The organism is Actinotignum saccati (genome assembly GCF_051265055.1).
Taxonomy (GTDB): domain Bacteria; phylum Actinomycetota; class Actinomycetes; order Actinomycetales; family Actinomycetaceae; genus Actinotignum.
This window is the reverse complement of the sequence record NZ_JBOZCC010000004.1, coordinates 1-57,671: the sequence shown is the minus strand read 5'-3', so window position 1 is coordinate 57,671 and position 57,671 is coordinate 1. Positions and strand designations below refer to the sequence as shown.

Annotated in this window: 43 protein-coding genes and 2 pseudogenes (1 of these 45 running past the window's edge); 28 read left to right on the top strand and 17 right to left on the bottom strand. The window is 62.0% G+C overall.

Features of this window, described 5'->3' with window-relative positions; all coding sequences use genetic code 11:
- Nucleotides 1-1,030, bottom strand: the 5' end (the start) of a protein-coding gene (locus ACRQEC_RS04355) for a LamG-like jellyroll fold domain-containing protein (protein WP_284889227.1). Its footprint begins 1,784 nt before the window's first position; the window shows 1,030 of its 2,814 coding nt (coding positions 1-1,030); it begins with the start codon at nucleotides 1,028-1,030; its stop codon lies beyond the left edge, outside the window.
- A 353-nt stretch (nucleotides 1,031-1,383) separates the two neighbouring features.
- Here ACRQEC_RS04355 and glmS point away from each other — a divergent pair, with 353 nt between their 5' ends.
- The 3 genes from glmS to guaB all read left to right on the top strand — a co-directional run bounded on the left by glmS (nucleotide 1,384) and on the right by guaB (nucleotide 8,001).
- On the top strand, nucleotides 1,384-3,420 hold the full coding sequence (gene glmS / locus ACRQEC_RS04350) for a glutamine--fructose-6-phosphate transaminase (isomerizing) (RefSeq protein ID WP_284889225.1): 2,037 nt from the start codon (nucleotides 1,384-1,386) through the stop codon (nucleotides 3,418-3,420).
- Between the two features lie 104 nt (nucleotides 3,421-3,524).
- Entirely contained in the window at nucleotides 3,525-6,215 is a 2,691-nt protein-coding gene (locus ACRQEC_RS04345; protein ID WP_284889223.1) for a 5'-nucleotidase C-terminal domain-containing protein, read from the top strand.
- A gap of 277 nt (nucleotides 6,216-6,492) precedes the next feature.
- Complete coding sequence (gene guaB, locus ACRQEC_RS04340; RefSeq protein WP_026428247.1) at nucleotides 6,493-8,001, top strand: IMP dehydrogenase; 1,509 nt, start codon at nucleotides 6,493-6,495, stop codon at nucleotides 7,999-8,001.
- Nucleotides 8,002-8,237: 236 nt separating this feature from the next.
- Here the strand turns inward: guaB and ACRQEC_RS04335 are convergent, their stop codons facing one another.
- A complete protein-coding gene (locus ACRQEC_RS04335; protein ID WP_284889221.1) occupies nucleotides 8,238-8,924 on the bottom strand; it encodes an exonuclease domain-containing protein in 687 nt (228 codons plus the stop codon).
- Between the two features lie 126 nt (nucleotides 8,925-9,050).
- Here ACRQEC_RS04335 and ACRQEC_RS04330 point away from each other — a divergent pair, with 126 nt between their 5' ends.
- Complete coding sequence (locus ACRQEC_RS04330) at nucleotides 9,051-9,347, top strand: hypothetical protein (protein ID WP_284889220.1); 297 nt, start codon at nucleotides 9,051-9,053, stop codon at nucleotides 9,345-9,347.
- A gap of 470 nt (nucleotides 9,348-9,817) precedes the next feature.
- Here ACRQEC_RS04330 and ACRQEC_RS04325 read toward each other — a convergent pair whose 3' ends face one another.
- A complete protein-coding gene (locus ACRQEC_RS04325) occupies nucleotides 9,818-10,480 on the bottom strand; it encodes a hypothetical protein (RefSeq protein ID WP_284889219.1) in 663 nt (220 codons plus the stop codon).
- 94 nt (nucleotides 10,481-10,574) lie between these two features.
- Nucleotides 10,575-11,324, bottom strand: a complete 750-nt coding sequence (locus ACRQEC_RS04320; RefSeq protein WP_284889218.1) for an ABC transporter ATP-binding protein — start codon at nucleotides 11,322-11,324, stop codon at nucleotides 10,575-10,577.
- A 183-nt stretch (nucleotides 11,325-11,507) separates the two neighbouring features.
- Between ACRQEC_RS04320 and ACRQEC_RS04315 the strand changes: the two genes are divergently transcribed.
- The 4 genes from ACRQEC_RS04315 to ACRQEC_RS04300 all read left to right on the top strand — a co-directional run bounded on the left by ACRQEC_RS04315 (nucleotide 11,508) and on the right by ACRQEC_RS04300 (nucleotide 15,677).
- A complete protein-coding gene (locus ACRQEC_RS04315; protein WP_284889216.1) occupies nucleotides 11,508-12,341 on the top strand; it encodes a sensor histidine kinase in 834 nt (277 codons plus the stop codon).
- 36 nt (nucleotides 12,342-12,377) lie between these two features.
- Nucleotides 12,378-13,034, top strand: a complete 657-nt coding sequence (locus ACRQEC_RS04310; RefSeq protein WP_284889215.1) for a response regulator — start codon at nucleotides 12,378-12,380, stop codon at nucleotides 13,032-13,034.
- 124 nt (nucleotides 13,035-13,158) lie between these two features.
- Nucleotides 13,159-14,412, top strand: coding sequence for a lipid II:glycine glycyltransferase FemX (locus tag ACRQEC_RS04305; RefSeq protein WP_284889213.1), 1,254 nt, complete (start codon nucleotides 13,159-13,161; stop codon nucleotides 14,410-14,412).
- Between the two features lie 149 nt (nucleotides 14,413-14,561).
- Entirely contained in the window at nucleotides 14,562-15,677 is a 1,116-nt protein-coding gene (locus tag ACRQEC_RS04300) for a GuaB3 family IMP dehydrogenase-related protein (RefSeq protein WP_284889211.1), read from the top strand.
- A 61-nt stretch (nucleotides 15,678-15,738) separates the two neighbouring features.
- On the opposite strand, the gene ACRQEC_RS04295 is transcribed toward ACRQEC_RS04300, so the two are convergent.
- From ACRQEC_RS04295 to ACRQEC_RS04270, 6 genes are all read right to left on the bottom strand, one after another.
- Nucleotides 15,739-16,170, bottom strand: coding sequence for a GNAT family N-acetyltransferase (locus ACRQEC_RS04295; RefSeq protein ID WP_284889209.1), 432 nt, complete (start codon nucleotides 16,168-16,170; stop codon nucleotides 15,739-15,741).
- Nucleotides 16,167-18,362 carry an NAD(+) synthase gene (locus ACRQEC_RS04290; protein WP_284889206.1) on the bottom strand — a complete coding sequence of 732 codons (2,196 nt, stop codon included), beginning with the start codon at nucleotides 18,360-18,362 and terminating at the stop codon, nucleotides 16,167-16,169. Before ACRQEC_RS04290 ends, ACRQEC_RS04295 begins: the two co-directional genes overlap by 4 nt.
- Nucleotides 18,363-18,366: 4 nt before the next feature.
- Nucleotides 18,367-19,506 carry an alanine dehydrogenase gene (gene ald / locus ACRQEC_RS04285; protein ID WP_435729928.1) on the bottom strand — a complete coding sequence of 380 codons (1,140 nt, stop codon included), beginning with the start codon at nucleotides 19,504-19,506 and terminating at the stop codon, nucleotides 18,367-18,369.
- 102 nt (nucleotides 19,507-19,608) lie between these two features.
- Nucleotides 19,609-20,508: a hypothetical protein gene (locus tag ACRQEC_RS04280; protein ID WP_284889204.1), complete on the bottom strand. Its 900-nt coding sequence runs from the start codon at nucleotides 20,506-20,508 to the stop codon at nucleotides 19,609-19,611.
- Nucleotides 20,501-21,385, bottom strand: a complete 885-nt coding sequence (locus ACRQEC_RS04275; RefSeq protein ID WP_284889203.1) for an ATP-binding cassette domain-containing protein — start codon at nucleotides 21,383-21,385, stop codon at nucleotides 20,501-20,503. Before ACRQEC_RS04275 ends, ACRQEC_RS04280 begins: the two co-directional genes overlap by 8 nt.
- Nucleotides 21,382-21,750, bottom strand: coding sequence for a GntR family transcriptional regulator (locus tag ACRQEC_RS04270; RefSeq protein WP_284889201.1), 369 nt, complete (start codon nucleotides 21,748-21,750; stop codon nucleotides 21,382-21,384). The genes ACRQEC_RS04275 and ACRQEC_RS04270 overlap by 4 nt, the downstream gene beginning before the upstream one ends.
- Nucleotides 21,751-21,891: 141 nt before the next feature.
- On the opposite strand from ACRQEC_RS04270, the gene ACRQEC_RS04265 reads away from it, so the two are divergent.
- From ACRQEC_RS04265 to ACRQEC_RS04250, 4 genes are read left to right on the top strand one after another with little or no spacing between them, the layout of a single operon-like run.
- Nucleotides 21,892-22,911: a Gfo/Idh/MocA family protein gene (locus ACRQEC_RS04265; protein WP_284889200.1), complete on the top strand. Its 1,020-nt coding sequence runs from the start codon at nucleotides 21,892-21,894 to the stop codon at nucleotides 22,909-22,911.
- A gap of 3 nt (nucleotides 22,912-22,914) precedes the next feature.
- Complete coding sequence (locus ACRQEC_RS04260; protein ID WP_284889198.1) at nucleotides 22,915-24,615, top strand: sodium:solute symporter family protein; 1,701 nt, start codon at nucleotides 22,915-22,917, stop codon at nucleotides 24,613-24,615.
- Complete coding sequence (locus ACRQEC_RS04255; RefSeq protein ID WP_284889197.1) at nucleotides 24,616-25,041, top strand: hypothetical protein; 426 nt, start codon at nucleotides 24,616-24,618, stop codon at nucleotides 25,039-25,041.
- Nucleotides 25,042-25,080: 39 nt separating this feature from the next.
- Nucleotides 25,081-26,943: an FAD-binding protein gene (locus ACRQEC_RS04250; protein WP_284889195.1), complete on the top strand. Its 1,863-nt coding sequence runs from the start codon at nucleotides 25,081-25,083 to the stop codon at nucleotides 26,941-26,943.
- Nucleotides 26,944-27,118: 175 nt separating this feature from the next.
- Here ACRQEC_RS04250 and ACRQEC_RS04245 read toward each other — a convergent pair whose 3' ends face one another.
- Together ACRQEC_RS04245 and pta are read right to left on the bottom strand one after the other, a co-directional pair.
- Nucleotides 27,119-28,294 (bottom strand): acetate/propionate family kinase, encoded by a 1,176-nt coding sequence (locus ACRQEC_RS04245; protein ID WP_026428236.1) that lies wholly within the window; start codon nucleotides 28,292-28,294, stop codon nucleotides 27,119-27,121.
- Nucleotides 28,295-28,424: 130 nt separating this feature from the next.
- Nucleotides 28,425-30,053, bottom strand: coding sequence for a phosphate acetyltransferase (pta, locus tag ACRQEC_RS04240; RefSeq protein ID WP_284889194.1), 1,629 nt, complete (start codon nucleotides 30,051-30,053; stop codon nucleotides 28,425-28,427).
- Nucleotides 30,054-30,274: 221 nt separating this feature from the next.
- Here pta and guaA point away from each other — a divergent pair, with 221 nt between their 5' ends.
- The 3 genes and pseudogenes from guaA (at nucleotide 30,275) to pflA (ending at nucleotide 35,545) form a co-directional block, all read left to right on the top strand.
- Entirely contained in the window at nucleotides 30,275-31,852 is a 1,578-nt protein-coding gene (guaA, locus tag ACRQEC_RS04235) for a glutamine-hydrolyzing GMP synthase (RefSeq protein ID WP_016443034.1), read from the top strand.
- Nucleotides 31,853-32,272: 420 nt separating this feature from the next.
- Nucleotides 32,273-34,663 (top strand): annotated as a pseudogene (pflB, locus tag ACRQEC_RS04230) (formate C-acetyltransferase).
- Between the two features lie 3 nt (nucleotides 34,664-34,666).
- A complete protein-coding gene (gene pflA, locus ACRQEC_RS04225; RefSeq protein WP_407707012.1) occupies nucleotides 34,667-35,545 on the top strand; it encodes a pyruvate formate-lyase-activating protein in 879 nt (292 codons plus the stop codon).
- A gap of 547 nt (nucleotides 35,546-36,092) precedes the next feature.
- On the opposite strand, the gene ACRQEC_RS04220 is transcribed toward pflA, so the two are convergent.
- Entirely contained in the window at nucleotides 36,093-36,926 is an 834-nt protein-coding gene (locus ACRQEC_RS04220; protein WP_284889189.1) for a DUF981 family protein, read from the bottom strand.
- A gap of 86 nt (nucleotides 36,927-37,012) precedes the next feature.
- Here ACRQEC_RS04220 and ACRQEC_RS04215 point away from each other — a divergent pair, with 86 nt between their 5' ends.
- On the top strand, nucleotides 37,013-38,392 hold the full coding sequence (locus ACRQEC_RS04215) for an aldehyde dehydrogenase family protein (protein WP_284889188.1): 1,380 nt from the start codon (nucleotides 37,013-37,015) through the stop codon (nucleotides 38,390-38,392).
- Between the two features lie 170 nt (nucleotides 38,393-38,562).
- On the top strand, nucleotides 38,563-41,235 hold the full coding sequence (locus ACRQEC_RS04210; protein ID WP_284889186.1) for a UvrD-helicase domain-containing protein: 2,673 nt from the start codon (nucleotides 38,563-38,565) through the stop codon (nucleotides 41,233-41,235).
- Here ACRQEC_RS04210 and ACRQEC_RS04205 read toward each other — a convergent pair.
- The 4 genes from ACRQEC_RS04205 to ACRQEC_RS04190 are packed head-to-tail and all read right to left on the bottom strand — an operon-like array spanning nucleotide 41,183 to nucleotide 44,904.
- Complete coding sequence (locus ACRQEC_RS04205) at nucleotides 41,183-42,139, bottom strand: metal ABC transporter permease (RefSeq protein ID WP_284889183.1); 957 nt, start codon at nucleotides 42,137-42,139, stop codon at nucleotides 41,183-41,185. The genes ACRQEC_RS04210 and ACRQEC_RS04205 overlap by 53 nt on opposite strands.
- Nucleotides 42,136-43,173, bottom strand: coding sequence for a metal ABC transporter permease (locus ACRQEC_RS04200; protein WP_284889182.1), 1,038 nt, complete (start codon nucleotides 43,171-43,173; stop codon nucleotides 42,136-42,138). Before ACRQEC_RS04200 ends, ACRQEC_RS04205 begins: the two co-directional genes overlap by 4 nt.
- A 12-nt stretch (nucleotides 43,174-43,185) precedes the next feature.
- The gene (locus ACRQEC_RS04195; RefSeq protein ID WP_284889181.1) at nucleotides 43,186-43,929 is read right to left on the bottom strand and encodes a metal ABC transporter ATP-binding protein; all 744 of its coding nucleotides are present in this window, start codon (nucleotides 43,927-43,929) and stop codon (nucleotides 43,186-43,188) included.
- A gap of 9 nt (nucleotides 43,930-43,938) precedes the next feature.
- Nucleotides 43,939-44,904 carry a metal ABC transporter substrate-binding protein gene (locus tag ACRQEC_RS04190; RefSeq protein ID WP_284889180.1) on the bottom strand — a complete coding sequence of 322 codons (966 nt, stop codon included), beginning with the start codon at nucleotides 44,902-44,904 and terminating at the stop codon, nucleotides 43,939-43,941.
- A gap of 409 nt (nucleotides 44,905-45,313) precedes the next feature.
- On the opposite strand from ACRQEC_RS04190, the gene ACRQEC_RS04185 reads away from it, so the two are divergent.
- From ACRQEC_RS04185 to ACRQEC_RS04135, 11 genes and pseudogenes are all read left to right on the top strand, one after another.
- Nucleotides 45,314-45,547, top strand: coding sequence for a hypothetical protein (locus ACRQEC_RS04185; protein ID WP_284889179.1), 234 nt, complete (start codon nucleotides 45,314-45,316; stop codon nucleotides 45,545-45,547).
- A 69-nt stretch (nucleotides 45,548-45,616) separates the two neighbouring features.
- Nucleotides 45,617-46,636, top strand: a complete 1,020-nt coding sequence (gene trpD, locus ACRQEC_RS04180) for an anthranilate phosphoribosyltransferase (RefSeq protein ID WP_284889177.1) — start codon at nucleotides 45,617-45,619, stop codon at nucleotides 46,634-46,636.
- Nucleotides 46,629-47,507, top strand: a complete 879-nt coding sequence (gene trpC, locus ACRQEC_RS04175; protein WP_284889176.1) for an indole-3-glycerol phosphate synthase TrpC — start codon at nucleotides 46,629-46,631, stop codon at nucleotides 47,505-47,507. Before trpD ends, trpC begins: the two co-directional genes overlap by 8 nt.
- 2 nt (nucleotides 47,508-47,509) lie before the next feature.
- The gene (trpB, locus tag ACRQEC_RS04170; protein WP_320756990.1) at nucleotides 47,510-48,757 is read left to right on the top strand and encodes a tryptophan synthase subunit beta; all 1,248 of its coding nucleotides are present in this window, start codon (nucleotides 47,510-47,512) and stop codon (nucleotides 48,755-48,757) included.
- Nucleotides 48,750-49,547, top strand: coding sequence for a tryptophan synthase subunit alpha (gene trpA, locus ACRQEC_RS04165; RefSeq protein ID WP_284889175.1), 798 nt, complete (start codon nucleotides 48,750-48,752; stop codon nucleotides 49,545-49,547). The genes trpB and trpA overlap by 8 nt, the downstream gene beginning before the upstream one ends.
- Nucleotides 49,548-49,693: 146 nt before the next feature.
- Nucleotides 49,694-51,136, top strand: a complete 1,443-nt coding sequence (locus ACRQEC_RS04160; protein WP_284889173.1) for a cell division protein PerM — start codon at nucleotides 49,694-49,696, stop codon at nucleotides 51,134-51,136.
- Between the two features lie 67 nt (nucleotides 51,137-51,203).
- Nucleotides 51,204-52,607 carry an alpha/beta hydrolase gene (locus ACRQEC_RS04155; RefSeq protein ID WP_284889172.1) on the top strand — a complete coding sequence of 468 codons (1,404 nt, stop codon included), beginning with the start codon at nucleotides 51,204-51,206 and terminating at the stop codon, nucleotides 52,605-52,607.
- A 21-nt stretch (nucleotides 52,608-52,628) separates the two neighbouring features.
- Nucleotides 52,629-52,898 (top strand): DUF3017 domain-containing protein, encoded by a 270-nt coding sequence (locus ACRQEC_RS04150; protein WP_026428220.1) that lies wholly within the window; start codon nucleotides 52,629-52,631, stop codon nucleotides 52,896-52,898.
- A gap of 138 nt (nucleotides 52,899-53,036) precedes the next feature.
- A complete protein-coding gene (locus ACRQEC_RS04145; protein WP_284889171.1) occupies nucleotides 53,037-54,362 on the top strand; it encodes a hemolysin family protein in 1,326 nt (441 codons plus the stop codon).
- 832 nt (nucleotides 54,363-55,194) lie between these two features.
- Nucleotides 55,195-56,097 (top strand): annotated as a pseudogene (locus tag ACRQEC_RS04140) (BspA family leucine-rich repeat surface protein); the annotation flags it as partial.
- A 12-nt stretch (nucleotides 56,098-56,109) separates the two neighbouring features.
- Nucleotides 56,110-57,671: hypothetical protein (locus ACRQEC_RS04135; RefSeq protein WP_435714257.1), on the top strand; the 1,562-nt coding region annotated here is incomplete at its 3' end.

Below are 57,671 nucleotides of genomic sequence, written 5' to 3'. Positions count from 1 at the left end.
ACTTCGGGGTATCGGTCTTTTCCGTCCACGTTTTACCCTGATCATCCGAGATCATCATGACCAGCGGGCCCTTGCCGTGCCCGGCCGGGAACGCGGAAATCATCCGCCCGGTTTTCGTCTGCACCAGATCGGGCTGCCCCAAATACTGGCGATTCCCACCCGGCTGGCGCATCACCGTGCTGATATCGGCATCATCGAGCTTGTATTCCGGGATCGTATTGCGCAGGGGGAGCTGGAGCTGGGCGGGTTCGTTTTTGCCGGGTTCGCCCTTGTCGGGGACATCTTGGCCGGGCTGACCGGGCTGGCCGGGAGTCGGCTTTCCCTGGTCCGGATTGCCTTGCGCGGAATCCTGCGGCCGTTCCTTATCGTAGAGAGCCTTCACCTCAGCCGCGCTCAGTTCAGAGTTGTAGACGGCCAGTTCGTCAATGGCTCCGGTGAAACCAGTTCCACCAATAACATCCGCGGGGATGAGCACGCGATGATTTTTCGTCCAGGAATTCTTATCAACAGCCTGGCCATTGACGTACATCGTCATCCCAGCGGTTTTCGATTGCGTCCACGCAACGTGATACCAGGTATCACCGGCAAAATCGTATTTGAAGGTCAGCACATCCCCGCGGCCCTTACCAACATGGAATCCAGCCTGGCGGCCCGCAGCTAATTTCAGATCAAAAGAAAAATCCTTCTTGTTATCCATGAGCACGGAGGTACGTTCGCGGGGTTCCGCATCCGAGCGCACCCAATAGCTCACCGACCACGGATCCTTCTCAGAAATCGATATCGGCTGGGAAAAGCTGAGGCCGTGGCCATTCTCCACTCGCAAGGCAGTGCCGGACACGCCATTCACCAGCGGCGCTTGTGCCTGATCGGGATTGCGTTGCCCCGCGGAATCCGCGAGATCCGTATCGAAGGTGTACTTATGAATGGGGGTAGCTGCCTGTGATGCGTGGGCGATGAGGGTACCGCCGCCCGGCAAGGTAAGGAGTAAGGCACCGGCAACAGATATAAATCGGTATAAACGTTTCACCACTATTCGCTTTCGATGAATTTGACAGTTCTGAGCACGGAGCTTCCGCGACATTGCTTCCGCTGCAACCCAGGCCGGGGGTTGCCGTGCTCGTATACAAGATCACCGGTTCTTGTTCTGAACATATTAGGAGCGTGGCCGGGCGGGAGTAAGTGCCTTTTGGTCCTAAAGTCTGACAACTTTTTGTGAGGTGAAATACATTCGGGTCGTGTGGTGGCGGGGACGGCACGTAGCTGCGTCGTCGTTCGAAAAGACCCCGGGCGCCGTGAGCGAAATTTGTCTGACCTGCGCAAATGTGCGCGCTGTGCGGGTGTTGACTCTTTTCTCGGAGCCGCCGGCGCAGTACTTTAACTTCCATGTGCGGAATTGTTGGGTACGCGGGCCCGCGCTCGCGAGCAGAACAGGGAAGAACGAACGGCGCTGAAACGGCAGGCACCAGCGCCCTGACCGAAGCCACCACCGGCGCCTTGACCGGCACCACGCAACGCGGATTGCAGGTGGTGCTCGAAGGCCTAGCTCGCCTGGAATACCGCGGCTATGACTCGGCCGGGGTGGCGGTGGCCGGGCCGGAGGGTTTGCGCGCGGTCAAGCGCGCCGGGCGCCTCGATAACCTGCGCCAGGCGCTGCAGGACACCCCGCTGCCGCCGGCGCAGGTGGCCATCGGTCACACTCGTTGGGCCACCCACGGTTCGCCCTCGGATACCAATGCCCACCCTCATGTTTCTTTTGATGGCCGAGTTGCTATCGTCCACAACGGCATTATCGAAAACTACCGCGAACTCGCGGAGGGCCTTGCGGCCGCGGGAATTACGCCCATCTCCGATACCGATTCGGAAATCGCGGCGCATATCCTCGCCCAGCAGCTCGCCGCGGTTGATGCGGTTGATGCGAGCGTTGCGGAGTCTGGTTCCGACGACGCCGCCACCGGCACCGCAGCCAGCACCGCCACCACCGCGGAGCCCGGCTCCGGCTCCGCCCTTTTCCGCGCCATGCTCGCCACCGCGAATATTATCGACGGCTCCTTCACGCTCGTCGCGATTGACCGCGATCACCCCGATACCGTGGTGGCGGCCCGGCGGAACTCCCCGCTGGTCATAGGCCTGGGTGAGGGGGAGAACTACCTGGGTAGCGACGTGGCCGCTTTCATCTCCGAAACCCAGCGCGCCCTGGAGGTCCCGCAGGATACCGTGGTGGAAATCAGCGCGGATACCGTGCGGCTCCTCGGCTTCGACGGTTCGCCGCGCGCGGGCAAGGAATTCACGGTGGATTGGGACGCTTCGGCAGCTGTCAAAGGCGGATACGCCACCTTTATGGACAAAGAGATCCACGAGCAGCCGCGCGCCGTCGCCGATACCCTGCGCGGGCGCGTGGTCAATGACTCTCTCCAACTCGACGAAATGCGCATCAGCGAAGCGGTGCTGCGCACCATCGATAAAATTATCGTGATCGCCGCCGGCACCGCGTCCTACGCCGGGCAGGTCGCGCGTTACGCCATCGAGCATTGGTGCCGCATCCCGGTGGAGGTGGAACTCGCCTCCGAATTCCGCTACCGCGACCCGGTGGTGGGGGAGAAGACGCTCGTCGTCGCCATTTCGCAATCCGGGGAAACGATGGACACGATTATGGCGGTGCGCCACGCGCGTGAACAGGGCTCGAAAGTCCTCGCCATTGTCAATACCTACGGCTCGACCATCGCACGCGAATCCGACGCGGTGCTCTACACCCACGCCGGCCCCGAAATCGCGGTGGCTTCCACGAAGGCCTTCGTGGCCCAGATCACCGCGTCCTACCTGCTCGGGCTCTACCTGGCTCAAATCCGCGGCAATAAATTCCGCGACGAAATCACCGGCTACCTCGACGAACTCGAAAAAATGCCGGCGCGCATGGAAAAAATGCTCGCCCAAGAACCGCAAATCCGCGCCCTGGCCCGCGAACTCAAGGGCGAAAACTCGGTGCTTTTCCTCGGCCGGCACGTCGGTTTCCCCATCGCCCTGGAAGGCGCCCTCAAACTCAAAGAAATCGCCTACGTGCACGCCGAAGGTTTCGCCGCCGGGGAACTCAAACACGGTCCCATCGCGCTCGTGACCGAGAACCTGCCAATTTTCGTGATCGTCCCGACCCCGCGCCGCCCCGAGCTGCACGCGAAAACGCTGTCGAATCTGCAAGAGGTCCGTTCGCGCGGGGCACGCACCATTGTGGTTGCGGAGGAGGGCGACGACGCCGTTCGCGATTTCGCCACCTCGGTATTCTGGGCACCCCGCGGCACGCCCACCCTCATGATGCCGCTCGTCACCGTGATCCCCTTGCAGATTTTCGCTTCGGAGATGGCGGCGGTGCGCGGCTACGACGTTGATAAACCGCGCAACCTGGCTAAATCCGTGACAGTCGAATAATCGCGCCACCCCGCGCTCACTTTCCAGTCACGTTCAATTAGCCGGGTGTTTACCCGGGCTTCCTATGGTGACGGTGTCCTATTTCCCTCGGATGAAGGAACACCATGACCATATTTTCCCTGCGGCGCATGACCGCTTTCGGTGCGGTTGCGGTGCTGGGCGCGGGCGTGCTCACCACGCCGGCCCAGGCCGCGCCAGCCGACCACGTCACTATCGATATCGCGGCGATCTCCGATTTCCACGGCCATATCGAGAATGCGGCTGCCCTCGATTACCAGATTGATGAGCTGCGCAAGGCCAATCCGAATACCATTTTCGTGGGGAACGGGGATCTGGTGGGCGGCTCGGCTTACGTATCCTCCATCGCGAACGACCAGCCCACCCTCGATATTCTCAACGCCATGCAGCTCGACCTCTCCGGGGCGGGCAATCACGAATTCGACCAGGGCGTCAAGGATTTCGAGAACCGCATCGTGCCGGCCTCCGAATTCCCGTGGACCCTGGCGAGCGTGGGCGGGATCGATACCGAAAAGATCACCCCCTACGCCTTAAAAACCGTGGGCGGGGTACGGGTGGCTTTCGTTTCCGGCGTGACCGACGAGCTCAATACCCTGGTGTCTCCCACCGCGATTACCGGCCTGGATATTAAGGATCCCGTCAAGGCCGTGGATGCGCAGGCTGCCCTGCTCAAGGATGGGGACGAAAGCAACGGCGAGGCGGATATCGTCGTCGCCCTCATGCACGCCAATAATGCGGTAGCGGCAACGCTCGGAAGCGATGTGGACGCCGTCGTCGCAGGTCATACGCACCTCACCGTGGATAGCGTGACCACGCCTTCGGGCGCACCGGTTCTGGAAGTGGGCGAATACGGGCGCACGTACGGCCGTTACACTTTTGTGTACGACGCCGCAGCTAAGAAGCTCGTGAGCGCTACCGCCGCCAACGTTGCTATTGACTACAAGAATGCCCAGGCCCCCAAGTCCGCCGATATTGAGGCGATGTACCAGGCTGCCGAAACGAAGGCGAAGGAACTGGGTGCTCAGCAGATCGGGACCATTAAGGGAATCGCGAATCGCGGCACCAATAACGGCACCGATACCGGGGCGAATCGCGGAACCGAATCCTCGGCCGGCAATATGATCGCCGAAGCGTTCTACCAGTACTCCCAGGGCATGGAAAAGAAGGCCGATTTCGGGATTATTAACCCGGGCGGTATTCGCGCGGATCTGGACCCCAACGGGGACGGCATCGTCACTCTGGAAGAGTCCTACACCGTGCAGCCTTTCGGGAATTCATACGCCACCGTGGACCTGACCGAAGCGCAGATCTACACCATGCTCGAACAGCAGTGGAATGACAAGGAAGGCGCCTCGCGGCCGATGCTGCGCCTCGGGCTTTCCTACAATATGCATTACGTTTTCGACGCCGCCGCGGATGCCACCCCGGGCCAGCGCGTCAAGGCCGTGTACATCAACGGTGAGAAACTGGATCGGGCGGGGCAGAAGGTCTATACCGTGGCCTCCAACCAGTTCATCCTGGCCGGTGGTGACGGTTTCACGGTGCTCGGCGAGGGTAGCAATTACGCCGATACCGGGCTGATCGATAACGATGTATTCAACGCTTTCCTCAAGGCCAACCCCGGCTACCAGGTGCGTTATAACCAGACCTCGGTGGGTATCACCGGGGAAGATGCTCTCAAGGCCGGGGAAAGCGCGGAGCTGAGCTTCTCCTCGCTGGCTCACACCTCCACCGAGCCCAAGGGTGAGAAAGTCACCGTGTACCTCAACGGGGTGGAAGTGGGCAGCGGCGCGCTGGATACCACCGTGACGCCCTCGCTGGATAACACCGGCCGTGCCACCGTAAAGGTTACGGTGCCTGCCGATGCCCCCGCGGATTCCGTGCTGCGGGTGGTGGCCGGGCCCACCGATCTGTCCTTCCAGGTGGCCGTTGCTCCCGCCGCGGTGACGCCGGATCCGGGCGCGGGCGAGGAGCCGGGCAAGCCGGAGCCGACGGAACCGGGCAAGCCGGAACCGGGGCAACCGGGCAAACCGGAACCCACGGAGCCCGGAACCCCGAACCCCACCCCGGAACAACCCGCGAAGCCGGGCACTCCGGCGGGTAACCGCTTCATCGCCACCAATACCTGGAACTCGGGTGCTGGCAGCATTGATGCCGGCTACGGGCGCGCTGGCGAAAGCTTCATTTACGGGGATTGGGATGGCGACGGCGTGGATAGCCTCGGCGTCGTGCGCGGTAACCAGTTCCTCCTGACCAACGGCTTTGCCGGGAATGCCACCGAGGTCTTTGCTTTCGGGAAGGCCGGTGACCGGGTGCTCGTCGGCGACTGGAACGGGGACGGTAAGGACACCGTGGCCGTGGTGCGCGGAAACACCATTTACGCGGTGGATTCCCTGCGCGGCGGCGCGGCGGACCACGTCTTCACCTTCGGGCGCCACGGGGATACCTACCTGGCCGGCGATTTCAACGGCGATGGCCGTGACGAAGTAGCGGTCCAGCGCGGCAATACCTTCTTCGTGCAGGACTCCCTGGGCGGGGCTGCCGGTGCCACCTTCTCCTTCGGCCGTGCTTCGGATATCGCCCTCGCCGGTGATACCGATGGGGACGGGAAGGACACCATCGTGGTGGTCCGCGGTAACGCCTACTACGTTGCCGGCTCCTTGAGCTCCGGGCCGGCCAGCGCGGTGTACTCCTTCGGGAAGCACACCGATACGCACCTCCTGGGTGACTGGAATGGCGACGGCGTCGATACCCCGGCCGTCCACCGGGTCCGCTAAGGATTCTGCGGAGGGTTCGCTAAGGAACTCCGCCGCGGTGCTGCTGGGCATTTCTTGCCGGTAGTGCTGTTGTGCATCGCTAGCCCGCATGCTGCCGTGCTCATGAGTGAGCCGCGCGGCGTGCGGGCTAGTTGCGCACGGGTGACTTGCTAATCACGGGCCTGTGAGCTGGGCTTGTGTATATGTGCCTGCCGGTTGGGTATGCGCGCGCGAGCTGTGTTGATTTTCGCGTGCCGGCCACATTGGAGTTATCAGCTTGGCGCGATAACATGGGAAAATGGATTTCGTGAACGATTTTGCTCCTCTTGCTCTAACCTATGACGATGTGTTGCTTGTTCCGCAACCAACTGATGTTATTCCTTCCGAAGTCGATACCTCTTCCCACCTGACCCGCAATATTGTGCTGAAAACCCCCATGGCTTCCGCGGCCATGGATACGGTCACGGAGCGCGATATGGCTGTTGCGATGGCACGCCAGGGCGGTATTGGGATTATTCACCGCAATCTCTCCCCGGAAGATCAGGCCCAGCAGGTTCGCGAGGTCAAACGTTCCGAATCCGGTATGATCACCGACCCGGTGACCGTCGCCCCGAATGCCACGATCGCCCAGCTCGATGCCCTGTGCGGGCAGTATCGGGTCTCTGGCCTTCCCGTTGTGGATGAGCAGAAGCACCTGCTCGGCATTATTACCAACCGTGATTTGCGTTTCGTTCCGGAAGATGAGTACGCCACCACCCGGGTTGAGGATGTTATGACCCGCATGCCGCTGGTGACCGCGCCCACGGGCGTGTCCCGCGCGGATGCCCGGGCACTCCTCAAGAGCCACCGAATCGAAAAACTGCCCCTTATTGATGAAGATGGGCGCCTCACCGGCCTTATCACTGTCAAGGATTTCGTCAAAACCCAGCAGTACCCCAATGCTTCCAAGGATTCCCAGGGCCGCCTCCTCGTGGGTGCGGGCGTTGGGTACTTGACCGACTCCTGGGAGCGGGCCGGGATGCTTGCTGATGCCGGTGTGGACGTGCTCGTGATTGACTCCGCGAACGGGGAAGCGAAGCTCGCCCTCGATATGATTCGCCGCCTGCGTGCCGATTCCGGTTTTGACGGCGTGGAAATCATTGGCGGCAATATCGCCACCCGCTCCGGCGCCCAGGCACTCATCGATGCCGGGGTGGACGCGGTCAAGGTCGGGGTGGGCCCCGGGTCCATCTGCACCACCCGCGTGGTGGCCGGCGTTGGCGTACCGCAGGTAACCGCTATCGTGGATGCGGCGCGCGCCTGCAAGCCGGCCGGTATCCCGCTGATCGCGGACGGCGGCCTGCACTGGTCCGGTGATATCGGCAAGGCCATCGTGGCCGGTGCCGATACCGTGATGCTCGGTTCACTCCTGGCTGGCTGCGTGGAAACCCCCGGCGAAGTCATTTTCGTGAACGGCAAGCAGTACAAGCACTTCCGCGGAATGGGCTCCCTGGGCGCGATGAGCTCGCGCGGCAAGAAGTCCTACTCCAAGGACCGCTACTTCCAGGCCGATGTCACCTCCGATGCCAAGCTCATTCCGGAAGGCATCGAAGGCCAGATTCCCTTCCGCGGCCCGCTGGCCTCCGTGCTCTACGAACTGGTGGGCGGCCTGGGCCAGACCATGTTCTACTCGGGTGCCTCCACCATCGCCGAGCTCAAGGAAAAGGGCCGCATGGTCCGCATGACCGGCGCCGGCCTCAAGGAATCGCATCCCCACGACGTGGAAATGACCGTGGAAGCCCCGAATTACTCCGGGCTCAAGTCCTAAATATTCCTATTCATAACCTCCTTTAGCTCGCTGCCGTGAGCGGTAGGGCCGGGGTGGTGGCGAGGGCCGGGAACGTAAGAGTGCGTTCCCGGCCTTTCGTATGTACCGCAAAGTACGACGCCGCAGCCCGGCTCCCGCGTGGCCGAGTTGATGCGCGTAGCACGATCATGAGCGGCTGGACTATGCGGGCTCCGGCTGGGTTCGCCCAGCCGGACCAGCAACGCGACCAGTGAGCACTATGCGCGCGGAACGGGCCAGCCTTCCTTGGGACCATCCGAGCGGCCTACTTTGCGCAAAAACTCTTGGAATTCGCGTTCTGCTGCGATCTGAATATCCACGATTTCCCGCAGTTCCTTTTCCCGCAGCTGGGGGAATCTCTCCAACATGGCCCCGAGTACCCGCAGCGTGGCCACCACATCGGCTTCCGCATTGTGGAAAGAATCATCCTGGAATACCCCGTAGTGCATAACGAGGTTTTCCAAGCGCCGCTTCCCCTTCCGGTAGCGATCCACCCCGCGATCCAATAGATAGGGATCAATAACCGGGAAAATCTCACCACCCAAACGCTGGCTGAGGGTGGGCATCCCGTGGCGGGCCAGCTCACTTTCGAGCAGGGTGAAATCATAAGAGGCATTAAAAGCCACCACCGGCTGGCCCGCCGCGAGTTGCGCACCCAAAATATCCGCGATCTCACCGAGCACTTCCGCGATGGGGCGGCCCTCCGTGCGGGCCTGCTCCGTAGTAATGCCATGCACCTGGCTGGCCGCTTCCGGAATATCCACCCCGGGATCCGCCAGCCAATACCGCCGCGAGGTTCCCTCACTATCCACCCGCACGAGCGAACAAGTGACGAGGCGATCACGCCGGGGATCCACCCCGGTTGTTTCTGTATCAAAGCCGATAAGCGGCAGCGTGGTCCACACGGTTCCCATCCTTTCCGCGGCCCGCGCCGCGCTTCTGTGCTGGTGCTTCGTAGTCTAATCCGCCCCTACGACACAAAAACGTACCTGTTTCTATCTGCGGCTACGTCCGCGGCGTAAGGGTATCCAATGTTTCAACGCGGCGACACCGATGAGCAGCAAGCTGGAGAAGAGCAGTACGAGAAGCCCGGTTCCGGGTGGAAGCATATTCCCGGAATCGTCACCCTTGAGGATACTGATACCGGCAATTCCGGGAAGGTACTTTCCTACCTCGGGAAGGAGGGTCTGGACAAGAGGAGCGATAATCGCCACAATCGTGAGCAGAACGGCCACGCTGGAATATCGGGATCGGAAAATAAGGCAGATACTCACGCAGAATATGCACAGGGTGGCAAGATACACGAGTACCGCACCTACCGAAGGTAGCGAGGCTAACAACAGCTCGCGATACTCTGCGGCACTTAGAGTTGAGGCATCTATACCGCGCGGTGCCAGAAATCTGTACATCACCACGGCGCCAATGGCCTGACCCAATCCCCACAAACACACAGTCACGCCACTGCATATGGCTCGGGCGAGCAGGGTCAGTGGTGTGGCGGGGAGAACCAAGGTAGTGATATCGCGGTAACGCGGTTGATCATCGAAATTTAGCAACACGCACGGTAGGACAGCCGCAATGGGCTGCGCAAAAACAATGCTGACCGCGATAGCGGTAGATAAACCTGCACAACCAGCGGGAAGTTCGCCGGCGCGGGGGAGTAGTTGCAGGGCGGTCATCATGTTCCCGGCAACGACACACAGCCCGAGAACGACACCGATTCGTACCTGCGAAGCCACCTGAATGAGCGCACCGCGCAGGTGCCAGATCGCCCTATCGCGGGCACGCAAAGAGCTAATCATGCCGCGGCCTTACGGCGTTCGGACCAGAAAAACCCGAGTGTAATGACAATCATCCACGCGAGCAGAACGAAGATATTTGTGCTCCAATGCGCGGCTACATCCGCAGCAAGTTCTGGTGACATAGCCGAATTGGTGAGCATATCACCCTGCAAAATCAGGCCGTAAGCGGCCAGGTCCGGACTCCAACGGGCGAGGGGCGTTACCCGAGATAAAAGGAACGACAGTGGAACAACTGACTGATTGAGCAGGAGGAAGAGAAGAGGGATCGTCCCGGATTGGAATACCGAGGTGAGGAAGGAGGCTAACCAGCACAGTACACTCCAGTAGATGAGGAGACCACATAACGCTTGTACATTGAAGCTGCTCCACTGGAAGGCACCCACGCCAAAGCCGACAAACAGGGCAAGGCTGAGGTACATGACGACAAAGAAGAAACCTACCAGTAGATGAGCAGCCGCCCAGGCGAAACGACGTGGCACCGCTACCGCGATGAGAGTTCGGGTGGAAGCGTGGTGGGGCTCCAGGGGAACCAAGTTTTCGGAGATGGATCCCACCCCGGAAATAATGGGGGCAAGGGAGAGCATAAGGAGCGCCTGCAAGAATAGAGAATAATCGGCGTGCCAGAGTTTCCCGTCGCTGTACTGTACGAATAAGAACAATGCTGCAGGCAGGAAACATGCCAAAAATGCGATTCGGACAGATCGTGAGGTCCACCAGAGTACCCATTGTGCGCGCACTAACCGCGAAAATGACCTAAGCATCTGTGTCTCCTTCGTGGTTCGCGGCTCCGGTAGCTTTTTCGGTTGTATTCGGGTGGGACGGCCATCGGCCGAATGGCAGGTTGCCGTGAGCCAACGTGGCTGCGCCGTCGTACACCACGCTGCCCTGTTCCAGGACCACCAGACGATCACAGGTATCGGCAAGGAAATCCAACAGATGACTGGAGAGCACAACCGTTTTTCCCTCACGCCGCCACATTACAATCAGCTGCGCCAGTAACTCGATTCCTTGCGGGTCAAGACCATTGGAAGGTTCGTCTAGTAGCAGCACAGGAGGGTCGCCGAGAAGCGCGGCCGCTAAACCGAGACGTTGATTCATGCCCAGAGAGAGCTTTCCGGCTTTTCGAGTGGCCACGTGATCCAAACCAACCGTATGCAGTACCTCGTCAATGCGCTGGCTCGCGAAGTGATGGGTCGCTGCGATCCATGCCAGATGCTGGCGCACAGTACGCGAGCGAGTTGCCCCCGAACCACCCAGGAGGGTTCCCACGTAGCGAAGCGGGTAGTCCAGTCGTCGGTAGGGATGCCCAAAGATGAGAGCTTGTCCATGGGTGGGTGGTTCCAGGCCAACTAAGAGACGTATGAGTGTGGATTTTCCGCAACCGTTATGGCCAGCTAAACCCACGATCTGGCCGGGAGGGAAACTCAGCGTTAGATTATGGAGCGCACTTTGACCACGATAAATTTTGGATAAATCCTTGGTTTCTATGGGAAGTGTTGTCATGCTTCTATGCTGGCGACTCATCATGCGGAACACATCGGCCTCGTGTTCGATACTCGCGGCCCTAGCTCAGCCTGGGTTCCGAGGGAAAAATCAGCCCGCGGGCCGATGGAATGGGAGCGCTGCACGGGTAGCATATGCGCTATGTGCGCTACCACCTCTCCATCGCGTCCCGCGTCCATTCGCGTGACCGCCGGTCACACGGCGCAGAAGAAGGAAAACCGCTGGGGAGTGCTGGGCAGGGCGGTGCTACCACTGCTTGTTCTGGGACTTATGGTCTTTGTGGCAGTCCCGGAAAAATACGAAATCTGGTGGCGTCTAGCGATATTTGCGCTCTGCGGGGCGCTGCTGGGGTGGTGGTATTGGCAGTGGCTTGTGCAAAGAAAACGCAATAGTGAGTTACAAGCACAGGCGGAAACTGAAAAAATCCTATCGGGAGATCGCTTAGCCCTCGCCGCGGAGCTGCACGATATAGTTTCCGACGGCTTGGGATTACAGCACTTGCGACTCACCCGGGCTCTCGAAGAAGTGACTGATCCGGTAGCACTGGCAGCGTTGAGCGATATTCGGGACTCTAATAAACAAACTATCGCTCAGATGCGTACTGTTCTTGACCGATTGCAGGGCCGCGATATTAGCCCTCCCGGGATGCCGGATCTAGAACAAATTTTTGCGGCAGCGCAACGGCACGGTATGGAACTCAGGGGCACTGCCGAAGTACTCGCAACTATCCAAAGGCTAAATCCGCAACTGCGCAAGCTCTTCATCGCAACCTGCAGGGAAGGACTAGCGAATACCGCCCGCCATGCCGGACCCACCACCGTCACCTTCCAGATTGAAGAAAAAGGCACAGGCGTGAGCCTCGAACTAGTAGATCAGGGACCGGCACCGGACTGGCAGCCCATCATGGGCTCCGGTATTGGCTTGGATCACCTTCGGCAACGCGCCGCCGAATGCGGCTATGTCGTGGGCGCCGGGCCAGTGGGCGCCGGGTGGAAACTATGCATGTACCCCGAGTGAGAACGGTAATACCCGGTATGTATGAGGAGGTAGCACATGATGATTCGGATTGCGATTGCAGATGATCAGGGACTACTTCGGGAAAGTCTCGCGGTTCTCCTCGAGCAGCAGGAGGACTTTCGCGTGGTGGGCAGCGCCGGAGACGGCGTGGAAGCCTGTCGTATGGTGCGTGAGACGGATATTGACGTTCTGCTGCTGGATATTCGCATGCCTCTGATGGACGGACTGGACGTACTCAAGGAGCTGAAACGGAATGGCTTCCCTGGGCGCATTGTCATGCTGACCATGTATCAGGATGACCTGTATCTGCGAAAGGCCTTGAGCCTGGGCGCTGACGGGTACCTTCTCAAAGATAGCGAATCCGAGACGATTATCTCGACAATCCGCCAGGTATCGGTGGGAAACAGAGTGCTCGACCGCCAGGTTCTGGACCACGTAGTACAGGGTTACCTCCACGAAAGGGGCCGGTCACCTGGTGAGGTACCTGAATTACAGAATTTGACCGCACGGGAACTAGAAGTCTTGACCCTCATCGGTAGCGGTTTAACTAACCTAGAAATTCGGGGGCAACTCTGTATTTCGGAAGGTACTCTCAAAAGCCACATCAACGCAATACTGCGCAAGACGGGCGCTCGCGACCGCTCGGCGGCCATCGTCCTGGCCTTCCGAGCCGGATTGGTGACATTTAGCTAAGACGGATTATTCGCACCGAACTGAGGAAGCTTTCCGCCCCGCATTTCCAGGGCTGTTTCAGCTTAAGTTACTCTAATAGGCAGGTGGCGAATCAGCTCTGAGCTGCCCGGCAGGAAGGAACACAATGCAGTTCGCGGTGTTATCCGAGAATGACTATAACGACTACATGACCACGCAACGGTGTTTCATTTCCCAAACGGTGAGCTACGGGCGAGTCCGGGCAGCCGAAGGCTACCGGGTGGAATACGTGGGCGTGCGTGATGCCGCCGGCGCGATTTGCGGGGCCGGCCTCGTCATGTACCAGCCCTGGAAGAAGATCTTCGCCCGGGCTTCCCTCGCCTACGGGCCCACCCTGGATTGGAGCCGCAGCGAGGTTGTTTCCGCTTTCTTCAGCGGGCTCAACCGGCATTTCGCTTCCCAGCCGCGCCTGCTCACCGCCCGGATTAACCCGATTCTGGCGCGGCGCTGGTACACGGATATTACGCCGCTCAAGGACAATCCGGTGGCCGGCGCGGTGTCCGAGGCCCTGGAACGCGATGGTTGGCGCCACCTTCCTTATGAATTCGGGGAGCGCGCCGATATCCAGCTGCGTTGGATTTACACCAAGACGATCTCCGGGATGAACTTCGAAGAAGCCAAAGCAACTCTTGCCAAGGGGCTGCGTCGTCGTTTCAATAACGAAAACCGCTACGGGGTGCAGACCCGTTTCCTCGGGCCCGAAGATTTCGATGTATTCGTGCAGCTCTACGCGAGCACCCGGGATCGCACCGACGGCATGCCCGCGCTTTCGGCTTCCGCGGTGCGTTTCTACCGCGATCTCATGGCGGACATGGGTCCCGAACGCGCGCTGCTCGCGGTGGCCTATGTGTCCCCGCGCCGCTACCTCGACCAGATCGCGGCCGAACGCGCGGAAGTACACGAGCGGATCGAGGTACTACGCGGGCGTAAAGAAACGAAAGCGCGGGAGCGCGAACTTGAGCAGGCAGCCCAGCGCCTGGAGGTGCTCGACGGCCAGGAAGAGATGGCACGCGAAACTCTGGCCGAGCGCGGCGACGCGGAGATTCCCTTCAACGCGGCGCTCGGATTCCGGGTCGGTTCCGAACTGATTTTGCTGCTCGGCGGGATGGATAAAACGCTATCCGCCTACGCGCGGGATTATCCGGTTGAGCGCGCCATGTTCAAATACGCCTGCGATGAGGGCCTGGATACCTACAATACGTTCGGGATTTCCGGGGACTTTTCCGAGGACGCGGCCGATGCCAATATTCTCGCTTTCAAGCGCTGGCTCAACGGGCAGGTGGAAGAATTTGTGGGCACCTACGAAAAGACGTTCGCGCCGCGTTTCCTCGCCCGCGCGCTGGGTGCGGAAACGCGGTAGCGGCGTAACGCGGTAAGTGCGTGATGCGGTGGAGTGCAACGCAGGAGCCGGGTGAATCGGGGCTGCGGCCCCGCGCTTCGCTGTCTTAACCGCGCGGATGTGCACCGCGGCCCGGCCGCTCGCCTTTCTTTGCCGGTAAAGTGGAGGGCGTGAGCGAAATCGAGATTGGGCGCGGCAAACGCGCGCGGATGACCTATACCCTGGACGACGTCGCCATCGTGCCCACCCGGCGCACCCGGGACGTTCGCGAAGTCTCCACTGCCTGGCAGCTGGACGCCTACCACCTCGATATTCCGGTGCTCAGCGCCCCCATGGATTCGGTGGCTTCCCCGGATATGATGATCCGCCTGGGGCGGGCCGGGGGATTGGGCGTGGCGGACCTTGAGGGCCTGTGGACCCGCTACGAGGATCCCACCCCGCTGTACGAAGAAATTGCCGCGCTGCCGCCCGAATCCGCTACCGCGCGCCTCCAGCAGATCTACGCCGAGCGCTCCATCGATACCGGCTTGGTGCGCTACCGGGTGGCGCAACTGCGGGCCGCCGGGATCACCGTAGCCGGGGCCTGTTCGCCGGGCCACGCCAAAGAAATTGTGCCGCCTGCCGCCGATGCCGGCCTGGACCTCCTGGTCATCCGCGGCACCACGGTGAGCGCCGAGCATGTGTCCACCACCCGCGAACCGCTCAACCTGCGCGGCCTTATTTACGATCTTGATATTCCGGTGCTGGTGGGTGGCGCGGTCACCTACCAGAGCGCGCTGCACCTCATGCGTACCGGCGCGGCCGGGGTGCTGGCCGGTTACGGGGGAGGGGCCGCTTCTGCGACGTTACGTACCGTGGGGATCGCTGCCCCGATGGCGACGACGATAGCCGATATCGCGGCCGCCCGCCGGGACTACCTCGATGAATCGGGCGGGCGCTACGTCCATGTGATCGCGGACGGCTCGGTGGGCAGCTCCGGGGATCTCATTAAAGCCCTGGCCTGCGGGGCGGACGGCGTGATGCTCGGAACTATCCTGGCGCGGGCCAGCGAAGCACCCGGGCGCGGCTGGCACTGGGGTCCGGAAGCCCGCCACCCGCGCCTCCCGCGCGGGGAACGTGTCTATGTGGGAACCGCCGGCACGCTGGAAGAAATCCTGGTGGGGCCCACCTCGAGCGCCCGCGGGCATACCAATATTATGGGGGCACTGCGCCACGCCATGGCCGCTAATGGCTACTCAGATTGCAAGGAATTCCAGCGCGCCCAGCTGGTGGTCACCCGGCGCTAGGCGCGCTTCTCGCAGCAATGGCGCTACTCACCACGCGGCCGCGCGCGCCTGTGCTCCGCCTTTACTGCGCGTGATACCGATACACGTTGGTATCACGCGCTTCGAAACCGCAGCGCCGGTAGAGCCGGTTGGCGGCTTCCCGGCTGGGCCGCGAAGTCAAATCCACCGATTTCACGCCGAGCTGGGCAGCGTGCGCCAGGGCGGCTTCCACGAGTTGCTGGCCGGCGCCGTGGCCGCGGGCGGCGTCGTCGACCACTACGTCTTCAATCCAGGCCCGCGTGCCGGTGGGAATCTGGAAGGTGACGAGGGTGAGCATCCCGAGGATCGGGGCACCTTCCTCCACCCGGTACACCAATTGGTACACCCCGGGCTGGGCGAGCAATTCCTCCGCAGCACCGCGCGAAAGCGGCGCGCTGCTTGAGGAGAGCTGGGGGATGAGGCGCTGGCAGGCCGCCAGGAAATCCTCGGTCACATTTTCTTGCAGGGAAATCATGCGTCCTCCGTGGGGATATCGGGGATATTCTCCAGATCGGCCAGCCACACCCGGCTGGTGGCATCGGAAGGCATACGCCAATCCCCGCGCGGGGAAAGCGAGCCACCCGAAAGGATCTTCGGGCCGTTGGGGAGAGTGGAACGTTTGAATTGCTGGGAGAAGAACCGGCGGTAGAACAGCTCCATCCACGTCTTGATCTCCGCCAGGCTATAGGCGTGGCGGGCATCCCCCTCAATGCCTTCCGGCCAGAAGCCGCGGGAAGCATCCCCCCAGGCTTCCCGGGCCAGGAAAGCAATTTTCGAGGGCAGGAAGCCGTAGCGCAAGGCGAAGTACAGGGTGAAATCCTGGAGTTCGTAGGGGCCGATTTTTTCCTGGGTGGATTGCAAGGCCCCGCCGGCATCCGCGGGAACCAGCTCCGGGGAAATCTCCGTATGGAGAATATCGATAAGAGATTGCGCCGCCGCGCCGGCTAGGAAGTCCTGGCGAGCCATCCACCGCAGCACATGCTGCATAAAGGTTTTCGGCATCCCGGCATTCACGTTGTAGTGACTCATATGGTCACCCACCCCGAAGGTGCACCACCCGAGGGCAAGCTCCGAAAGATCCCCGGTGCCCAGCACAATACCGCCGTGGAAACCGGCCAGCCGGAACAGGTAATCAGTGCGCAGCCCGGCCTGCACATTCTCAAAAGTGAGATCATAAACCGGCTCGCCAGCCGCGAAGGGATGGCCCATATCGGCCAGCATTTGCCGGGCCGCCGGGCGAATATCAATCTCCTCCAGCGGAACACCCAGGGCTTCGCATAGCGCATAGGCATTGTTCTTGGTGTGCTGGGAGGTGGCGAAACCGGGCAGAGTATAGGCAAGGATATCCGTGCGCGGGCGCTCCAGAAGATCCATGGCCCGGCAGGCCACCAGCAGGGCGTGCGTGGAATCGAGCCCGCCGGATACCCCGATAATCACCTTGGCGGAGCCGGTGGCCCGCAGCCGGGTAATGAGCGCGTACACCTGGATGGAGAAAGCTTCGAAGCAATCGCGATCCGGATTGCGTTCGCTGCCGCCCATGAAGGGGAATCGCACCACTTCGCGGTGCAGGCGCTGCTCCGCGGTACCAAGCGCGCTCATATCCGGAATGCCGGCGGTGAAATGAATGGTGCGGAAAGAATCCGTGCCCGGGTTGGTATACGCATCGCGCTCGGTGCCCTGGGTGAGCGCATTGTCATTAAAGGAGCCGTTGCGCTGGCGTTCCTGGCGGATACGATCCAAGTCAATATCACCCAGGGTGGCGCTGTGGCCGGCCGAAAAACGCTGCCCGGCCGCGATTTTCTCCCCGCATTCGTAAATGACGGTTTGGCCATCCCAGGCCAGATCCGTGGAGGATTCCCATTCGCCATTCGCCGCGTAGATATAGGCCGCCGCGCAGCGCGCCGAAGCCCCGCGGATCAGCAGATCGCGGTCATCTTCACGGCCCACCGTAACCGGGGAACCGGATAGATTGACGAGCACCTGCGCCCCGGCCAGGGCCGCGCGCGCCGAGGGCGGGATAGGAACCCACATGTCCTCACAGATCTCCACGTGGAAATCAAAACCGGGAATATCACTAGCGGAGAAAATCAGATCCGGCCCGAAGGGAACGGTATCCCGCCCCAGGGTATAGGCCCAGGCTTCTTCGGTGTGGGCGAATTCGGCCCGCTGCTCCTCGCTAAGCCCGGTGCTCCACGGCGCATCCGTGCGCACCCCGGGCAGCTCGATATCCGCATTGCGCAGCCCCGCCCCGGAAGCGAAATGCCGCTTTTCGTAAAACTCCCGGTAGTTGGGGATATAGGACTTGGGCACCACGCCCAGCACATTCCCGTGGTGGAGCACAACCGCGCAATTATAGAGGCGGTTGCGCCAGTGCAGCGGCGCCCCCACAATGAGGGCCGCGTCGAATTCCGCGCTGGCCGCCCGCACGGTTTCCAGGGCTTCCAGGGTGGCGCGCAGCAGCGCATCCTGGAGGAACAGATCCTCCGCGGAATACCCGGTGAGGCTCAGCTCCGGGAACACGGCCAGCACCGCACCCCGCGCGCTCACCACCCGGGCGGCCGCAATAATGGCCTGGGCGTTGCGCTGCGGATCGGCCACCACCACTTCCGGGGAGCAGGCGGCCACGCGCACGTAACCGTGACTGTAGATCGAGGAGAAATCGCTCATGGGTCTAGTCTGCCATTGCCTTCGACACGTAGGAATCGTCAAACTCAGATTCGGGCAGCCCCAGCGCCCCGCTCAGCGAATCAAAAACCCCGCGGTGGGTAATTTTCCCGCCGCTAATATTCACGCCGCTAGCGAAACCCCGATCCGCACTGGCGGCCGCGCGCCACCCCTGGGCGGCCAGGCGCACCACGTAGGGGAGTGTCGCCGTCGTCAAAGCTTCCGTGGAGGTGCGCGGAACCGCACCGGGCATATTCGCCACGCAATAGAAAATCTTGCCGTCCACGGTGAACGTGGGCTCATCGTGGGTGGTGGGATGGGAATCCTCGAAGCATCCGCCCTGGTCAATAGCAATATCAACAAGCACGCTGCCCGGGCGCATACCCTCCACCATCGCGGAGGTCACCAGCTTGGGGGTGGACGAACCCGGCACCAGCACCGTGCCGATCACCAAATCGGCATCCGCCACCTGCTCCTCGATGGTCTGCGCGGTGGAGGCGAGGGTGGTGAGCATCCCGGCGTGGCGCATTTCCAGCTGGGCGAGCCGCTCAATATTAATATCCAGAATCGTCACGTTCGCGCCCATGCCGGCGGCCATCACCGCGGCGGATTCCCCGGCAATGCCCGCGCCGATCACGGTGACTTTGCCTTTGCGGGTCCCGGCCACTCCGCCAACGAGAATCCCGGCCCCGCCCTGCGCGTCGAGGAGGTAATGCGAGCCCACGATGGGGGCGAGTTTCCCGGCCACCCGGCTCATGGGCGCGAGCAGCGGCAGCGCTTTCCGTTCCCGCACGGTTTCATAGGCGATGGCGGTAGTGCCGGCATCCAGGAGCGCGCGGGCCAGTTTCGGCTGGGAAGCCAGGTGCAAATAGGTGAAAAGCACCAGGTCCTCGCGCAAATACCCGTATTCTTCCGCTTCGGGTTCCTTGACTTTGAGAACCGCATCGGCGCCCCACACCTCGGCCGCGTCCGGGCAGATACGGGCCCCGGCGGCGGCGTAGGCGGCGTCGGCGCATCCGGAGGCTGCCCCGGCCCCGGCCTGCACCAGGACGGTATGCCCGGCCGCGGCCAGTTCGCGCGCACCGGCCGGGGTGAGCGCGACCCGGTATTCGTTATTCTTCAATTCTGTGGGAACGCCAATAATCATGTGCATAGTCTACGGCGCGCGTGCGCGCTGCTCCTAGGTAGGAACGACGACGGCGCTGCGGGGCGCGCCACCGCGCGCCCCGCAGCACGGTCCCGCTCCCAGTTAGAGCCGCAGCAGATGCAAGCGCCCGGTGGACCGCCGCGCCAGTGCCCAGGCGATCACCGCGCAGGTGCCGAAAATCAGAATGAAACCAATCATCGCCATAAAGGCCCTATTAGCGGTGAAGAATTCCGAGAGACCGGTGGAATCTCCGACTCGCCCAACCCAATGCGCGAAATCCGTGCCGGTGCGGGCGGCCCAGGCGTAGAAGCTTTCCCAATGGGGAATCCAGAGCCGGTAGATAAATCCGGCCAGCCCGGTGATACCAAGGAGGTAGCCCACCAGGGAGAGTCCGGCGAAGAAGGCGATGACCACGGCAGCGGCCCGCAGCACTGTGCTCAGCGACCAGCGCAGGAAGAAGGTGGTGAGGAGCACGGTAGTGAAGAAAAATGCGAGAAGGCCGGGCCACATGGGAATGAGTGTGAACCACACGCTGCCCGATTCCATCGCGTTACCGTTCGTAGCACCATCGAGAAGCCTGGAGCCATTCGAACTGGGTATAAAGGCCAGCGTGATAAGGAGGAGTACTGCGGTGACCACCAGGTATTCAGCGCTCATCCGCATGGCAGCCCGGGCCAGGGCGTTGAAGAATTGCCGCCGCGTGGTCCCTGCTTGTAGGTGAGCTCGCATGGCAATCGTGGAGAGCATAGCTACCAGAACCATTCCCACTCCCAGGCAGACCCAGGCAAGCACGATCCAGTTAAGGAAGCCATGATCAATTCCTTCAATGGCCATATGCGGGAGATTATTGGTAGCCAAGGCCAAGGCGCTCATGACGACCAGCGCGCACACCGTGAGCAACCAGAAGCTCCGGTAGAAATAGGAGAAGAGACCGCGGTATCCAATCACCCGCCGGGCTGTGAGATCAATAGCAGAATTGATGCGGCGATACAGCTTAATCATGATCGACTCCAATCTGAGTGCGGGTGGATGCTTCCGCGGTGGCTTCCTGGGTAGCTTCCCCGGTGGCAGCCGCCGCACGGGCTAACGCGCTTCCGGCCCGGGGCGCCTGCGCGCCCAGCGGTTGTGCCAGACGGGCGCGCTGGGCGGGGGAGAGCGTCGTCGTAACTAAAACATCGGTGAGGGACGCGAGGCTATCCGTGGAATGGCGCGCGCGAACCTCATCGGCGTCCCCGGCTTCCAGCAGTTTCCCGCGGTGCAGGAACACCACGGTATCCACCAGGTTCTCCACCTCCTCGAGCAGGTGGGAGGAGAGGATGATGGTGCGGGGATGCTCGGCGAAATCGCTGAGCAAAACCCGGTAGAACAGCTCGCGCATCACCGCGTCCATCCCCAGGTGCACCTCATCGAAAATGGTGATGGGGCAGCGCGATGCCAGGCCCAGAATCGCGGAAAATGTGGAGCGCTGGCCTACGGACAGCCCGTCAATTACGCGGGTGGGATCCAGCTCGAAAAGCTCGAAGAGCTCCCGGGCGAAATCCTCATCCCAGGTGGGGCGGGCCATGCGCCACAAATCCATCGTCATGGCGAGCGGCGAACCGGAAATCACCTCCACGCGGGCCGGAATATAGGCCACCCCCGGCATGACCTCCGGGTTTTCATCCACCGGATGCCCGTCAATAAAAATGCTTCCCGCGGCGCGCCCGCGGGTGCGCCGAATCGGGAGGAGCCCGGCGATGAGCATCCCGAGCGTGGATTTGCCCGAGCCGTTGCGGCCGAAAAGGCCGGTGATGGTGTCGTGGCCGATCTCCACGCTGAGATCATCGAGGGCGCGAGCCCCGCGCCGGTAGCTGAAACTCAGGTTCTCGATGCTAATCATTGGTTCTCCTCCCAATAGGTCGAGACGAGTGCGGATATTTCCGCGCGGCTGAGCCCGAGCGCCCGGCCCGCGGCGAGTGCCGGGGCGAGGGTGTCACTCAGGTAGGTGGCGCGCCCGCGTTCGCGCAGGGCTGCCTGTGCGCCCGCGGTCACGAACATGCCGATCCCGCGGCGCTTTTCCAGGATTCCTTCCTCCACGAGGAGGGAAAAAGCTTTGTTCGCGGTGGCGGGATTAATGCGGTAGGTGGCGGCGTATTCGGTGGTAGACATGACCTTTTCTCCGGGCCCGAGTTCGCCGGAGAGAATACGACGACGCAGATCCTCGGCCAGCTGCACATAGATCGGCACCGCTGAACTGAACTCCATCACGCCTTCCCTCCTTGGTTAGTTACATAACTAATGAACCACAGAACTGACTCTGCTGCAAGTGCTATGAGGTGTGACTCACATCTCGCACGGCTCGGGGGAATTGATCTAGGCTAATGACACGTTTGGAAGGAATCCCTGTTGAAAATTGGTTTACTGGGAGCGGGCCGCGCCGGGTTGATGCACGCGCGCATTCTCGCCCACCGTGTTGATGAACTTGTTATTGCCGAACCGAAACCTGAGCGCAGTGCCGCCGTCGTTTCCGAACTGGAAGGTGAGGCTGCAACTCGCGCCCGCATCAGTGAAGCCAGCGTGGAAGCCACCCTCACGGACACCACCCTGGACGCCCTCGTTCTCACCAGCCCCACGGATGTGCACGCCGAACAGCTGCTGCGCGGCATGGAGCTGGGCATTCCCATGTTCACCGAGAAGCCGGTATCCACCTCGCTGGCTTCGACCCTGAAAGTGCGCGAGGCCGCCCGCAAGCATGGAGCCCGCATCCAGGTTGGCTTCCAGCGGCGCTTCGATACCGCCTACACCCGGGCCCGCGCGGCGGTGCGCGAAAAAAGCCTGGGCCAGCTGCGCCGCCTGAGCATGGGAACCATGGATCAGGCCCCGGCTGCCCGCGAATTCCTGGCGGCCTCGGGCGGTATTTACATCGACTGCCTCATCCACGATTTCGATATGCTGCGCTGGGTCACCGGGCGCGAAGTCACCGAGGTCATGGCGTTCGGCACCGATCTGGGCCTGGCCGATTTCCGTGATTTCGGAGATGTGTGCGAAACAGCGGCGGTGCTGCGCCTGGAAGGCGATGTGCTCGCCACCGCGCAATCCTCGCGTTTCAACGGCCACGGCTACGACGTACGCATGGAGCTGCACGGCACCGAGCAGACCCTCGCGGTCGGCTTCGATAGCAAACTGCCCGTGCGCTCCCTCGAGGATGGGGTTTCCTATCCGGAGGAGTCCGCCTGGGTGGATTTCATCGCCCGTTTCGCCGCCTGCTACGAACGTGAAATCGAGGCGTTTTTGGAGGTGGTTGCGGGCCGCGGGGAGATTCCCGCCACGGTGGACGACGCCGTCGCCTCCCTGCGCATCGCGGAAGCCGTCCGGTTATCGCAACGCGAGCACCGAGTGGTATCCCTGGCCGAAATTGAGGGCTAAAACATGGATTTGCGGCTCGACGCGAGCGCTTTCGACTACAGCTTCGTGGTGCTCTACCTGGTGCTGGTCCTCGTCATCGGCGTGGTCACCCGGCGCAAAGTCACTACCTCGGAGGATTTTTTCCTCTCCGGGCGTTCGCTGCCGGCGTGGATCTGCGCGCTGGCTTTCCTCTCCGCGAATATCGGGGCGGTAGAACTCATCGGGATGGCGGCCTCCGGCTCCCAATACGGCCTGCCCACGGTGCATTACTACTGGATCGGCGCGGTGCCGGCCATGATTTTCCTCGGGCTCATTATGATGCCCTTCTATTACGGCTCGCGGGTGCGTTCGGTTCCCGAATACCTGCGTTTGCGTTTCGACCGGCCCACCCACCTCTACCAATCGGTGATTTTCTCGGTGGCAACCATCCTGGTGGCCGGCATCAATCTTTTCGCCCTGGCGCTCCTCATTAATGTGCTCATCGGGGTGCCGCTGTGGGCCTCGATTATTATCGCGGCTGGCGTGGTGCTGGTGTATACGGTCATGGGCGGGCTCACCGCCACCATGTACAACGAGGTGCTGCAATTCCTCCTCATCGTTGCGGTGCTGACCCCGCTCACCATCGCCGGGCTGGCGCGGGTGGGCGGGCCGGCCGGGCTGGTCAGCGCCCTCAACGAAACCCAGGTGCTCGGCCCGAACGGCCTGGATGTGTGGGGCGGAACCGGACTCGGGAACACCACGAACCCGTACGGGAATTGGATCGCGCTGCTGCTGGGGATGGGCTTCGTGAATTCCTTCGGGTACTGGACCACGAATTTCACCGAGGTGCAGCGTGCGCTGTCCGCTAAAGATATGCGGTCCGCGCGCCTGACCCCGATTCTTGCGGCGATCCCGAAGATGTTCTTGCCGCTCATTATTATTGTGCCCGGGCTGATCGCCGCGGTTCTTATCCCGCAGCTGCACACGGGCGAAATCACGCATAACGAAGCCTTCCCGGCGCTTATGGGGGAGGTGCTCCCGCACGGCCTGCTGGGCATGGCGCTAGCCGGGCTGATCGCGGCCTTTATGGCCGGGATGGCGGCGAATGTTTCCTCTTTCAATACCGTGGTGACCTACGATATTTGGGAAACGTACGTGCGCCCGGGCCGCAAGGACACCTACTACATTAAAATCGGGCGGCGCCTGACGATTATCGGGGTGCTTATCGCCATCGGGGCGGCCTTTATCGCGGCGGAATTCTCCAATATTCAGGACTACACCCAGATGTTGCAGTCCATTTTCAACGCCCCGCTTTTCGCCACCTTCATTATGGGAATGTTCTGGGCGCGCATGAGCCCGCAGGCCGGGTTGTGGGGCCTGGTGGCCGGCGCGGCCGGAGCCGGGTTTATCCAGTTGGGCTACGCGAACGGGCTACTGGACTTCAATTCTTCCCAGGCGGCTTCCTTCACGGCTTCGGGTGTCGCTTTTATTGCTGATTTCATTGTGTCGGTGCTCGTTACGAAGGTCACGCGCCCCAAGCCCATCGAGGAACTCGACGGCCTGGTGTGGGGGCGCGTCAAGATGGATATTAAGGGCGCCCGGCCGGCCCCGAAACTGCACGAAGCCCGGGTGGCCGAAGCCCGTGAACGCGCCCTGACCGGCGAAAAACTCCACTGGTGGGAAGAACCGGTGCCGTTGGGTATCGCGGTGCTCGCGGTGTGCACGGTCCTCAATGTGGTGCTGTAAATGAAGGGATACGAGTCTATGAACGACGACGCAGCGCGGCGGAGCGCCGCGCCAGCTTCGGCGCCCGTGCAATCGGGCCATGCGGGTGCGGCTAGCGGCGAGTCTGCTTCGGCGCCGGCGCCCGCGCCGCACCTCCCCGAGGCGCGCCTCGGGCGGCTCTCGCTTTTCGACCTGCGCACCTGGATCGCCATCATGTTCGGGGTTTTCGGCACGATGCTGGCCGGCTACGGCCTCTTCTTCGTGACCGAGGAGGACCTGGCCAAAGCCGCGGGCATCAACCTCAACCTCTGGACCGGCCTGGCCATGATTATCGTGGCGCTCTTCTTCGCCGGCCGCAGCGCCGCCGCCCCGCAGGTGCTCTCCGAAGCGCTCGGCTCGCGCCTGCCCGATGAGGATGCGCAGCCCACCGCGCCGCGAGAGAGCTAAGATTATGTGCAAGCCTAACGCCTACGTCAGGGGACACTTATGACCATTGCGGTTGCCTACAAAATTGCCGGCGATCCACGTTCAGCGCACGTGCTGGATTCCGGTGTGGTGGATTGGAGCGGCGCGCGCCTCTCCATTAGCGACGACGACGCCGTTGCCATGCGGGCAGCGCGGGAACTCGGCGACTCCCTGGGCACCGAGGTTGTGGGCATCACCCTGGGCCCCGACTCCATCGGCACCCCGGCGCTGCGCAAAAACGCGCTGTCCAAAGGCCCGGATCGCCTGCTCGTGGTGAGTGATGATGCCACCACCAGCTGGAATTCCACCGCGGTGGGCGAAGCTCTGGCGCGGGTGGTGCAGCGCGACGGCACCATCACCGCGCTTATCACCGGCCCGGGTTCCACCGACGAAGGCTCGAAAATGGTCTCCGGCGTGATCGCCGGGGCGCTGGGCTGGCCCTCTTTCCAGGATGTTTCCGCCATTCGCACCGAAGGGGAGGACCTCCTCCTCACCCAGCACACCGGCGGGCAGCGGCGCGAGGTGCGCGTGGCCGGCCCGGTCGTCATCGCGGTCACGTCCGACGCCGCCGCCGTCAAAGTCCCGGCCATGAAAGATATCCTCGACGCCGCCAAGAAACCCGCCCAGCTCCTCACCGCCGCCGACCTCGGCGATATGGAAGGGCGCACCCTCGACCCCATCGCGCGCGCGGTTCCGCCCGTCCAGCGCCGCCTCCACCAAATCCTCGACGGCCCCGGCGCCGTGGCTGAACTCGTCGGCATTTTGGACCGGCGTGGTTTACTGCCGAACGCCGGTTCCACGGGCATTTCTGGCGACGACGCCACCCCTCACGCCGCTGGTACTTCGGGCGCGGAAGCTTCTTCCGCCACCGGTTCGGTTCCCGAGCAGGCGGTGTGGATTATTAGCTCCGGCGCTGCTATTTCGCCTTTCCTTCCGGCCCTGCGCCGCTACGACGCGGTCCATGTGATCGCCCTCGTTCCCGAGGGTGAAGCTGGGGACAGCGTGCAGCTGCCCGCGTTCCCGGATGCCACCAGCGTGCAGATTATTACGCACCCGAGCGATGTGCCGGCCGAGGCCCTGAGCGCGGCGCTCACGGAGCTCGTGGATGCCCAGCCCGGGGATATTGTGCTGGTTCCTAATGAGCCGAGCGAACGCGCGCTGGGCGGGGAGATCGCCGGCCGGCGCGGCTGGCCCATCCTCACCGATGTGCGCGAAGTCAGCGCCGAGCACGTGGTCAGTGGGCGTTTCGGGGCTATCTCCCTGGAAACCTACGCGCGCGCGGGAGTGACCTTCGTGGGCGTGATCGGTTCGCTGCCCGGTACGGCGGCTTGTGCTGGTGCTGCAGCGGGTGCTGGTGTTGCTTCGGGCTTTGGTGATGCGGCGGGTGCTGGCAGCACCCCGGTATCTGAGGTGGCGGCTCCGGCCGGCGCGATAGCGCCGGCGCGGATCACGGCAGCCGAATCGGAAGATGTGTCCGAGCGGCGCTTGGCCACCGCCACCCGGGTGGTCGGTGCCGGCCGCGGTTTCGCCGCCAAGGAAGACCTGCGGCTTTTCCACGAACTTGCCGAGGTGCTCGATGCCGCGGAAGGCGCAACCCGCCCGCTGGCCGAAGGGGATGCCTGGCTCCCGCGTGATTCCTACGTGGGGCTCTCGGGCACGGTTATCGCCCCGGATTTGTATATCGCCATCGGTATTTCCGGCCAGCCGCATCACACCGCGGGAGTCACGGATTCCGGAGTCATCGTGGTGATCAATAATGATCCCGAAGCGGAAATGTTCGAATTCTGCGATTACGGAATCGTCGGAGACCTCTACACGGTGCTTCCCGAGCTCATTACCCTCATCCGGAAGCGAGTCGCAGCCTCGGCCCCCGAAAACCGGTAGCGAATTAATGGCCCCGGCTCCGGAATGGGCGCCAACCTCAGCCCCGGATATGGGTGCCAGCCTCGGCTAGCAATCACTCCTAAATTGCCACACAGCCAAATAAGTGGGGGGGAGTAACCGGAACGGTTACTCCCCCCAACTGCGTCGTCGTACCCGAAAATAACGGGCGCCGTGCTTAGACGAGCGTCATAGCCTGCTGGGCGATAGCTAGCTCCTCATTGGTGGGAACCACGAGCACATGCACCGTGGAATCCTCCGTGGAGATCTCCCGCGCGTTCTTCGAGCGCGTGGCGTTCTTCTCGGCGTCGTACTTGACACCGAAGGGAGCCAGGCGGTCCAGGACTTCCTTGCGGATGATATCGTCATTCTCACCCACACCGGCGGTGAAGGTCAGGGCATCCAGGCCGCCAAGAATCGCGGTGTAGGAGCCGATGTACTTGACGATGCGATGAACGTAAATATCCACCGCTTCCTTCGCGTTCTCATCACCCTTCTCCACCATGGCGTGCACATCGCGCAGATCGGAAGAGCCGGTCAGACCGGCCATACCGGACTGGCGGTTGAAGAGCTTATCGATCTCATCAATGGACATCTTCGCCTGGCGAGCCAGGTGGAAGACGGCAGCCGGATCAATATCGCCGGTGCGCCCACCCATAACGAGGCCCTCCAGCGGGGTCAGGCCCATGGAGGTCTCCACCGCGCGGCCCGAATCCACCGCGGATACCGAGGCGCCGTTACCGATATGCAGCACGATCTGCTTGAGATCATCGCGGCCCAGGATCTTCGCTACCTCGCCAGAAACATACTGGTGCGAGGTACCGTGCGCGCCGTAACGGCGGATCTCATACTTATCGGCAATCTCGCGGTTGAGGCCGTAACGCGCTGCCTCTTCCGGAAGGCTCTGGAAGAACGCAGTATCGAAAACAGCCACGTGCGGGACATTTGGCAGCAGGCGCTGCGCCACCTTGATGCCCTCCAGGGCCGGCGGGTTGTGCAGCGGGCCGAGCGGCTGGAGCTCTTCGATCTTCTGGCGCACCGCATCGGTAATAAGAGCCGGGCCATCGAAGTACTTACCACCCTGGACCACGCGATGCCCGACGGCGCGAATGGAGCCATCATGCAGGGACGGGCCGGCGGCGTCGAAGAACTCGAGCACCTTCTCCATACCGACTTCGTGGTTGGGAATGGGGCCTTCCCATTCGCGCACGTCCTCGCCGTGTTCGTGCTTGACGTGGCCGGAGGGCAGACCGATCTGCTCCACGAGGCCCGAGGCGAGTTCCTCACCCGATTCGGGGTCCACGACCTTGTACTTGATCGAGGAGGAGCCGGAATTAATTACGAGAACGGACAAAATGATCTCCTTGTGTCTGTGACCGGGTGGAGGCCCACCCCTATAACTTCAGTGTAATGCCGGATACGGGTTGTTCCGGCTCATGCCTGCGGATTCCTGCGAATTGCAGGTTATTTCCGGTTGCTGCTGGTTATTCCTGCGCCTGGATCGCGGTAATCGCCACGGTATTGACGATATCCTCCACGAGCGCGCCGCGGGAAAGATCATTCACCGGTTTATTCAGGCCCTGGAGCACCGGGCCCACGGCCACCGCGCCCGAAGAACGCTGCACAGCCTTGTAGCCGATATTGCCGGCATTCAAGTTCGGGAAAACGAAAACCGTGGCGCGGCCGGCCACCGGGGAATCCGGCAGCTTCTTCTTCGCGGCCGCGGCATCCACCGAAGCGTCATACTGGAGCGGGCCGTCAATGAGCACGCCCTCGGGTGCCAGGCTCTTCGCGAGCTCCGTGGCTTCGCGCACCGCATCCACATCCGGGCCCTTCCCGGAGGTACCCGAAGAGTAGGAAAGCATGGCCACGCGCGGCTCAATACCGAATTGCTGGGCGGTGCGGGCCGAATCAATGGCGATACCGGCCAGCTCTTCCGGGGTGGGATTGGTATTGACCGCGCAATCGGCGTACACGTAGACGCGATCATCCATGAGCATGAGGAAGGCACCGGAAACCGTCTTCGTGCCGGGCTTCATCTTGATGGTCTGGAAGGAGGGAACAATGGTATTCGCGGTGGTGTGGTTCGCACCCGAAACCATGCCGTCAGCATCGCCCATGTAGACCATCATGGTGCCGTAGTAGGAAGGATCCTTCATCTTTTCCACGGCCTGCTCGTACGTCACGCCCTTCTTAGCGCGCAACTCGGCGAACTTCTCCGCGTAGCGGCGCACGCGCTCCGGATCATCAATCGAAATAATTTCCGCACCGGAGACATCCACCCCGAGCTCAGCGGCGCGAGCGAGGACCTCATCTTTTTCCCCAACCAGGGTAATATCCGCGATATCGCGGGCAAGAATCTGGGAGGTGGCCAGCAGAATGCGATCATCTTCGGCTTCCGGCATGACAATGCGCTTCTTTGCCTTGCGGGCCCGGGCCGCCAGGGAAGCCTGGAAGGACAGCGGGGTAATAACCGAGGATTCTTCTTCCATCGCGGCAATGAGGGTGGCCCGATCCTTATCGGTGAAGGAACGCGCCTCGCCATCGGGTAGATAAATAGTAGGAATGCCCAGGTCACGCATGGTGGCGGGGACGCTCTCATCAGCGTCAATAACAATGAGGGCGCTCAGGGTGCCGTACCGATCCGTGATTTCCTTCGCGGAAAGCTGGGCAACAACTTCCACCTGCGCGGCGCTGCGCTGCGCTGCCGATACGGCAACAATGCCGGTGGTTCCCAGGTTGGCGATGGTGCGGCCGGTACGCGAAAGCATCCCGGGATTAATGGGATCCCCATCCAGAATGCCCAGGATGAGCACCGCATCGAAATTCTGGGCGTAATCGGTGTAGCGGTTCACCAGCTGGGTCATGGCCTCGTCTTCATCAGCCACGTAGGCCTGCCGGCTCGAACCCCAAGCAATATCGCGATCCTCGCCGCGGCCAACCTGGTCGAGCAGCTGAAGGAAGGCGGAGTCATTTTCGATATTTCCGTTGGTGAACGCCCGGAACACCCCGACGTTCTTGTAAGTGGAGGTGAGTACATCAACGTAGGCGCTGGCCACCGCCTGGGTGCCCGCATTGCCTTCTACCGCGGTGAAATATACGCTGTAGGTCACTTTCTTATCCTTCCGGCCCGTGAGGACCCTTGAAAAAATAGGCGTATCCACGCCGGGATATCCCTTCAAATAATCTCACATCTTGCGAGCTGATGTGCATGCCCAGCTCAGGTCCACGCGGGCGGGTGGGCGTCGTCGTTCCTATCCGGTGACGAAGGTCCTAGAAACCTTCCGGGCGCGGGCCGGCTCCCAGTAGGCGCCGGCGCGTTTTAATCACTAGAATGAACAGCGTGAATACCAGCGATAATTCCCCGGTTCTTGTTGTCGATTTTGGTGCGCAGTACGCTCAGCTCATTGCGCGGCGCGTTCGTGAAGCACACGTTTATTCAGAAATTGTTCCGCACACCATGTCCGCCGCGGATATGCTGGCGAAAAAGCCCGCGGCCATTATTCTTTCCGGCGGCCCGGCATCCGTGTACGCGGAAGGCGCGCCCGCAATCGATAAGGACATTTTTGAGGCCGGGGTGCCTATCCTCGGTATCTGCTACGGCTTCCAAGCCATGGCCCAGGCCCTGGGCGGGCGCGTGGGGCGCACTGGAACCCGCGAATACGGGCGCACCGAAGCCCGCACCGCCGGCGATTCCTGCCTTTTCGCCGGTCTGGAAGATAAGCAAATCGTGTGGATGAGCCACGGGGATGCCGTGAGCGAAGCCCCGGAAGGCTTCACCGTCACCGCCGCCACCGATGAAACCCCGGTGGCCGCTTTTGAAGACCGCAAGCGCCGGCTCTTCGGCGTGCAATGGCACCCGGAAGTGCTCCATTCCCAGCGTGGCCAGGCCGCCCTGGAAAACTTCCTCTACGAAGGCGCGGGAATCAGCCCGAACTGGACTCCGTCCTCCATTATTGATGAGCAAGTGGCTCAGATTCGCGAACGGGTCGGCTCCGCGCAGGTGATCTGCGCGCTCTCGGGCGGGGTGGATTCCTCCGTTGCCGCGGCGCTTGTGCACAAAGCTATTGGTGACCAGCTCACCTGCTTCTTTATTGATCACGGGCTGCTGCGCGCCGGCGAACGTGAGCAGGTGGAACGCGATTACGCGGAAAGCACCGGCATTCGCATCTTCACCATTGATGAATCCCAGCGTTTCCTTTCCGCGCTGGCCGGCGTGCGCGATCCGGAAACGAAGCGCAAGATTATCGGGCGCGAATTTATCCGCTCCTTCGAAAGCGCGCAGCGCCAGCTGGTCGATAAGCTCGGCGGCGGGGAAGATGTGAAATTCCTCGTGCAGGGTACGCTCTACCCGGACGTGGTGGAATCCGGCGGGGGAGAAGGCGCCTCCAATATTAAGAGCCACCACAATGTAGGCGGCCTGCCCGAAGATATGAATTTCGAGCTCATCGAACCCCTGCGCAGCCTCTTCAAGGATGAGGTGCGTGCTATCGGGCGCGAACTGGGCGTGCCGGAGAAAATCGTGGCCCGCCAGCCCTTCCCGGGGCCGGGCCTGGCGATCCGCGTGATCGGTGAAGTCACCGAAGATAACCTGCGTATCCTGCGCGAAGCCGATGCTATTGCCCGTGAAGAACTCACCGCGGCCGGGCTGGACGCCGAAATTTGGCAGTGCCCGGTGGTGCTGCTGGCTGAAGTGCATTCCGTGGGCGTGCAGGGTGACCACCGCACCTACGGGCATCCCATCGTGCTGCGCCCGGTTTCTTCCGAGGACGCGATGACGGCCGATTGGGCTCGGGTTCCCTACGATGTGCTCGCCCATATTTCCAACCGCATTACGAACTCCGTTGCGGAAGTTAATCGCGTGGTTCTGGACGTCACCTCCAAGCCGCCGGCAACAATTGAATGGGAGTAACGCTCGCAGTTAAAAAGTGATTCCTCACACATGTGAGAGGGGGAACGACGTGAAGTCGCGTGTCGGCGCGCCCGCCGGGGGCGTCGCGGGAATGTGCGCCGCTCATCTCACGTGTCTGGGAATGTTTTTTCGCGCAAGCGCGTTAGGATAAATGTAGGCGCGGACAGCGAGTGATATACGCCCGCCGCCCGTGCCGGACAATACAATCGAGAGTCGCTTGTGCCTGACCGATTGATACGGACAACAGGTAAAAGAATCAGGACTTGTTACCTCGGTGCCGTAGCGATTCACGCGAAGGTGTGGATACGGTGCGGACGCAAGCGTGCGGCAATTTCTTACGGAACATCTGTTCCGCTTGTAAATTGCTTTATGCTTGGATAATAACGGGTACTGACACGACACAAGGAGAGTTAGACGCACATGGAGCGCACTGCTACCGATACCCCAACAGAGGAAGCCTGGGCGGGTTTCACGTCCGGCACCTGGAATGAAGCTATTGACGTTCGTGACTTCATCCAGAAGAACTACACCCCCTACGAAGGGGATGCTTCGTTCCTGGCCGGCCCGACGGAGAAGACCACCCGGCTGTGGGAGTCTCTTGAGGAAAATTACCTCTCCGAGGAGCGCCGCCGTCGCGTGTACGACGTCGACACCGACACCCCGGCCGATATTGACGCTTTCCCCGCCGGCTACATTTCCGAAGATGACGACGTCGTCGTCGGCCTGCAGACGGATGTTCCGCTCAAGCGCGCGATGATGCCCAATGGCGGCTGGCGCATGGTGGAAACCGCCATCAAGGAAGCGGGCAAGGAAGTCAACCCGGAGATCAAGAAGATCTTCACCCGCTACCGCAAGACCCACAATGACGCGGTCTTCGATATTTACACCCCGCGTATTCGCGCGGCCCGTTCCTCGCATATTATTACCGGTCTTCCGGATGCCTACGGCCGTGGCCGCATTATTGGTGACTACCGCCGCGTGGCCCTCTACGGTGTGGATAAGCTCATCGAAGAGAAGCAGGCCATGAAGGATTCCGTGGCCGATCAGCCCTTCTCCGAGCACTGGGCTCGTTTCCGTGAGGAACACGCCGAGCAGATCAAGGCTCTGAAGAAGCTCAAGACCCTCGGTGAAATCTACGGCTTCGATATTTCCGGCCCGGCGAAGAACTCGCGTGAAGCCGTGCAGTGGCTGTACTTCGGCTACCTCGCTTCCGTGAAGAGCCAGGACGGCGCGGCCATGTCCATCGGCCGCCTCTCCGCCTTCCTCGATATCTACTTCGAGCGCGATCTGGCCGCCGGAACCATTACGGAAACCGACGCGCAGGAAATGATTGACAACCTCGTCATGAAGCTGCGTATCGTCCGCTTCCTGCGCACCATCGATTACGATCAGATCTTCTCCGGTGATCCCTACTGGGCCACCTGGTCGGATGCCGGCTTCGGTGATGACGGGCGTACCCTCGTCACCAAGACTTCCTTCCGCCTGCTTCAGACCCTGCGTAACCTGGGTCCGGCTCCGGAACCGAATATCACCATTTTCTGGGATCCGGCACTTCCGGAAGGGTACAAGGAATTCTGCGCGGCCATTTCCATCGAAACCTCGTCCATCCAGTACGAATCTGACGAACAGATTCGTAACCAGTGGGGCGACGACGCCGCCATCGCGTGCTGCGTTTCCCCGATGCGGGTGGGCAAGCAGATGCAGTTCTTCGGGGCTCGCGTGAACGCCGCTAAGGCCCTGCTCTACGCCATTAACGGCGGCCGCGATGAAATGACCGGCAAGCAGGTGACTGAACCGGGTCTGTTCACCCCGCTCGAAGGCGACGGCCCGCTCGACTTCGACGAAGTCTGGCAGAAGTACGAAGAGATGCTCGACTGGGTGGTCGGCACCTACGTTGAAGCTCTCAACATCATCCACTACTGCCATGATCGCTACGCTTACGAAGCGGTGGAGATGGCTCTCCACGATTCGGAGATCATCCGCACCATGGGTTGCGGTATTGCCGGCCTGTCCATCGTGGCGGACTCGCTTTCCGCGATCAAGTACGCGAAGGTCTACCCGGTTCGCGACGAAACCGGCCTCGTTGTCGATTACAAGACGGAAGGCACCTTCCCGATCTACGGTAATGATGATGACCGCGCTGATGACATCGCGGCAACCGTGGTTCACACCATCATGGCGAAGATCAAGGCGATCCCGATGTACCGCGATGCCATCCCGACCCAGTCGGTGCTGACCATTACCTCCAACGTGGTGTACGGCAAGGCCACGGGTTCCTTCCCGTCCGGCCACAAGGCTGGCACCCCGTTCTCCCCGGGCGCGAACCCGGAGAACGGCATGGATACCCACGGTATGGTGGCCTCCATGATGTCCGTTGGTAAGCTGGATTACAAGGATGCCCTCGATGGTATTTCCTTGACGAATACCATTACGCCGGCTGGCCTCGGCCGCAATAAGGATGAGCAGGTCAAGAACCTGGTCGGAATTATGGATGCCGGCTTCATGGCTGAAGAAGACTAAAACTCTAAGATTCAACCCCCAACAAAGAAAAGAAGGTAAAAAATGGCTAAGACCTACGAAGAGCGTCTCGAGTCGATGAAGGCTGCTCGCGAAGATAACGGTGGGGTGCAGGGTCTGTACCACGCCAATATCAACGTGCTGGATCGCTCCACCCTCGAGGACGCGATTGATCACCCCGAGAAGTACCCGAACCTGACCGTTCGCGTTTCCGGCTACGCCGTGAACTTCGTGAAGCTGACCCGCGAACAGCAGCTCGACGTTCTGTCGCGTACCTTCCATCACTCGGCATAACCATTGTCTGCTGAGTTGCGACTAGCACCGGTCGGCCTTCAAGATTTCGAAGCGCCGACCGGTCGGTTGCAGGGGGCCGGTCTGGGAGGCATCGATGTCCTTGACGACATCGAGCGTAAAGAACGGCTTCGCAAGATGCGCGAGGGAACCCTCGGTTCCGTCCACTCGTGGGAACTTGTGACCGCGGTGGACGGGCCCGGGACCCGAATGACAGTCTTCATGGCAGGGTGCCCCCTGCGGTGCCTGTACTGTCATAACCCTGACACCTTCATCATGAAGGACGGTCAGCCGGTGGATTCCGATGAATTGCTGCGGCGCTGGAAGCGCTACCGTCGCATGTTCAAGTCGACGGGTGGCGGAATCACGATCTCGGGTGGCGAATGCTTAATGCAACCCGCCTTCCTCAAGACCGTGCTTCGCGGCGCCAAAGAAATGGGAATCCATACGTGTATCGATACCTCCGGTTATCTCGGCCGTAACGTCGACGACGAAATGATGAATTACATCGACATGGTGTTGCTCGACGTGAAATCGGGATCCGAGGAAGTATATAAGCGCACGACCGGCCGCGAACTGCAACCGACCATTGATTTTGGTGATCGATTGGCTGCCGCGGGCAAGGAAATCTGGGTACGTTTCGTACTCGTGCCCGGGCTGACAGACGATCCGGAGAACGTGGAGAACGTTGCGAAGATCGTTGCACGGTGGAAGAACGCGGTGAGCCGCGTTGAAGTTCTACCGTTCCACCAGATGGGGCGAGACAAGTGGCATTCACTTGGCTATGACTACCAACTGGAAGACGTCGTACCGCCGTCACCACAAGCCGTGGAAGAAGCGCGGGAGCACTTCCGGCGCTTGGGGCTCAACACCCCGGCTTTCTAAACGCTACGGATGACGCCAAGGGCCGCGTCCCGAAAGGGATGCGGCCCTTTTGTGGGGTTAATAGACAAAAATAGTTGCTAATGACGGTGTGTCGTTGGCTTGGATCCGGTTCGGATCCGTACGAACCGGGTGCGCAGACAAAGTGCGAGGGAGAGCACCGTCTGCACCAGATTTCGTGTCTCTAACGCGCACTATGGCGCCTACACGGCCCAGAATGCGCACTCTGATACCTCTGCCCGCCCCGTGGCTGTGGCGGGTGGCAGCCCGGACGGAACGAATTTTCCGTCAAGGCATGTCACGTAACGCATGTCAAGGAAGTAAGCTTATTGAGGTGCTCGACCTCAATAAGGCCGACTTTTCGTTGATATAGCAAAGGAAAGTCGGAGTATTAGCAACCATTTCTGTCTATTTACCCCTTTTGTGTGCGTGCTTGCGTGGTGCAATGATGGAACGGCGCTGCGTCGTCGTACCAAAACGGGAGGTACGACGACGCCGCTGCGGCCACGGGGGCCGCAGCTTCACCGGGCCACGCGCCGGCGTGGCGGTGCTACATGGTATTGACTACGAGCCCGATATGGGTATAGAAGTTCATGGCACCGAAGAGCATGAAGATGACCCCGCTGATGACCAGGCACCAGTAGGCGGCGCTCACCACGCCGCCGCGCACCTGCCCGCTGGCATCCGGGCGCACCGCGGCGAAGAAAAGAATCGCACCCACACCGGCCAGGCCAAAGACCGCGGAGAGAGCAATCGACTCGAGCCAGGGGTAGGCAGCGAAGGACCCGGAAATCGGCTCCTGGGGAGGGGCGGCGAAGAACTGGTAGACCATCCCGGCGCACATAATCGCCAGCAGCGCCAAGCCCATCGCCAGCGCAAAAATGGAGACCGGGCGGGCAATCCGCGCGAACGTGCGGAAAGGCGAGCTGGATGCGAGGATGCGATCCCCGCGCTTCCACAGGATGAAACTCGCCGCGAGTAGGAGCACGCCGAAGCCGAGGCAGGTTTCCCCAAAAATAATGTTGTCGAAGGGGAAGCCCCCGGCGGCCAGCGGCCAGGTGAGGCACATGTGCAGGCCGGTGAGCGTCTGGATGAGGCCGGTCACGAAGAAGCCCAGCGTGTAGCCATCCAGACTCACGGCCTTATCGGCGTCCGTGCCTGCGGCATGTGCGGCGCCAGCGCCCGTAGCGCCAGCTACGCCCGCGGAATCGCCAGCTCCCGCAACTCCCGCTGGAACCGCGCTACGCAAATGCGCCAGCAGCCGGCCAACCAAGATCAGGCCCACTCCGGCCGCGATGGCCATAATGGTGTTGTAGGTGGGCATCGACGCCCAATCAATCATTCCCGGGGCACTTTCCCCGGTGAAGAAATCTCCCACGTTCACCACTCCTTTCTCGTATTTAGGACTAATGTCCCCATGATAGCCGGGTTTGCCCGGCACAGTGGGCCACAACACAGTAAGCTAGGCTTATGACTCACTACCGCGTGCATAACCCCAATACCGGCGAGGTGGAAGAACGCTTTCCCTCCCTGCCCGCCGCTGCGATTCCGGGCGTGATCAGTGCGTCCTGGGATGCCTTCACCAGCTGGCGCGATACCCCGATGGCCACCCGCGCCGCGGTCCTGCACCGCTTCGGGGAGCTCATCACGGAGCGCTCGGCGGAGCTCGCCGATATTATCGGGCGGGAAATGGGCAAACCCCTGCGCGATGGCGCCGCTGAGCTCGCCGTCGTCAGCCAGCACGCCCACTGGTTCGCGGATAACGCCCCGCGCTACCTGGAACCCACCGCGCTGGATGCTGGCGACGGCATCCCCACCTACGTGCTCCACCAGCCGCTGGGCGTGCTGCTGGGCATCATGCCCTGGAACTTCCCCTATTCCCAGATCGCCCGCTTCGCGCTGCCCCAACTCATGGTCGGCAATACCATTCTCATGAAACAAGCGGAGATCTGCCCGCGCTCCTCGGCTGCTTTCGAGGCGCTGCTGCGCGAGGCCGGCCTGCCGGATGGCGTGTACCAGAATATCTACCTGGATATCGCGGATACGGAGAAAATCCTCGCGGACCCGCGCGTCAAAGGCGTATCCCTGACCGGCTCGGAGCGGGCGGGATCCTCGGTCGCGGGGCTGGCCGGGAAATACACGAAACGTTCCCTCCTGGAGCTGGGCGGCAATGATGCCATGGTGGTGCTGGACGCCGCCGATATCGCGCCAGTGGCCCGCGCGGCGGTGCGCACGCGTGTTTTCAATGCCGGGCAGGTCTGCACCTCGAATAAGCGCATTATCGTGCTGGATAGCGTTTTCGAGGAATTCCTCGCGGCGGCCCGCGCGGAGATCGCGAGCATAGTGGTGGGTCCCTATGATGACCCGGCCACTGATATGGGGCCGCTGTCCTCGATTGCGGCACGTGATGAAGTGGTGCGGCGGGTGGCGAGCGCCGTCGCCGCTGGAGCACACCGCCATTACGGAGGTCACAAAATTGACCGGCCGGGCGCCTTTATGACCCCGGCCTTGCTCACCGATATTCCCGCGGACCACGATATCGCTCGCAATGAATTATTCGGGCCGGTGGTGGCGCTCTACCGGGCGGCGGATGAGGAAGCAGCCCTCGAGCTGGCCAATAGCACCGCCTACGGTTTGCAGTCCTCGGTGTGGAGCCAGGATCTGGAGAAGGCGCAGCGGTTCGCGGCGCGCTTGGCGGCCGGGATGACCATTATCAATAAGCACCGTGAATCGGCGCCCACCTGGCCTTTTGGTGGGATTAATCGTTCCGGTTACGGCCGCGAGGAGGGAGCCTGGGGTTTGCGCGCCTTCACGAACGACCATGCGGTGCGCGTCCATCCGGCGCGATAGGTACGACGGCGCAGCTTAGCTGGTACGACGCCGCAGCTTCGTTGGCGCGGGGCCGGCCGGGCAGGTAGGTGCCGCATGCCATCGGCCGGTGCCCGGATTGCCGGAGTGAGAGCAACGCGAAGCTCGGGGGCGTTTTTTGTGTCGGGGTGGTGTCGTACCCTAGAAGGGCTATGGAGGAATCGTACAAAGCAACAATCGCGCGGCTGCGGGAACGCGTGGCGGCCGCCCAGCAAGCCGGGGCTACCGTGGGGCGGCGCCCGGGTGTGCCCACGCAGGCTCAGGCCGCTGCAAGCGCGCCTACAGGTCAGGGCGGGGCGGAGGCCGCGGGTGTGCTGACCGGTCAAGCTGCACCGGCACCCGGGGCCACAGGTAGTGGCACTAGCGGGGCTAACGTGACCAGCGGCGCAGCGGCGCGTATTCTCACCGGCCTCAATAGCGCCCAGCGCGAAGCCGTGATTCACAGCGGCGGCCCACTGCTCGTAGTTGCCGGGGCCGGCTCGGGTAAAACCCGGGTGCTCACCTCGCGTATCGCCTACCTCATCGCCACCGGGCAGGCCCACCCGGCCAATATCCTCGCCATCACCTTCACCAATAAGGCGGCGCGGGAAATGCGCGAACGCCTGGAGGGGATGCTCGGCGGCCTGGCCCGCGGCATGTGGATCTCCACCTTCCACTCCGCCTGCGTGCGAATTCTGCGGGCCGAACACCGCGCGCTCGGGATGCGATCCACCTTCACCATTTACGATGCGGCGGATTCCCAACGCCTCATGACCATGGTGTGCCGGGAGGAAAACATCGATATCCGGGCCTACCCGCCCAAAATGCTTAGCCGCCAGGTCTCCAATCTCAAAGATGAACTGGTTACCCCGGCCGCGCAGGCCGCGGCCGCAACTGATCGGGACGGCCAGGTGCTGGCCCAGGCCTATGCCGCCTACCAGGATCGCCTGGAGCGCGCCAATGCGCTGGATTTCGATGATCTTATTATGCGCACGGTGGAGGTGCTCACCTCCCACCCGGAGATCGCCGAACGCTACCGCACCCGCTTCCGTCACATCCTGGTCGACGAATATCAGGACACCAACCACGCCCAATACGTCCTGGTGCGCACCCTGGCCGGGCAGGGCCCGGAACGCTCCGCGCTCACCGTGGTGGGCGATGCCGATCAGTCTATTTACGCCTTCCGCGGCGCCACCATCCGCAATATTGAGGATTTTGAGAAGGACTTCGCGGATGCCACCAGCGTGGTCCTGGAGCAAAACTATCGCTCCACCCAAAATATTCTCTCTGCCGCCAATGCCGTCATCTCTCATAATGAAGGGCGCCGGCCGAAAAAGCTGTGGACAGACTCGGGGAGCGGGGAAAAGATCACCGGCTACGTGGCTGATTCGGAAAGCGACGAAGCCCATTTCGTTGTCACGGAAATTGACCGGCTCCGGGATAATAACGGGGTGCGTTACGGGGATGTGGCGGTGTTTTACCGCACCAATTCCCAGGCGCGGGCCCTGGAAGAAATGTTCGTGCGCTCCGGGATTCCCTACCGGGTCATCGGCGGTACCCGCTTCTATGAGCGCAAAGAAATTAAGGATGCCCTCGCGTACCTGCACGCGGTAGCAAATCCGGATGATACCGTTTCGCTGCGCCGCATCATCAATGAACCAAAACGCGGGGTGGGGGATACCGCGCAGGGCCACCTGGCCACCCACGCCCAACGCTGGAATATTTCCTTCGGTGCCGCGGTGGCCGATGTGGCTACCCCGAACCCGGAGCGCGGCGAAGTTGCGGGGCTGACGGCTCGGGCCCGCAGCGCCGTCGCCGATCTGGCGCGCATCCTCGAAACCGCGCGTCAGGATGCCGCCGCGGGCGGCAAACCCGCGGATATCCTCGATTACCTCATGGATGAATCCGGGTACCTGGCTGTGCTACAGGAATCCAAAGACCCGCAGGATCTCAGCCGGGTGGAAAACCTGGCCGAATTACACGCGGTCGCGGTGGAGTTTTCCGCCCAGAATCCGGATGCCGGGTTGGGGGAGTGGCTGGACCAGATTTCCCTGGTCTCGGATACGGATCGGCTTCCCGAAGGGAGTGAATCCGAAGGGGAAACCACTCTCATGACGGTCCACACCGCCAAAGGTCTGGAATTCCCGGTTGTTTTCGTCACCGGCCTGGAAGACGGCACCTTCCCGCATATGCGTTCCCTGGATGACCGGCGCGAACTCGCCGAAGAACGCCGTCTTGCTTATGTGGCTTTCACCCGCGCGCGCGAACGCCTCTATATTTCGCGCGCGGCAGCGCGCTCGTCGTGGGGGGCGCCCCAGGAATTCCCGCCCTCGCGTTTCATTGAAGAAATCCCGCCCGAACTTATTGACTGGCGCCGGGAACAATCCTCCCAGGATCTCGTGCGCGGTGGTGGTATAGGTTCCGGCATTGGTTCCGGTTACGGGTGGGGGCGCCGCGAGCGGCGCGCGCCTTCTTTCTTTGACGACGACGCCGGGCCCATCATCGGTTCAGGTACATTCAAACCCGGGAAACTCGGGGTGCCCGCCACCTCGAACTCGGCCTCTCGCGCTGATTCCGCCGGTAGTGCGCATACAGTGGCCGGCGGTTCGGGCGGCTCTGCGGCCGGCGGTTCGAGCGGTGCCCCAGGAACGGCGGGCGCGGCCGATACGGCAGCGGATACCAAGGGCTTTGCGGTGGGTGACACCGTGGAGCACCGCTCCTTCGGGCGGGGGACCATCCTCGGCTTCGAAGGCCGAGGAAAGTCCACCACCGCGAAGGTCGCTTTCGGCTCGGTCACGAAACGCTTGATGCTGCGCTTCGCTCCGCTGACGAAAGTGGAGAAGTAGTAGCTCCCGCGGCAGCGGCCGGCACGCTCAGGGTGCGCCGGTGGCTGCGTGCCGCCGCGCGCCCGCTCAGCTTGTACCCGGCCAGCGCGCTCAGGAACACCACCCCGTCGGTGAAAGCCATCATCGCCGAGGTCGCCAAATCCAGATACAGGGCCAACACGAAGCCGAGGAGCGCCTCGGCCACCGCAATCAGGAGAGTGAGAACCAGGAGGTGGCGCAGCGAGCGGGCGAAAAGAATCGCCGTGGCCGCCGGCACCACCATAAGGGCAATAACCAGGATCGCGCCCGCGGCATTGAAAGCCGCCACCACGGTCAGCGACACCAGCATCATGAGCCCCAATTCCACCGCCCGCACCGGGAAGCCGATAGTCGCAGCGAAATCACCGTCGAAGGTATCGGTTTTGAGAACCCGGAAAAACACCGCGATGAAAATCGCGTTGAGCGCGCACACCGCGAGCAGCTGCCACATGGTGCGCGGGCCAATATCGTAACCGCCGATGATGATATGTTCCGGGCTCAAAGCCATGAGATTCAGATCCCCGGTGAGCACGGTGTCCTGGCAAATGTGGATATGGGAAAGCGTGGTCGAAAGCAGCAAAATACCCAGGGCGAAAAGCACCGGGAAAATCACGCCCTGGCTGGCATCCCCGGTCAGCAACCGGGTGCGATCCAGCTGCTGGGCACCCAGCACCACCACCAAACCCATGAGCGCCGCGCACACCACCATGACCGGGGAATGCGTAGACCCGGAAAGAATCGTGCCCACCACAATTCCGGGGAGCACCGCGTGCGACATCGCATCCACCAGCATGGACTGCCCGCGCAACACCAGGAACACCCCCGGAAGCGCGCAGGTCACCGCGGTCACCACCGCGAGCAACATAACTGCCACAATGAAACTCATTGCCCGCTCCTCTCCGAAGTACCCCCGGCTGCCAGAGTATCCGGCGCCGCAGGCGCCGGCGTCGTCGCCGATCCTTGCGCACCCGCAGGAACCGGAACCTCCGCGGAAGCCAGCGCCCGCGTGGCAAGATCACCGCGCAAGCGGCGCTGGCGCAGGGCCACCACCACGATGGAGCGGCGCGGCGCGGCCAGCAGCGAGAACGCGAAAATAACAAAGAGGTGGAGCACCACGATCGGGCCGGTGGGAACTTTGCCCAGGCAGACGGACAGGTACGCGCCCGCCGCGCCCGCAACCCCGCCGAAAATCCCGGCGAGCACCATCATGGAGGACATGCGGTGCGTCCACTGGCGCGCGGCCGCGGCCGGCATAATCGCAAAAGCGACCATGAGAATAAGCCCCACGCCCTTAATTCCAATAACGATAGCGATGGTGACGAGTACCAGCATGAGCGGCGTGAGCACGCGCGGGCTGAAGCCCTGCAATTGTGCCGTCACCGGATCGAAAGTCACCAATTTGATTTCTTTGAAGAAAGCGAGGATTACCGCGACGGTGAGCAGCCCGAATACCGCGATGGTCACCAGATCTCCGGCGCGCACATTCGCCGCGTTGCCGAACATGTAGCTGTCGATTCCGCCGCGATTGGGCAGGTGGGAATGGGTGAGGAGCCGCAGGCATACCATCCCGCCGCCGTAAAACAGCGAGAGGCAGATGGCCATGGCGGCATCCGCCTTCACTTTCGAATGCGCCACGATGATATTGGTGAGAACGACGGCGCACATCGCCGCCGCGCTCGCCCCCAGCACGAGGACCACCATCGAGCGCCCATCCATGCCCAGCAGGGTGGCGACCGTGAAGGCTGCAACCACACCGAGGATGGAGCTGTGCCCGATAACGTCGGATACCAGGGACTGGCGGCGCAGGTAAAGCAGGCAGCCGGCGATCCCGGAAAACACCCCGATGAGGGTGGTTCCGATGAGCATGGTGCGGAAAATATAGGTTCCCCACAGTTCCAGCGGGGAAATAAAATCAATCATTGCGCCGCGCCCTCACTTGCGTTCGAGGGCGATGGAAAGGCCGTAGGCCCGCGCGATATTATCCGCGGTGAAAGCCTCCTCCACGCTTCCGCTCGCCACCAGTTTGCCGCCGGAGAGCAGCACCACGCTATCGCAGAAATCGGGGACCGTCTGCAAATCGTGATGCACGATCATCACGGTTTTCCCCTCATCAACCAGCTCGCGCAGCAGCGTCATAATCGCCTGCTGAGAGGTGATATCGATACCCGCGAAAGGTTCGTCCATGAGGTAGAGCTCGGCGTGCTGGGCCAGGGCGCGCGCCACGAAGGTGCGCTGCTGCTGGCCGCCGGACAGCTCGTTGATATGGCGGTGGGCAAGATTGGAAATTCCCAGGCGCTCCATGGCCGCGGCGGCAGCTTCGCGCTGGCGCGCGCCCGGGCGGCGCAGCCAGCCCAGCTGGGCGTACGTACCCATGAGTACGACGTCGCCCACCGTGGTCGGGAAATCCCAATCCACGGTGGCGGTTTGCGGCACGTAAGCAATGCGTGAACGCACCCGGGGGAGCGGTTCACCGAAGAAGGTGACGTCCCCGGCGAGGGCCGGAACGAGGCGCAGGGCCGCCTTCATGACGGTGGATTTCCCCGCGCCGTTCGGGCCGAGAAGCGCCACCACCTGGCCCGGACTGACGCGGAGCGAAACATCGCTCACCGCGATCGTATCCTGGTAGGCGACGCTCAGGTGGTCAATCTGACAGGCCAGCGTGGTAGCGGATCCCATAGATATCACCTATTTCTGCGACAGCGCGCTGACGATGGAATCAACGTTGTAGCTGAAAGCGCCCAGGTAGGTATTCGTGGGGGCTTCGGAGCTGAGGGTATCGGCGAAGAGCTCGTTATCGGAGACCTCAACGTGCCAGCCCTTTTCGCGCACCGCGTCCTGGAGGTGCTTAATGACTTCGGGGTTCTTGAGGTTGTCCTGGAAGATCACCGGAACCTTGCGCTCGGCAATGAGGGTGGCGAGCTCGTTGAGCTCCACCGCGGACATTTCCGATTCGGAGGAAACGAAATCGGTGGCGTGAATTTCAATACCGAAAGAAGCGCCCAGGTAGTTGAAGGCGTCATGCCCGGTGATGAGCACGCGGTTTTCCTTCGGGATCTTATCGAACTTGGCCTTGGCTTCATCGGCGGCCTTGGCGATCTTCTTGTTGTATTCTTCCGCGTTGGCCTTGTAGAGGTCCGCGTTCGCGGCGTCGATCTCACCGAGCTTGGTGGCGGTGGCCGTCACCACGTACTGCCAGTTTTCCGGGGAGTTCCACACGTGCGGGTCGTGGCCTTCGATCTTGCCGTCTTCTTCCCAGGGGAGGAGCTTATCTTCCGGGATTGCTTCCGCGGCGGCGATCTGGCGGTCGCCGAGCTTCTCGAGCTGGCCCATCATCTTGTGTTCCATATCGTGGGAGGTCCACACCACAAGATCGGCCTTTTCGATGGCCTGGGTGTCCTGGGTGGTCAGTTCCTGGGTGTGAGGATCACCGCCGGGCTTGACCAAGGTGGTTACGTTAGCCTCGGGAGCGACGTTGCGAATAACATCTTCGAGGTAACCGGTAGTTGCCACCACCGACAGGCCCGCGGCCTTTGAGGAGTCGGTGGCCGGCGATTCGGATGCGCCCTTGTTTTCGGTGGCGCAGCCGGTCAGGGATGTGAGTGCCAAAGCCCCGGCCGCGGCAATCGCGGCCAACTTAACAGAATGTTTCATGGTGTCCTTCTTCAATCACGAAAGCATGTAAGGTATGGGTTTCTTTACTCGGGACCTGAATATGTTAACCGATGCACGCATAAAGCACTAGGGCAAATCTGCGAAACGTCGCGAAAAATCCCGGGAATTGCTGGGTGAAAAGTCAATAATAATAATTGCGTGCCTGGTAGTTGCGGCACTCTCGCTCACTTCTGGTAGTACGACGACGCCGCTAGCTGGCTACCGCCCTGACCTGTCCGCATGATGGACCGGGGCGGGGGCGCCACCCGGGGTGGGCTAAGCTCACAGCTATGCAGCAGGATCTCAAGGTACAGGGTCAGGCCGGTGCGGCCTGGCGATGGTGGCGCGCCTAAGAAGCGTGCCCCTGCGGCGCAACCACGCCGCCCCAACCACCTGAGAGGAGAATCCCGTGCAACGGGACCTACCGCATTCACCTGAGCACTATGTCCCCGATGCCCTATCCACGCATCGCCGGCACTCCACCACACTCACTGTCTCCATCATGGCGCCTTCCGCAACGCCGGCTACTGCCGCCGCGGCGGCGGCCATGGCTGCCTCCACCCGCGCCCAGCTGCGCTGCCGCTGGTGGAAAGCCGCCCGGGGGCGATGGCGCGCTGCGCTCAGCTCAGCGCAGCCTGCCTAGCGCAGCACACCTAGCGCGGCCCGCTCAGCACCGCAGTCCACACAAACTTTCCCAACGTACGGAGTTGTCATGATTAAAGAAGCCATTATTAAAGTTGTGTCCAAGCAGGATCTCACCTATGACGAGGCCTATACCGTTATGAATGAGATCATGGGCGGGGAAAGCACCCCCACCCAGACGGCCGCGTTCCTCGCCGCGCTGTCCACCAAGAACGCGCGGGCAGAAACCACCGATGAGATTTCCGGCTGCGCCACCGCGATGCGCGAGCACGCTGATTACTTCGAGGTTCCTTTCCCCACCCTGGAAATCGTGGGAACCGGCGGGGATAACGCCCACTCCTTCAATATTTCCACGACCTCGATGTTCGTGCTGGCCGCCGGGGGAGTCAAGGTCTCCAAGCACGGTAACCGCGCCGCCTCCTCGCTTTCCGGTACCGCTGACTGCCTGGAAGCCCTCGGGGTGAATATCAACCAGGATCCGGATACCTGCCGGCGCCTCCTCGATGAGGTGGGCATGTGCTTCATGTTCGCCCAGCTCTACCACAAGTCCATGAAGAACGTGGGGGCGATCCGCAAGGAGCTCGGCTTCCGCACCGTCTTCAATATCCTCGGGCCGCTGACCAACCCGATCCACCCCGAATACCAGGTTCTCGGTGTTTACGATGAATACCTCGTGGAGCCGCTCGCCCGCGTCCTCAATGACCTGGGCGTCCACCACGGTCTGGTGGTTTACGGCCAGGATAAGCTCGATGAGATTTCCCTCTCCGCCCCCACCACGGTCTGCGAAGTACGTAACGGTGAATACCGCACCTTCGAAATGTCCCCGGATGTGTTCGGCTTCAACCGGGCCACCCCGGCCGATATGCTCGGCGGCACCCCGGAAGAAAACGCCCAGATCACCCGCGATATCCTCTCCGGGAAGATCACCGGCCCCAAGCGTGACGTGGTCCAGCTCAATGCCGGTGCCGGGCTCTATATCGCCGGCAAGGCCCGCTCCATTGCCGCGGGCGTGGATATGGCCGGCGACCTCATTGACGGCGGCAGCGCCTACCGCAAGATTGACGAATTCGTGGAGGCTTCGCGTGCCTAATATTTTGGAGCAGATCGCCGCCGCCACCCGGAAGCGGGTGGCCCGCGATAAAGAACAGATCCCCGCGGCCCGCATGCGCGAACTCGCCGAAGGGCTCGCAGCTTCCGCGCCCGCTGCCGCCGCGCCCGCACCCGCCGCTGGGAGCCAACCCGGGAGCGATCCGGCCAGCTTCCCCTTCGAGGCCGCCCTGCGCGGCCCCGGGCTCGGCTTCATCTGCGAAGTGAAAAAAGCCTCGCCTTCCAAGGGCATCATCGCCGAAGATTTCCCCTACCTCGATATTGCCCGCTCCTACGAAGCGGCCGGGGCGGAAGCCATGTCCGTGCTCACCGAACCGCAGTGGTTCCTCGGCTCGGATAGCTACCTGGAGGAAATCACCCGCACGGTTGCTACCCCCTGCCTGCGCAAAGATTTCGTGGTGGATTCCTACCAGATCTACCAGGCGAAAACGCTGGGGGCCAGCGCGGTGCTGCTCATCTGCGCGCTCCTGGATACCGCAACCCTGCGCGAGTACCTCCAGCTGGCGCATTCCCTCGGGCTATCCGCCCTGGTGGAAACCCACGACGCCGCGGAAATTGATTCCGCCCAGGCGGCCGGCGCCCGCATCATCGGAATCAACAACCGCAATCTCAAAGATTTTTCGGTTGATCTGACCACCGCGGGCCAGTTGCGGGCCCGTATCGAGAGTACGGCGCTCGTCGTCGCCGAATCGGGGGTGCGCGGGGCCGCGGACGTGGAAGCGCTCGCGGCCGGCGGTGCCGACGCGGTGCTCGTGGGCGAAGCCCTCATGCGCAGCGCCGATAAAGTAGGAGTACTGGCCCAGTGGCGCCAGGCCGCGGCGCGCGTCGTCGCCCCCGCACAGGAGAAAGAGTAACCATGACCGAAGGACACACGATGGAAAGCTCCACCTCGGGAACCTCCACGCTGGAAACCGGCGCGCCCGAGCGCCCGGGCCGTTTCGGCATCCACGGCGGGCAGTTCATCCCGGAAACTCTCATGCCGGCCATCGAAGAGCTGGACGCCGCCTACCGGCACTACCGCGACGACCCGGACTTTAACGCCGAACTCACCGATCTTTTCAATAATTACGCGGGCCGGCCCTCCCTCCTCTACTACGCGGAGCGGATGACGCGCGATCTGGGCGGCGCGAAAATCTACCTCAAACGCGAGGACCTCAACCACACCGGCGCCCACAAAATCAATAACGTGCTCGGCCAGGCGCTGCTCGCCAAGAAAATGGGCAAAACCCGCCTCATCGCGGAAACCGGGGCCGGCCAGCACGGGGTCGCCACCGCCACCGCCGCCGCGCTTTTCAATATGGAATGCGTGGTGTTCATGGGGGAGGAAGATACCCGCCGCCAGGCCCTCAACGTATACCGGATGCGGCTGCTGGGCGCGGATGTGGTCGCGGTGAAATCCGGGACCGGCACCCTCAAAGACGCCGCCAGCGAAGCCTTCCGCGAATGGACCGGGCGCGTGAGCGATACCCACTACTGCCTCGGCTCGGTTATGGGCCCGCATCCCTTCCCCACGATCGTGCGTGATTTCCAAGCGGTTATTTCCCGCGAGGCCCGCGCCCAGATCCTGGAAGCTGAGGGGCGCTTGCCCGATGCGGTCATCGCCTGCGTGGGCGGCGGCTCGAACGCGGCCGGTTCCTTCTATAACTTCGTGAATGACGCGGGCGTGCGTCTCATCGGCGCGGAAGCGGCCGGGCGGGGCGTGGATACCCCGGATACCGCCGCGACCATCGCCACCGGCACCGAAGGTATTTTCCACGGCATGAAATCCTATTTCTGCCAGGATGAATTTGGGCAGATCGCCCCGGTGTACTCCATCTCGGCCGGCCTGGACTACCCGGGCATCGGCCCCGAGCACGCCTACTGGCACGATATCGGGCGCGCGGAATACGTACCGGTTACCGATGCGGAGGCCGTGGATGCGTTCGAATACCTTTCGCGCACCGAGGGGATTATTCCCGCGATTGAATCGGCGCACGCCCTCGCGCACGCCATGAAGATCGCCCCGGATATGCCGGGCAAGATCATTATCGTCACGCTCTCGGGCCGCGGGGATAAGGACGTTGCGGCCATCGCGCGCTACCGGGGAGAAGATATTCATGACTAAACAGGTACCCATCGCCCGGGCTTTTTCTCGCGGCAAAGCTTTTATTCCGTTCTTCACCTGCGGGGATCCAGATTTAGGTACGACGGCGCACATCATCCGCGCGGCCGGCCGGGCCGGTGCAGATCTTATTGAATTCGGCGTGCCTTTCTCTGATCCGACCGCCGAGGGCCCGGTCATCCAGGCATCCTCGGAGCGGGCGCTGCGCGGGGGAGCCACAACGGACAAGATTTTTGAGATGATCGGCCAGGTGCGCCCGGATCTGGAGTGCCCCTTCGTCATCATGACCTACGCCAATGTGGTCTTCTCCTACGGCCCGGAGCGCTTCGCGCGCCGCTGCGCGGAAGTTGGGGTCTCCGGCGTGATCCTCCCCGATGTGCCTTTCGAAGAGAAGGGCGAATTCGAGGGGGCTTTGGCTGCGCATAACGTTGACCTTATTTCGCTCATCGCGCCTACCTCCGAGGATCGGATCGAAGCGATTGCGCGGGCCGCGCGCGGTTTCCTCTACGTGGTGTCCTCCATGGGCGTGACGGGCATGCGCTCGAATATCACCACCGATGTGGGGGCCATCGTGGAGAAAATCCGCTCGGTCACGGATATTCCCTGCGCGATTGGCTTTGGGATTTCTTCCCCGGAGCAGGCCGCCCGTATGGGGGCCCTCTCCGACGGGGTAATCGTGGGATCGGCCCTGGTTTCCCGGATTCACGAACTTGCGGCGGCCGGAAAGGATGCGGAGGAGATCGCCGCGGATATCGCCGGCCGGGTGAGCGAGCTCAAGGGCGCGCTCGGCTAAGCGCCGTAACGTGAGGCGCCGGTGTGCGCGTAGCGGAGCGAAAGCCCCGCCGTGAGCGCGCACCGGCCGCGCGAAAATGGTGCGGTGAGCAACACGCCGGGCCCTCTTCCGCGGCCCGGCACCCATCGCGCGCCACCATGGAAGGGATGTTAACGTATTCGCGCCGCGTGGCGCTCGCCCTGGCCGTTATCCAGCCCGTGGTCCTCACCTGGATCACGGTGGTGCTCATCTGCCTGCTCGGATACACCCTCACCGCGGCCTCCCCGCTGCTCGGGGACGTGACGTGGCAGGGAGCGGCACGCCTGGGCGGCTCCCTGTGGCTGCTCGCCCTCGGCACGCCGCTGGTGAGCGCGGGCGGGCATATCGGCCTCATGCCGCTGCTCCTGACCGCCCTCATCGCCTGGCTCACGGTGCGCTTCCTGCGCGCCATCGTGGTGGAGGATTGGTGGGACGTAGCCATCGCCACCCTGAGCGGAGCGGGCAGCGCCGGCGTGATCTGCCTGCTTTCCCTCCCGCAATCATCTCTGCTCCACGCCCTCGTGGGCGGGGCGGTGCTCAGCTTCGCGGCCAGCCAATGCGCCTGGCTGGAACGCCCGGCCTGGCCCGGGGTGGCGATCCTCGAACGCGGCTGGCGCCTCATCGCACCGCTGGCCGCCACCCTGGCCGCCCTGAGCCTCCTCCTGGTTCTTGCCGCGGTGGTGCTCGGCTTCGGGCGCGCCCAGGCCCTGCACGCCGCCTACCTCACCGACCTCACCGGCACGATTCTCTTCACCCTCACCCAGCTGCTTTTCGCCCCCGCGCTTTTGGTGTGGGCACTGGCCTACGTAACCGGCGCCGGTTTCACGGTGGGCAGCGGCGCGGTCTTTTCGGCCCTGGGTGGCAGTTTCGCCCCCATCCCCGGCCTTCCCGTTTTCGGCCTGCTGCCCGACCCGGCCCTGCGCCCCGCCTGGCTCCTCATCATCCCCATCCTCACGGGCCTGGCCTGGGGCGTGATCCGCTCGCTGCGCCCGCGCGACTGGGTGAGCGCTGCGGTGGGCGCCCTGGAACTCCTGGTGCTCGTGGCCCTGGCCGGGCAATTCGCCACCGGCGGGATCGGCCCGGGCCGCATGCTCGAGGTGGGCACCCGCGCCCCGCTCCTCACCGGCTGCGTGGCTCTCACGGTGCTGCTGCCTTTCGCGCTCGGCTACGGCGCGCGCGACTTCTGGATGTGGGTGCGTGCCTTGTGGGAACGTTATCGGGTACGGCGCGCCCTGCGCCCCGCCGCACAGCAGAACGACGACGCCGCCCACTCCGCAGCGGCCGCTTCCGCCACCACCGTGGCGCCTGGCGGCGATGCGGCGGTGGAGCAGGCCGCGCCGGAGACCGCCGCAGCGCCGGGCGGGGAGAGCGCACTCACCGCGGATGCCAGCGCCACCGCGCCCACGGCTGCCACGGCGCCAGCCGCGCCGACGGCACCGGCTGCCACTGCGCCAGCCGCGCCGTCCACCACCCTGCACTCGGTTCCCACCGCGGCTACCGCTGCGGAACCAGCATCTTCTCAGCCGGCCGCCGCTGACTGGGAAGAGCGTGGGAAAAGTGAGGAAAAATAACAGGAGAGCTGGGCATAGAGTGAAATAACGGCGCGCGGAGGCGCCCGGGCGGCCTAAAATTTTGCCTATGCTTCAACCCAATACGCACGGGGCGCTCCTGGCTGCCGGCCTCTGCTCGCTGGCTTTCCTGGCGTTGGGGGTGCGCACCATCCCGCGTACCCGCCGCCTGGCTACCGCGATTCCGGTGCTCGCCATGGTGGTGGCAGCCGTCTGCGGCGTCGTCGCTATTGGGGTGGGCATGAACCTCAACTTGCAGTACGCAAGCACGTGGAGCGATGTCAAAACCATTTTCACGAAAAGCGGCGGCAAGGCTTCCGTGACCGCGGTGACGAGCGAGCTACCCAAGTACGCCGGGCAATCCGGTGAGATCCCCATGCCGGAGGGCAAAGAGTGGAAAGCTGATTTCACCCCGGCCGGGCACGGGGTGGTGGGAACCGTCTTCCGCGGCCCCGAATCCGGCCTGGAACTGCCCGTCTGGGTGTATCTGCCCCCGGATTATTCCCCGGAGCGCACCTACCGTGTGATCGTCATGATCCAGGGCTTCCCCTCGCAGACGGAGAAAATTCCGGGTGTGCTGGATTTGGAGCATACGATGCCGGCGAGCGCGCCGGATACGATCGTCGTGGTCCCCTCCCTCAATGTGGATAACCAGCAGCCCGATTGCGTGGATCTATCCGGGCGGCCCGCGGTGGGAACCTGGGTGAATCGCGATATCGTGCAGATGGTGCGCAAGAATTTCTCGGTCTCGGCGGATCGGCGCGATTGGGCTATTGCCGGGGCGTCCTACGGGGGCTGGTGCGCGCCGGTGCTCGGCCTGTACAACCCGCAAACCTTCGCCTCGGTGATTTCCTTTTCCGGGTACAACGTGCCGGTGATCGGCCTGACCCAAGCCCCCGGCCTGCGCGAACAATTCACCGTCACCAACCTCATGAAAAAGGCGAGCTGGCCGCAATCCATGTACTTCACCGGCACCCGCACTGATAACGACCCGGTGGAGCTGGCGCGCGGCCTGGAGGAGGTCAAGAACCCGCGCCTGAAAACCACCGTGCACCTCGACCCGAACGGCGGGCATTCCTGGGACACCTGGAAGAAACAGCTTCCCGGGGCGCTGGACTGGTGGAATGGTGATCGGGCGGGCGGAGCGAAAAGCGTGGTGGCCACCCGTGGCTGGATGACCCAAAAAACGACCGTCGCCGGCGCCTACCTGGTCTTTGCGCTGTTGGCCGCGGGGAGTATTGTGCGCGGGCGGGCCCTGGTGCGCCGCCCCCGCTATGTGCCCCGGCACGCGCTGCACACCCGCCGCCACGCCCTGCCGCGCGGCACAGGCCGCTACCGGATACAGCGCTGGGCCTGGGTGAGCCTGACGGTGGCCTGGGGGATCGTGGCCCTGCTTCTCACCGTCAATCTCAAAACGCATACGGTCGAAGACATCCGCTTTATCGGCGCCTTCTTCCACCTCTTCACCATGTAGCGGCGGGCTATACTTGCTCACGTGAATGCGCACTTTTCCCACCCGCTGGTCTACTGGGCCTGCGCGGCCTGGATCGGCATCATCGTGGCCCTCGCCTTCCTCGCCGACCCGCGCGTGGCCATCCTCGCGCTCGCGGGTAGTTTCGTGATCCTCGCGGTGGCCCGCCTGACGCTGCCCACCGGCTACGTCCCCTCGGTGCGCTCGCGCATCACCGACGCCGCCACCCTCCTCCTCCTGGCCGCCGCGCTCTTTTTCCTGGCGCGTTTCGCCCTCACGCCCCCCGTTATTTAAGAACGACGCCGCAGCTCCCCGGCACGCCACCACGCAGGCGCTGCGCCGTCGTACCACCACAACCTTCCCGTGTTCGCTTGCCGCTTGTTTCTGAGACGCGGTGGGGTTGGTGGGCGCGGGCTCGTCCATACTGGTGGAGTGAGTCCCTTAGCTATGAACATTATCTGGGTTGTTGTTTTCACTCTGATCGGCGCGTTTTTCGCCGCTTCGGAAATCGCGCTGGTGTCCCTGCGGCAAACGCAGATCGACGAAATGGCGGAAAATTCCGCCTCCGGGAAAACTATCCAGCGCCTGACCTCGGATTCCAACCAGTTTCTTTCCGCTGTTCAGGTGGGCGTGACCCTGGCCGGGTTCTTCTCCGCCTCCTTCGGTGCCGCTTCCATCGCCCCGGAGATCGCGCCCACGTTCAGAGCGTGGGGGATGTCGGAAAACGGGGCCACCACCTTGGCTTTTGTGCTCACCACGCTCGTGATTTCCTATATCTCCATTGTGTTCGGGGAGCTGGTGCCCAAGCGCATCGCCCTGCAATCGGCGGAAACGATCTCCACGCTGGCCGCCCGGCCCCTCGCTTTTATTACCGCGGTGCTGCGGCCGGTCATCTGGTTCCTGGGCGTGAGCGTGAACGGGGTGCTGCGGCTGCTGCGCCGCGACCCGAAAGAGCAGCGCGAAGAAATGGGAGTGGCGGAGCTGCGCGCTTTTGTGGCCAGCCAGGAAACGATTGGCACCGAGGAACGCGATATGGTCGTCTCGATGCTGTCCGTTTCAGACCGCACCGTCCAGGAGGTCATGACGCCGCGCACCGAAGTGGAATTCCTAGACGCGGAACTTTCCCTAGACGAAGCACGGCCTCTCGTTACGGCCCTGGAGCACTCGCGTTATCCGGTGCGCCGCGGTGGGAACGACGACGACGTGATCGGCTTCCTGCACATTCGCGATATGCTCGCTCCCGCTCCCACGGCTCAACGGGTGAGCGATTTGGTGCGCCCGGTGACGTTCTTCCCGACGGGTAAGGATGTGCTGGAAGCCCTCTCGGATCTGCGGAAAGCCCACGCGCACCTGGCCATTGTGGTGGATGAATACGGGGGTACGGACGGCATCGTCACCATTGAGGACGTAATGGAAGAATTCGTGGGCGAGATCCGCGATGAATACGACCGCGAGGTCCCCAAGGTGCAGGTGCACGGGGGAGTGCGGGATATGGACGGGCTGTCTACCCGCCCCGAAGTGCTCAAAATGCTCGGCGTGGAGCTACCCGAGGGGCCTTTTGATACCCTGGCCGGCTATATCATCGCCCAGCTGGGGCGCATGCCGCAGGTAGGGGATTCCACTCGGCTGGGCGCGGTGGAGCTCACCGTGCAATCCCTGGACGGGCGGCGCATCGACCGGGTGCGGGTGGACCAGGTGACCGAATCGGAGGACATCGCCATGGCCCGTATGGAAGGCCATAGCGAAGCCGGGCGGTAGCCGGTGCTCTAGCGGATCACGCGGGTAGCCGAATCGCGCGGGGAGTAAGACTCGTTGGCATCGGACGTAACCCCGCTGCCAACGGTCGCGGTGCCGTTGAATTCTGGATATACCTTCATGGAGCTACGTGCAGTCTTGCAATCTAGACGCAGAAAAGCTAAAAAATAGCATTTTTACAGGGTAATGTAGGTTTCCCATTTTCGCGACAGTGAAAATAATAAATAGAAATAGTCCCTGCCGGGGTGTATAGAAAACTAATTTTTATGTATAAATCGACGGCGTATTCGGCATTAATCAAGCTATAGTGGGCTTGTTTCAGCTCGGTTGAATTTTGGTTACAAAAGACGTTTCCGCTCGAGACTTTAGTCACAAGTAGCTACCTATTACCGCATAAATAAGCGGAAAAGTCTGACTACCGCACTGCTTGGGCTGGAATTATCCTGAACGTCACCCGTGGTGAAAACTGTAGAAATTAGCTAAGGTAAATCAAGAAAGCGACTATGCAGTCGTACTCATTCCTATTCCTTATTGAACGTGAAAATGGTTTCGCGACGGGTGTGGGATGTTTGCCTGTAACGGTATCAATTGGTGAGGGGTTAGTAGTGAAGCTGATCAAACGAGCGGCTGCCGTTATTGCCGCGCTTGCTGTTTTAGCGGGGGGGGGGTAGCCGCTCCTAGCCTCGCGTCACCCGACACTTCCGACGGGGGAGAAACGCGCGCAACGGAGCGCGCAGCAGGAATCCCCGTCGGCCCTAACCTCACCGCCACCTGGGATGCCGCCACAAAAACACTCACTGTCGCCGGCCATGGCGAACTCGACCGCGATCAGTGGATGCCGCTCAAAAAACGGCACTGTGGCACGGGTGGAGAAACTGAGCCGGAGAAAATAGTTTTTACTCCGAATAGTGGTCAAAAAATAATATTTTCAGGGCGGGCTACTGCCTTATTTAAAGACTGTGTTAATGCGGAAATTGATCTCCCTTCTAACGGAATAGACACGAGCCAAGTGTCCAATATGCGGGAAATGTTCATGGATACTCCCAGGGCAAATCCGGACGTTTCCAACTGGGATGTTGGGAACTGTCATGATTTTACGCGAATGTTTACCGGCTCGGGCGCTAATCCGGATGTCTCTCGCTGGAATGTGAGCCGGAAGGCCGACTATCAGTGGATGTTTTTTGGCGCGCTCAACGCTACATTCATCGATATAACTAACTGGACGTTCCCCCAGAATGGGACGATTATGGATAGGAGAAGGACTGCTGAGCATATTTTCCATACTTTCAGTCGTACGACACTACGGCTGAAAGGGGAGCAATTTTGTCATTTAAGGTCGCTCTATTCGATCGCCGAATTTGACCCAAGCATTTCCTATGAAATCGTAAAAGAGGAGAATTTCGAACGTCTTAGCTGGGATATACCCGGAGACAGGGTTAGGGTATTTTTCGCGGGTAATTCTAATTGTGGGCGATATCAAGATAAGGCCACTTATCTTCTCCGTCCTATGGACATTAGAGAAATTACGGTGAAAGCCGATCCGATCACTATTTATACAGGTGACAAATCGCCAAACTTGACCTATGAAATTTCGCCGTCAGGACTTGGTGACCAACTAGAAGGTGAACTTGAAACAACATATTCAAATGGTATGGGTCCGGGTGAATATCCAATCAGCCAGGGAGGGCTGCGGCTGAAGCGTTCGGCACTTTCTACCTACTCATTAAAGTTTGTCCCCTCAATCTTAACCGTGAAAGAAAAGCCTGCGCAGCCGCCGGCTCAAGTGACGGCAACGGATTGGGTTGATGGTGCGAAGGACTGTAATACCCGTAAGGTTTCGCAGTCGCGTACCGTGACCACAACCCCGCATCGGTGGGATTCTTCCTCGCGCAAGTGGGTCCTTGATACTGCGAAGGCGAGCAAGAAGACTGAGACGCGCCAGCGGGATATGAATGACGGCGAGCATCGGCAATGTACGCCTCAGCCGCCGGCCCAGGTCACGGCGACGAATTGGGTTGATGGGGACAAGGATTGCAACACCAGGAGAGTGTCGCAGTCGCGGACGGTGACGACGACTCCGTATCGGTGGGATTCTTCCTCGCGTAAGTGGGTGCCTGACACTTCCAAGGCTTCGCAGAAGACCGAGTCGCGCCAGCGGGATATGAATGACGGTGAGCATCGCGCGTGTACGCCGCAGCCGAATCCGCAGGTGACGACAACTAATTGGGTTGATGGTGCGAAGGACTGTAATACCCGTAAGGTCACGCAGTCGCGTACTGTGACGACGACACCGCACAGGTGGGACTCAAGCTCACGTCAGTGGGTGCTCGACACGAGCAAGGCTTCGCAGAAGACTGAGACGCGCCAGCGTGACATGAATGATGGCGAGCATCGCGAGTGTACGCCTCAGCCGCCGGCTCAAGTCACCGCGACTAACTGGGTTGATGGTGCGAAGGATTGTAATACCAGGAAGGTCACGCAGTCGCGTACCGTGACCACGACTCCGCATCGGTGGGATTCTTCCGCGCGCAAGTGGGTGCTCGACACGAGCAAGGCTTCGCAGAAGACTGAGACGCGCCAGCGGGACATGAATGATGGCGAGCATCGTGCATGTACGCCGCAGCCGCAGGCCCAAGTCACCGCAACGAACTGGGCTGATGGTGCGAAGGACTGTAACACCAGGAAAGTTACGCAGTCGCGTACCGTGACCACGACTCCGCATCGGTGGGATTCTGGCTCGCGGAAATGGGTCCTCGACACCGCGAAGGCAAGCAAGAAGACCGAGACGCGTCAACGCGAGATGAATGATGGCGAGCATCGCGCATGCACGCCGCAGCCGCAGGCCCAGGTGACTGCTACTAACTGGGTTGACGGGGCGAAAGACTGCAACACCAGGAAAGTCAACCAGTCCCGGACGGTGACCACGACTCCGTATAAGTGGGACTCGGGTAAACGCCAGTGGGTGCCCGATAACGGTAAGGCTTCGAAGAAGACTGAGACTCGCCAGCGTGACATGAACGATAACGAGCATCGTGCATGTACTCCGCAGCCGCCGGCCCAGGTGACCGCAACTAACTGGGTTGATGGTGCCAAGGATTGCAACACCCGAAAGGTTAGTCAGTCCCGGACGGTGACCACGACACCTCACAAGTGGGATTCAGGCGCACGCAAGTGGGTGCTCGACACCAGTAAGGCTTCGAAGAAGACTGAGTCTCGCCAGCGTGACATGAACGATGGTGAACATCGCCAGTGCACGCCGCAGCCGCCTGCCCAGGTGACTGCCACTAACTGGGTTGATGGCGCGAAGGATTG

Excerpts from the sequence above, each read along its gene's own strand:
- ACRQEC_RS04250 (WP_284889195.1), top strand. The coding sequence starts at position 25,081 with ATGACCATTGCGGTTGCCTACAAAATTGCCGGCGATCCACGTTCAGCG.
- guaB (WP_026428247.1), top strand. The coding sequence starts at position 6,493 with ATGGATTTCGTGAACGATTTTGCTCCTCTTGCTCTAACCTATGACGAT.
- ACRQEC_RS04160 (WP_284889173.1), top strand. The coding sequence starts at position 49,694 with ATGTTAACGTATTCGCGCCGCGTGGCGCTCGCCCTGGCCGTTATCCAG.
- ACRQEC_RS04260 (WP_284889198.1), top strand. The coding sequence starts at position 22,915 with ATGGATTTGCGGCTCGACGCGAGCGCTTTCGACTACAGCTTCGTGGTG.
- ACRQEC_RS04295 (WP_284889209.1), bottom strand. The coding sequence starts at position 16,170 with ATGATTTCCCTGCAAGAAAATGTGACCGAGGATTTCCTGGCGGCCTGC.
- ACRQEC_RS04155 (WP_284889172.1), top strand. The coding sequence starts at position 51,204 with ATGCTTCAACCCAATACGCACGGGGCGCTCCTGGCTGCCGGCCTCTGC.
- ACRQEC_RS04275 (WP_284889203.1), bottom strand. The coding sequence starts at position 21,385 with ATGATTAGCATCGAGAACCTGAGTTTCAGCTACCGGCGCGGGGCTCGC.
- trpD (WP_284889177.1), top strand. The coding sequence starts at position 45,617 with ATGATTAAAGAAGCCATTATTAAAGTTGTGTCCAAGCAGGATCTCACC.
- ACRQEC_RS04280 (WP_284889204.1), bottom strand. The coding sequence starts at position 20,508 with ATGATTAAGCTGTATCGCCGCATCAATTCTGCTATTGATCTCACAGCC.
- ACRQEC_RS04210 (WP_284889186.1), top strand. The coding sequence starts at position 38,563 with ATGGAGGAATCGTACAAAGCAACAATCGCGCGGCTGCGGGAACGCGTG.
- ACRQEC_RS04345 (WP_284889223.1), top strand. The coding sequence starts at position 3,525 with ATGACCATATTTTCCCTGCGGCGCATGACCGCTTTCGGTGCGGTTGCG.
- glmS (WP_284889225.1), top strand. The coding sequence starts at position 1,384 with ATGTGCGGAATTGTTGGGTACGCGGGCCCGCGCTCGCGAGCAGAACAG.
- ACRQEC_RS04200 (WP_284889182.1), bottom strand. The coding sequence starts at position 43,173 with ATGATTGATTTTATTTCCCCGCTGGAACTGTGGGGAACCTATATTTTC.
- ACRQEC_RS04190 (WP_284889180.1), bottom strand. The coding sequence starts at position 44,904 with ATGAAACATTCTGTTAAGTTGGCCGCGATTGCCGCGGCCGGGGCTTTG.
- ACRQEC_RS04330 (WP_284889220.1), top strand. The coding sequence starts at position 9,051 with ATGTTTCAACGCGGCGACACCGATGAGCAGCAAGCTGGAGAAGAGCAG.
- guaA (WP_016443034.1), top strand. The coding sequence starts at position 30,275 with ATGAACAGCGTGAATACCAGCGATAATTCCCCGGTTCTTGTTGTCGAT.
- ACRQEC_RS04290 (WP_284889206.1), bottom strand. The coding sequence starts at position 18,362 with ATGAGCGATTTCTCCTCGATCTACAGTCACGGTTACGTGCGCGTGGCC.
- ACRQEC_RS04215 (WP_284889188.1), top strand. The coding sequence starts at position 37,013 with ATGACTCACTACCGCGTGCATAACCCCAATACCGGCGAGGTGGAAGAA.
- ACRQEC_RS04205 (WP_284889183.1), bottom strand. The coding sequence starts at position 42,139 with ATGAGTTTCATTGTGGCAGTTATGTTGCTCGCGGTGGTGACCGCGGTG.
- ACRQEC_RS04270 (WP_284889201.1), bottom strand. The coding sequence starts at position 21,750 with ATGGAGTTCAGTTCAGCGGTGCCGATCTATGTGCAGCTGGCCGAGGAT.
- ACRQEC_RS04305 (WP_284889213.1), top strand. The coding sequence starts at position 13,159 with ATGCAGTTCGCGGTGTTATCCGAGAATGACTATAACGACTACATGACC.
- ACRQEC_RS04310 (WP_284889215.1), top strand. The coding sequence starts at position 12,378 with ATGATGATTCGGATTGCGATTGCAGATGATCAGGGACTACTTCGGGAA.
- ACRQEC_RS04320 (WP_284889218.1), bottom strand. The coding sequence starts at position 11,324 with ATGACAACACTTCCCATAGAAACCAAGGATTTATCCAAAATTTATCGT.
- trpA (WP_284889175.1), top strand. The coding sequence starts at position 48,750 with ATGACTAAACAGGTACCCATCGCCCGGGCTTTTTCTCGCGGCAAAGCT.
- trpB (WP_320756990.1), top strand. The coding sequence starts at position 47,510 with ATGACCGAAGGACACACGATGGAAAGCTCCACCTCGGGAACCTCCACG.
- ACRQEC_RS04255 (WP_284889197.1), top strand. The coding sequence starts at position 24,616 with ATGAAGGGATACGAGTCTATGAACGACGACGCAGCGCGGCGGAGCGCC.
- ACRQEC_RS04195 (WP_284889181.1), bottom strand. The coding sequence starts at position 43,929 with ATGGGATCCGCTACCACGCTGGCCTGTCAGATTGACCACCTGAGCGTC.
- ald (WP_435729928.1), bottom strand. The coding sequence starts at position 19,506 with ATGATTATTGGCGTTCCCACAGAATTGAAGAATAACGAATACCGGGTC.